The following is a 46,133-nucleotide window of genomic DNA, read 5'->3' on the forward strand; positions in this document are numbered from 1 at the left end:
GAGTCGGATAGCTTGGTAGGTTGCAAAACCGAACAGTTGTTCGACTCAATTAATTTTGCGAGATTCCCGAATTGGGGAAAAAATCAAACCAATATTACTCATCACAACACCCAAGACTGATGTTGGTTTTCACTTCGTTTAATTTGCAGTTTGAAAATACTTTTAGTAATTTTGCGATCGCTCTTTGCATCTCCAGAGGGCTATTTCATTGTCATCTAGCCCGCCTCAGAATGAATTCTGAGTCTAATAGCGAAAGTCGTCTAAAGACGACTGAGAAAAGGTTATAGTCCGTTTTAACGGATTTGAGTGTTGCGTTGCCGTTTGCGACAACGCACCTTTGTATAAAAAAGCAGCGATTCTAAACAATCACTTCACAGATGTCACTGTTTGGTTAACTACTGGGCGTACTTTCTTGCGGTCTGACCTGCGCGTTCCACCAGCCATTTCATACTCATCACTATTTTTGCCATAGCGAGATGCAACATTCAGCAGCATATACTCAGAATAAGTATTCAACTCACGTTCTGCTTCTACTAATGCATTGTGTGTCTTATCTACTATTGTTTGTGCTTGATTATAAGCGGCTAGCTTTTCTCGTAACTCAATTACTTTAGTGTTGTAAGTAGCAATTGAAAACCCATTACTAAAGTCTAACTTAGGGTTAATTGTCTGCATTCCTTCAATCCGTCGTTCAGCCTTGGTTAGTGGCATGGAATTTCGTTTGCGTTGCGTCATATAGTTTTCCTGTATGGATTAATTTATAAATAACCCTAACTTTACACACTGAGTTATTTATATATCATTAGAGTACGCAATAGGCAGATGCAGCAGCCACAGTGAAGTTACAGAATTATAAAAGCATTGGAGGCATTAGCAAACTAGATAGATGCGGGTATATTTGCTGAAATTTGTTGAGAAAAGCAGGTTTTGATGTCGCAAAAGCTAGTTTTGATGTCGCAAAAGCAGGTTTTGATGTCGCAAAAGCTAGTTTTGATGTCGCAAAAGCTAGTTTTGATGTCGCAAAAGCAGGTTTTGATGTCGCAAAAGCTAGTTTTGATGTCGCAAAAGCTAGTTTTGAAGTTGCAAAAGCTGGTTTGATGGAAGTTGTTTAAATAATTCCATAACGCTTAATTAGCTAATTACCCCCCTTAATCCCCCCTTGTAAAGGGGGGAAACAAGAAAAGAAATCTAGTTCCCTCCCCTTTGCAAGGGGAGGGTTAGGGAGGGGTAAAACCCTGGTTAATCAGGTATTTCAGACTTGTGTATACACGGTAGCCTTTGCAAAGGGAGGGTTAGGGTGGGGTAAAACAGCACGGCGTAAATAAAGCAACTATTTCAAATCGTTCAAAAGCCTATCTTCTAAACTTTTTGACTTTTGAATGCATAACTTCTGCCTTGCAGTACTAGATATATTTGCAAAAGCGAGATGCCCGCCTAGTAAACTAATAGTAACAACAGATACCATCGCATCGACTAGAGGGAGATGAGACGAAGCACACTAAAAATTTATTTTTCTAACTGAAAACTTTATTTTATTTATGTGTTAAGTAGCTTCACTATTCTATCTGTATAATCTATCATTCAGTCTGAATTATCGAATGTATAATCTATCATTCAGTCTTAGTGATTATTGACCCCTGTTACTGATTGATAGGTTGAAATTTGGAAATTAGGGCATCTCTTTTTAAGACATAACATATCATTCACTTAGTAGTTATTTATTAACGAAATTTGAGAAGTTATGTAGGCATACTCTATCCTAGACATCACCTAAACTTGTGCTTCAAAAATGATGAGCCATTATATGAATAGTTAGCACGTTTATAGCACTATCCAATGTCTCAAGACTTATTAAACTCCTTTCAAGAAGCATACAGCAATCTCGAACTGTTTCCGTTGATGGAACGGAACGAAATGGAAAGATTTCGAGTTGAATATGGTGATGATTTGATTGCAGACCTGAACCAATTAGTCGAAGATAGTCCTAATAGAGATGGCAAAATTGTCTTTACAGGACATCGAGGATGTGGTAAGTCTACTTTGTTAGCTGAATTTAGCCGACAAATTCAAGATAAATATTTTGTAGTTCTATTTTCTATTGCTGACAAAATTGAAATGTCGGCGGTTAATCATATTAATATACTGTTTGCGATCGCAGTTAATTTAATGACAGAGGCAGAAGCCCGCAAAGTTGATATTCCGCAATCTACTAAAGAAGCTCTTTATAAGTGGTTTGCTACCCGTACTCGCACTGAAGAATTAAATTTGCAAGCAGAAGCTAGCATCGGTTTTGACCTTTTAAAATTAATTAGCTCTAAATTAAAAGCTGATGCAAGCGTTCGGGATGAAATTAAGCAAGAGTTTGAACGCAAGTTATCAGATTTAGTTGCCAGAATTAATGAAATTGCTGCTCTAATTCAAGCTGCGACTAAACAAAATGTTTTAGTTATTATTGATGATTTAGATAAACTAGACTTAGGCAGAGTTAACGAAATTTATCGAGATAATATTAAGGCTCTTTGTCAACCTAACTTTCAAATTATTTACACTATTCCGATCGCAGTCCTTCGGGAAACATTTATTAGTACAATAATTGCCACTGAAACCAACGATCAAGTTGTGGCAATGCCTGTATTAAAAATATTTGATAAAGGTAAAAATCGCTTCCCAAATGCCCAACCTCGCCCGGAAGCAACCAAGATTCTTGGTGAAGTTTTACAAAAGCGGATTCCTAGTGAATTAATCGTAGCAGAAACGGCTGAAAAAATCGTAATTTATAGTGGCGGCGTATTGCGAGAGTTAATTCGGATTTCTAAGGAATGTTGCCGGATATGTTTGCGAATGATCCGGCGAAATCCTTCAGCCGAAGTTATTATTGATGATAAAATTCTTCTGCAAGCAATCAATAAAATCCGCAATGATTTTTCTATACGTTTAGGAAAAACTGATATTGATATTTTGCAGAGCGTTTATGAACAATTTATGCCCAACGATCCGAAACAAGCAGAGTTTTTAGATTTGTTACATGGGCTGTATGTTCTCGAATATCGCACTGATGAAACTTGGTATGATGTTCATCCAATTATTATCGAAAGCTTGAGAAGACAGGGAGCCATTAATGTTAAATGAGGAATTATTAGATGATGAAGGAGAAAATCAAGATGCCTATGATGATTTAATTGTTTCTATTGAAGCTCAAAAGCGGGGCTTAAATTTACTGATTGCAGTTTGCGATGATGCTAGCTTTCGTGATGAGATTATTGCTGAATATGAAGCTGAACTACAATCCGCATTCGGTACATATCGAGTAACTTTAGCACGTCACGAACCTAGCCTGAAAGCTGCTCTTAACCAACTGGTACAACAAGAAAAATTTCTCCGTCAGCAGAACCCGGCGGTAATTACTGTGACGGGTGCTGAACAATTGTATTTTCTCAGATTGGGAAATGAACAATCAGAACAGGAGAAATTTTTTGGTTACTTACAGTGGACAAGGGAAGGATTGCGCGAATTTCCATTTGCGATCGTGCTTTGGGTAACTAACCAAATCTTAGTCAACCTAATTAAAAAAGCTCCTGATTTTTGGAGTTGGCGTAATGGTGTATTTCGGTTTGAATCTAAAAAGACAAATGCTATTCCTGGTAAAGAATTAGAAAATATCCGCTTTGTTTTTCGAGATACAGAATTAGCCAGCACAGATACTAATGAAAATAACTCTTTTTTCTTACCCATTCAAGATTTACAAAGGCTAATTGAAAAAGTCGAACAGGAACAAGGAACTAAAGATCCTACCTTGGCTACTTTATATTCAAGGTTAGGTGATATTTATCGCAGCAGATTAGAACGGGGTGAATCTCAAAATTATCAAGAAGAACAGGAATTAGCAATTAAATATTGGCGACAAGCGAGTGAGTTACAAAATGAATTAGGTTTGCAGATAGATTTAGCTACTAGCCTCAACAATTTAGCAGGAATATATCGTGCAACGGGACACTACAGCGAAGCCGAACCTTTATATAAACAAACTTTAGAACTGAGGAAACGTCTTTTAGGAGACAACCATCCGGCTTTTGCTACTAGCCTGAATAATTTGGCAGGACTCTACAAATCTACTGGACAATATAGTAAAGCAGAACTTCTATATCAACAAGCTTTAGAACTGAGGAAACGTTTATGGGGAGAAAACCATGCGGATGTTGCTGTCAGTCTGAACAATTTGGCATTACTATATGATGAACAAGGACGTTATGACGAAGCAGAACCTTTGTATCTGCAATCATTAGAACTCGAAAAACGTTTAGTTGGCGAAAATCATCTTTCTTTGGCTCTTATACTGAATAATTTAGCGCTACTTTATTATCATCAAGGACGTTACAGTGAAGCTGAACCGTTATCGCAACAAGCAATAGAATTAGATAAGCGATTTTTGGGAGAAGAAAATCCCGATGTTGCAACAGATTTGCACAATTTAGGTTTAATATACCGCGCTCAAGGACGCTACAGTGAAGCGGAATCTTTGTTTTTGGAATCGTTAGAACTCAAGCAGCGTGTATTACAAAAAGCACATCCGCTTTTAGCAGATACTATTTATGCTTTGGGTTATATGTACAGGGAGCAGGGGCGTTACAGTGAAGCTGAACCTTTATGTATAAAAGCTTTAGAACTTGATAAGCACCTATTGGGAGAAAATCATCCTAATGTTGCTGAAAGTCTCAATAATCTGGCAGAAATTTATCGTGAAACTGGACGTTACGCTGAAGCAGAACCGCTTTATTTACAAGCTTTAGATATTTGCGAACAAGTCTGGGGTGTAGATCATCTTCGTAGTGTGGCTGTTCGGGAAAATTTAGAAAAACTGGCGGCGGCGATGGGGAAGAGTTAAGCATAAATAAGGCTCAGACGCAGAGATAAAAAGTAAATTTAGCAATGCCCATAATAGCAAGTAGTAAAGAAAACTTTTTTGTTCAGTAATATGTCGCCAATGGTATTCTCAATCAACTTTTGTTAAGTTTCCGAAACGCCTCTCTTTTTTTTGAAGAAGATAGGGAGTTGTGGATAGTCCATTACAAATATCTACAACTGTAGTAATAACTATTTACACAGGTTCTTCCAAGGAGCTAGGACCAGGCTACTATTCTTGGGTCGAAAACTTTGGGATAGCTAATGACACAATCTCATCCATCAAATTGATCTTATCTTAAAGTGCTTGGTTCTGGGAAAATTGAAGCAGTAGTCTGTAATGCAAAGTATCACCTATTTTCCCCCAACTAAACCTGATTGCTCAACAGATTCTGCAAACTGGTAGTTCCCAGGTATAGCCGCGATCGCGCACAAATGTTGTGAGTGAATGGCTAATCGCTCTAGATACCCGACCTCTTAAACAAGTCATCAAGATCCCCGACTTCTTTAAGAAGTCGGGGATCTGATTGGGTTAAAAGGGCATACTAAAGCAAAATCTCATATTCTTGCCTATGCCGCGACGACAAACCCCTCTGCAAACTGGCAACTTTTACCATGTCTATAACCGGGGGAACAATCGCCAAAAGATTTTCTTTGAGCGTGAGAACTATATTTATTTTCTCCGGTTGATAAGGGAACATCTGATAACTAATGCAGTAGATATTGTTGCTTACTGTTTAATGCCCAATCATTATCACTTTTTGGTCTATCTGAGAGATGAAACTCTGTCTGATGCAATGAAATCCCTCTCTCTTTCCTACACAAAGGCAATTAATAAGCGTTTTAATCGTTCTGGGGTGCTATTTCAGGGAAGGTTTCAAAGTATTCATATTTTACAAACTGACTATCTTCTCAACCTCTCACGTTATATTCATTTAAATCCGGTGAAAGCAGAACTGGTGCAGCAACCTGAAGAATGGGAGTTTTCCAGCTATTTGGAATATGCAGGATTACGAGGAGGAACACTAGCCAAAACAGAGTATATCAAGATGCAAATTGAGTCAGAATTAGCTTATCAGCAATTTTTAACGGATCATAACCTACCTGATAGCGCTGGTTTCAAAAGACTGCTCCTGGGTGATTAGCCTAACTAAAGATCCCCGACTTCTTAAAGAAGTCGGGGATCTGAAGATCGCTGTACTAGCGAACGCCAACAAAACCAGCTTGTTCAATTGCTCTTTGCCCTTGGTCAGTTAATAAAAGATTGGCATAAGCATTTCCAATCTGCTGTTCTTTACCTTTATTCTGCTTGATAATCACAAACAAATTAGCAATCATCGGATAGCTGCCATTTTTGATCGCCTGAGTATTTAGCTGGTTGCGCTGACGTGGACACTGTTCAGGCGAAACCACTGGTTCCCGATAAGCGGGAATTAGCTGACCAGAAGTGTTACCCAATGGCAAAGCCTTCACGCTACATTGAAAGACTACTGAACGGGCAGAAGCGTAATACACACTACCAGGGGTTTTACTGACTTGACGCACTGCCTCTGTCGCAGAGTAGACATATTGCACATTCGAGCCAAATGCTTGCCCTTTTAAGTCGCTATTACTAGGGAATATTACTGTATCTGCGTCTTCTGGTCGTTGTGAAAAAGCTGTGATGGGTAGATTTGGCCCACCGACTTGATTCCAGTTAGTAATTTTCCCTAAATAAATTTGCTGCAATTGTTCAACAGTTAAACCAGGGACATTGAGTGATGGGTTGACTACCACTGCTATGCCATCCCTAGCCACCTGACGTTGCTCAAGGGTGAAGCCTCGCTCTTTTGCCATAGCTTGCTCTTCATCTGTGAGGGGACGGGAAGATTGAGCAAAGTCTAGTTTCCCATCAAGCAACATCCGAATGCCGGAGCTAGAACCAGGGCTACCATTAACAGGGTTTACATAACGTAATTGTAGTTCCGGGCGATCGCTCTGGATCTGAGAATCTACTAATTGCCGGATAGATGCCCAAGCTGTACTACCTCCGTAGTTGAATGAGGCAGGGGGAACATCAGCAACTGTCTGAAAACTTGATGCATTATTAGGGACGCTGTTGAAATTTTGAGCAGAGGAAGAGTTAACACTATTGCGGGATAATAAATTTGGCTTCAATAACCACCAAAGTAAGCCGCCAATAACCATAAGTGTAAGAACTTTACCAATAATCAAACCTCTAAGAAAGAGGGCAATTTCGCTGTTAATTAAAGCTTTTCTCTGATTTGTATTGTCCATATTTTTAAATTTTGTTTGTTGTATGTATCTTACAGGAATATCTAAGTATTTATCCTCTAGTCATCTTTAAATATTTAAATTCAAACTAAATCTTTAACAGCTAGTTAAGCGTAATTCGTAATTCGTAATTCGTAATGACGCGACGCTCGAATACTCGCTACCGCTTCGCTATCGATGACTCGCTACCGCTACGCTAACGTAATTCGTAATTATGTAAGGGTTTTAGACATTTCAAATGGGTGGTTTATTTGCGCCGTGCTGTACTAGTAGACTATTCGTATTAGTTAGCGGGAACTTAACAAATCTTTCGAGAAAACTCTTTAGTGGAGTAGGTTGATTTGGAAGCGATGACCCCGTATTAATAAATGTATAGATTAAAACTATTACGATCAAACTAGTGGTAGCGCCAAGACCGATGCCCAGCAACAAAATAAAGTTTCTATAAGTTAGCAAATAGGTATCATCAGCCTTGTGGTCGATGTCAGCAGATTGTGAGGATTGTGACAACGCAAAATCGGAATTAAGCGCTTGTAAAGCTTCTGTGGCAGACGAATAACGCTGGTTGTAGCGATCGCGCACCATTGTATCTAAAATATTTGCCAGAGCATCACTTACCTCTGCTTTATCGCGCCAAATAACTTCTCCAGTACTGGGATCTTCTGGTAGTTGTTCGGGCATTAAACCTGTTAAAGCTTGAATGCCAATCATCCCGACTGCATAGATATCGCTGCAAAGTCTTGGCTTTCCCTTAGCCTGTTCGCTTGGCATATAGCCAGGAGTCCCAACAGCAATTGTTAAACCTGCTCCCAAAGCACCAATTTTCTTAATACTGCCAAAGTCAATTAGTACAATTTTGCGATCGGAGTACCGCCGCATTAAGTTTTGAGGCTTAATATCTCGGTGAATAATATCGTGTTGGTGGACGAAAGCCAGCACTTCTAGGATGTCTTTTAATAAATTTAAGACTGTATTCTCGCTAAGATGCTGACCTGGTAAAATTTCTTGAGTCAAGGCGTGACCGTCAATAAATTCCTGGACTAAATAGAAATCCCCATCTTCATCAAAATGGGCAAACAGTCTCGGAATTTGATCGTGGTCGTTGCCTAACTGATATAAAACTTCCGCTTCCCGATCGAATAGCTTTTTAGCGATGGGTAGAATAACAGGGTTGGAATCTTTTGGGTGGAAGTGTTTGACGACACAATGGGGTTGTCCTGGTAAGTCCAAGTCAATGGCTAAGTAGGTATCACCCGATCCTCCGCTTCCTAAGTGTTTGATAATCTCAAAGCGATTCCGAAGTGTTTTTTTGTTGAGAGAGTGTCGATGTCTGTTACGTATAGCACCCCCTACTAAGTAAGTATTAGCAGATTCTTCGCTTTCCATCACTTTGACAGTCTCAAAGCGACTTCGGAGTGTTTTTCTGACTAGAGGGTTCTGGCTCATGTGGCGTATACTACTTCTTAATTTACTGACCATTCAGAGCTTGGGTGAGGTTATGAATTACCTGCTACTAGATTTGCTGGTCTTTGCGGCAGTTAGCCATCGGGCGACCTATGCTTTGGGTAAGTGGGATGCTTAGTTGCTATGATTACTTTATACCTTTATCTAAGTATCTTAATACAAAATTAATTTATGAAATACTTCTGTAATCCTATCACTTAAGTAAATTTAACACTAGTCCACAGTATTTAAACTGTGTGCAGAGGAGAATATTTATGACTCAGGATGTTTATTTATTTTAGTTGTTAAGTTTGATTACTGACAAAACCTTGAACAGTAAAATTTAAAAGCACAAATACTCTTACAGCGATCGCCAAAATTTTGTGATCAGATTTTATTCATTAATAAGTGCGATCGCGTTATCAGATCGATGTGAGTTGGACGACAAAACTAAAAAATAGCAGCTAATTGCTTGAGGTAAATATTGAATGATGATTTGTGAAGCAAAGTAAGTTTAACTTTTCAATCACTCAAACATTTTACGATCCCGATCTACTTATAATTATGGTAAATACATAATGCGTATTTGCTTCCACACAATACCAGAATTAATATCTGAACTACTTCAATGAGAAAGCCAAATAGCAAAGTAAATTACAATGTTTCCAATTTCTCGAATAACTTCATTTTTCCAGTCATCGAGCGTCTTGATTCTGACTCCTGTTAGCGATAGCGGGGCGTTTAGCCCATTCTGACTCCTGAATTCTTTTTCAATTATTAGTTTGCTCTGGTCTTAGAATATCAATTTACATGATATTAACTGGTTATTCAATACTTTCTATAAAACATCCTACTTTTCCTACTTTTCCCACCTTTTACTTTACTTGCGTCCCTATCACTTGCAAAAACTCAATAGTGGGAATATTTTATGCTTGTTTGAATATATTTTATTTAACTTCTCTAGGTAAATAATAAATATAAGTTATCTATAACCCTTATAGAGACTTATTGCTGCGATTTCACTCATATTTTTATTCTGTTAATTAAAAAAGCCCCCTAGTGGGGGCTGATTAAGTTGTTCGCGTGGAATGAACAACTAATTAATTAATACTTACAGTAGATAGAGTAATCCGAACAAAATAATCCAAATCACGTCAACGAAGTGCCAGTAGATTTCGGCTGCTTCAATACCGAAGTGTTTTTCGTTACTGTAGTGACCCGGAACGCGCGATCGCCACAACACAGCAACAATTGCTAAAACGCCGATAGTAACGTGCAATCCGTGGAAACCAGTCAAAACGTAAAATGCACTAGCAAATAAATTGGTAGTCAAACCGAATTCTAAATGGGTATATTCATATACTTGACCTATCAAGAAAGTAGCACCCATTGCAGCAGTAATTGCTAACCAGATTCGCGCACCCCGCGTATCATTCTTTTTAATAGCAGTATCAGCATTGTGCATGATAAAACTACTTGAAATTAGATTGATGGTGTTAACTCCAGGTAGCAATAGTTCTAATTCTGGAGTACCTGCTGGCGGCCACACAGGTAAGGTAGCACGGAAAGCTAAATAGGCTCCGAACAGTCCCATAAAAATCATCCCTTCAGCAATCAGGAAGACATATAGCCCAAACAGGCGATGGTCTGGATGTTCTTCGTGATGACCGACAGACGCTTCCGCCGCGTGGTGATGATTCAGTTCGGTCTTAGCTGGGTCAATAGTTTGACTTTGCATGAATTTTTAATAAGTGGGGAATTGGGCATTAGGAGTGCTGAGTGCTGAGTCCTGAGTGCTGAGTTAGGAGTTAGAAGTTAAGAGTTAGGAGTTTTGTTTATCTCCCTGTCCCCCTCATCTCTCTCATCTCCCCAGTCCCCAGTACCCAGCCCCCTGTTTATTTCCGGTCTTCGGGATTGGCGGCAACTGCTGGATCAGGTTCTGCTCTTAATACTGAGTTTGGCCCACCAGATAAGACGGGGTTGGGATCTGATAAAGGTACGCCTTCATTGGCATTTTCCAAACCGTAGTCGTAGGGGCCTGTAGCCAATACTGGGGTTTGATCGAAATTCTCGATCGCAGGTGGTGAGGTTGTCATCCACTCTAAGGTAAGCGCCCTCCAGGGATTATTGCCAGCTTTCTCGCCGTACAACCAACTCCAAATCGCATTGATGATGAAGGGGAATGTCGAAATTGCCAGTATGTAAGAACCATAGGTGCAGATTTCGTTCAATGTGGTGAATTTGGGGTCATACTGAGCAATCCGGCGATTCATGCCCATTAAACCTAGCTTGTGCATAGGTAAGAAGGTCATGTTTAGACCGACAATAGTTAAGGCAAAGTGAACCTTACCCCAAAATTCGTTTATCATCCGTCCCGTAATTTTCGGGAACCAGTGGTAAATGCCAGCAAAAATCCCCAGTACGCTACCACCAAATAGGACGTAGTGCAAGTGGGCAACCACAAAATAGGTGTCGTGAACGTGAATATCAAAAGGCACTGCTGCCAACATCACGCCACTGATCCCGCCGATTACAAAAGTGCCCACAAAGCCGATGGCGAACAACATGGCACTGTTAAGCCGGATTTTTCCACCCCACATTGTTGCTAACCAGCTAAATATTTTAATTCCCGTGGGTACGGCAATGATCATAGTAGTGATCATAAAGAACATCCGTAACCAGCCGGGAATACCACTGGTAAACATGTGGTGCGCCCAAACAATTAGCCCCAAAAAGCTGATTGCTAGAGAGGAATAAGCGATCGCTTTATAGCCAAAAATCGGCTTACGGGAATGGATGGGGATAATTTCTGAAATTGCGCCAAAGAAGGGCAAAATCATAATGTAAACCGCAGGGTGGGAGTAAAACCAAAACATGTGTTGGTATACTACAGGGTCGCCACCGCCAGTTGGGTTAAAAAATGTTGTCCCGGCAATCAAGTCAAAGGAAAGTAGAATCAAACCTGCTGCTAAGACTGGGGTTGATACCAAAACCAGTGATGAAGTAGCGAACATCGCCCAGCAGAACAAAGGCATTTTGTGGATGTCCATGCTGGGGATACGCATCTTGATCAATGTTACGAGGAAATTTATCGCCCCCAAAATTGAGGACGTACCTAGCAACAGGACACTCATAATCCAAATGCCTTCGCCCACTTGTCCTGTTACCAAACTTAGGGGAGGGTAGGAAGTCCAACCGGCATCTGGTGCATCGCCTACCACTAAACTAGCGATGAGCAACACACCCGCAGGGGGAATCATCCAAAAGGCAACAGCATTCAGTCGGGGAAATGCCATATCTTTTGCCCCAATCATCAGGGGAATTAGATAGTTAGCAAACCCTGCCCCTGTTGGCACGATCCACAAAAAAATCATGATCGTGGCATGCAGCGTGAACAGACTATTGTAGACTTCTGGGGTGACAAAATCTACATCTGGAGTTCGCAGTTCTGTGCGAACCATCTCAGCCATTACGCCGCCAATGCAGTAGAAAATAAACGAAGTGACTAGGTATTGAATCCCAATCACCTTATGGTCGGTTTGAAAGCCAAAGAAGTCTTGCCATTTTCTGACCCCTGGTTCTTCAAGCAGGGCGGGGATATTGGCAGTTTCTTGCAACTGAGCTTGGGTCATAAGAGTGCTGAGTGCTGAGTGCTGTTAGCGGTAGCGGGGCGTTTAGCCCGTGCTGAGTGCTTATTTATTAAACTTTTGAGGTGGACTGTTGATTAATGGTGAACTTGATGGAGGATTTCTGGCTTAATTCCCATGTCCTTGGTGTAAGGGGCGAGAAATTCATTTGGGGAGAGATCGGCAGGGTTAATAGCGATCGCTTGATTTAGTGTTTCTTTGCTGGCAACTAGCTGTTCTTGTACCCATTTATCAAAGGCTTCTTGTGGCTCAACAACTACTGGCGCTCTCATTGCGCCGTGGTAGGGGCCACAAAGTTCAGCACAGATCAAGACATAATCTCCTGCTTTTTTGGGGGTGAAGCGAATCTCGGTTTGCCTACCGGGGATCGCATCTTGTTTCAGGCGGAATTCTGGAACCCAAAAGGCGTGGATGACATCGTTAGCTGTCATACTGATTTGCACTTCTCGCCCAATGGGAACGTGCATTTCACCTGTAGTTATCCCACTTTCAGGATAAGTGAAAATCCAGGCGTATTGTAAACCAGTGACGTTGACTTGTAATTCTGCTGGTTTACCTGCTTTATCAGGACTACCGCCAATTGTCGGAGCAACAATACCGACACCTGGGGCATTCCGCAGTTGGGGAATTTGGTCAGCATTACGAACTTCTGCCGTAGCGGGGTCTTGCATTGCCTCATCAGATTTTTCTTGATTGAGGTTGGGCTCGTTGCTAGGAGGAGTATCGCTTAAAGTTGCGGCCATAGCACTCCCACGACCCGGCATTTTCATCGATTCCTGATTCATCATCGGTGCTTCATGGATGGCATGGGGATCAAAGCCACCGATTTCGTTGTAGACATCAAAGCTGTAAACAGAAATACCGATAACGATAATTGCAGGGATCGCTGTCCAGAGAATTTCTAGAGGTACATTACCTTCAACTGGTGGGCCGTCTTCATTGTCACCTGCACGCCGACGATATCTAAATGCAGAGTAAATTAAAATACCTTCAACCAGCAGAAATATCCCTGTAGAAACGATCATCATCGCGTTGAACAGACCATCCACCAAGACGGCTTCATCAGTGGCGGCTGCTGGCAACAGACCGTGATTTTGACCGTACCAAAAGCTGGCTAGCGTTAGCACGATGCCAATGAGTAATGTCCAGATGGAAGTTGGAATCTTCACGGCTTACTTAATTGAATTTACTATGTTATCTCGAAGCTACTCACTTACTAAGGTAGTCTAGGCTGTCAGACATAGGGGGAAAAGGTCTGAAATTTTTATTAATTTTTTTGACTATTTTAGTAATTTTGAGTATGAGTTTACTATCATACAACGCCAAAAATAGATGCAAAGCAGTGAAAAAATTTAAGGAAAAATTTAGAATGCTTAAATTAATTCTCATTAATCAGTTTTTGACATCTTGAAAAATCCCTAAAGCTTCAGGCAAAACCTTGTTGAAGTGATTCAAAGTATAAGTGAGTGCTAATCTATAAACCCATAGCCTATACGCTAGGGTGGAGATAGGACACTAAAAGAAAATTGAAAATTTTAAGAGATCCACCAAGAGCGGGCAGAAGGTATCGTTCATGAGCGAATTTGTCCTACAACAACAAAATGAAGCGGCGCTTGGGCAGCAAAAGCCCAAGGAAATGATTCGGCGCTTGGTGTGGAAAATGTGCATAGCCACCTTAATTTTGATGGCCATAGGCAGTGCCACCCGCGTCATGAATGCTGGACTTGCTTGCCCCGACTGGCCTTTATGCTATGGCGAACTCGTGCCAGCCAAGCAAATGAATCTCCAGGTGTTTTTGGAGTGGTTTCACAGATTGGATGCAGCTTTAATTGGTGTAAGCGCGATCGCACTTTTTGGTTTATCCTGGTGGCGACGTAGTTTCTTACCCTCTTGGCTGCCTTGGGCATCCACATTCGCCCTGTTTCTAATCGTCTTCCAAGGCATTTTAGGGGGACTCACCGTTACCGAACTATTGCGGTTTGATATCGTTACCGCTCATTTAGGAACGGCGCTATTGTTTTTTACCACCCTGCTGATTATCGGCACAGCACTCACACCCTATCAGGGAAATGGAACCGTTGGTAAGTTGCCTTGGGTCGGTTTAACTGCTGCTGTTCTGGTTTACCTGCAAAGTTTGTTAGGTGCTTTGGTAGGCTCTCGCTGGGCGCTACACCAATGTCTCGGCGGTTCTCAACTTTGTACTGTAATGTACAGCCATATTGCTGGTTTGGTGCCGCCAACATTAGCAACCTTGGCAATGGTATTTATCTGTTGGCGGACACCAGCACTACATCCAGCCTTACGGCGACTGGCAAATATGGCTGGTGCATTGTTAACCTTACAAATCTTGTTGGGATTCGCCACCTTCAAATTACACCTCCAAGTCGAGCCTCTCACCGTCTCTCACCAAGCTATAGGAGCTACTTTGCTGGGTACTTTGGTGGTTTTCACAGTTTTATCATTACGTGACTCAGTGAGTGTTGAGTAAGGCGTGGGGGAGATGAGGAAGATGAGGAAGCAGGGAAAGAATTCCTAACTCCTAACTCTTGTACAGACGCGATTAATCGCGTCTCTACTCTTAACTCAGCACTGATGAGCAGGGGCTGCATATACAGCGGATTTCAAGGAAAGCTAAGTCTCAAAGCCAGGTATAAAGCCTGTTTTACTTCTGAATTCTGAATTCTGCTGTAAGTTGTTGAAAAATAAGGAACCAGAGCCAAAATGATTGAGACTAATGTCTCTCGCCACCACGAAACGTTTTTACAGGTAATTCAAAGTTACTACCAGCTAACCAAGCCTCGGATTATTCCGTTGCTTTTGATTACTACGGCTGGGAGTATGTGGATTGCTGCTAAGGGTGAAGTAGATCCATTGCTGTTGCTAGTAACTCTCACTGGTGGCACTTTGGCAGCTGCAAGCGCCCAAACAATTAACTGTGTTTATGACCGGGATATTGACTATGACATGGAGCGGACGCGCCATCGTCCGATACCTTCAGGTAAGGTGCAGCCGCGCGATGCTCTAATTTTTGCGATCGCACTGGCGACAATCTCCTTTACACTCCTAGCAGTATTTGCCAACCTATTAGCTGCCTTGCTAGCTTTCTCTGGCATTGTCTTTTATATTTTGGTCTATACCCACTGGCTAAAACGCCACACCACCCAGAATATCGTTGTTGGTGGGGCGGCTGGGGCAATTCCGGCGTTAGTGGGTTGGGCTGCTGTCACAGGCACTTTAAGCTGGTCAGCGTGGTTAATTTTTGCCATCGTCTTTTTGTGGACACCGCCCCATTTCTGGGCTTTAGCTCTGATGATTCGGGATGATTACGCAAAGGTGGGGATACCAATGCTACCTGTGATTGAAGGTGATACGGCAACAGTGCGGCAAATTTGGTACTACACGCTGGTGACAGTGGTTGCAACCGTGTTATTGGTTTATCCCTTGGGCGCAAGTGGAATTCTTTATGCTGCGATCGCTGTAATTCTGGGAGGATTATTTATCCACAAATCTTGGCGGTTGTTGCAAAATCCAGAAGATCGCGCTGTCGCTAAAGAGTTGTTTCTCTTTTCTATCTCCTACATGATGCTGTTGTGTTTGGGGATGGTAGTTGATAGTCTTCCCATTACCCATAATTTAATTAGTGCGGTGAGTAATCATCTGCATTTTATTGGATAGGGGATGGGAAATGTAGCGATCGCGTTGGGAAAGTGGCGCGATCGCATTTTAGTAAATTAAAAAATATACATAATAATTAGAGTTTGGTGGATTTACGATTAAAAGTAAAATTTCACTCATAGATAAATTGATCAAAAAGCTAAATAAAGTTGTAAAAAATCTAAATGTTGACAAACTACATTCGTACAGCATTGCACAAAGCAACCTACGAGTTGCTTGAGGATGGAACTTTTTATAGCGAAATTCCAGAATGTCAAGGAGTTTGGGCAAACGCTGCAACACTAGAAGCTTGCCGGGAAGATTTGCAAGATGCTCTTGAAGGATGGATTATTTTAGGATTGCGTTTAGGTAATACTCTACCGATACTTGATGGTGTTGACTTGAATTTCACCAAAGAGGTCGCCTAATGCCACCCTTTGGATCGATTAATCGGCGGGATCTGATTCGTTATTTGAAAGATGCTGGTTTTGATGGACTTTACCCAGGTGGTAAACATCAATACATGGTGAAAGATGAATTAAAGCTGACAATTCCCAATCCACATCAGGGAGACATCAGCCCAAGCTTATTAAATAAAATATTACGTCAAGCTAATATAAGCAGAGATGAATGGGAAGCGTTATAACTGTTGTAAAGTTACAAAAACGATATCTACGACGGGCTTTTTATAAGAAGTTATGAGTTTTTATATGAGTTTTTATATTAGCTTTTAAAATGATTTTATAAAAAATTATGTAAAAATAATTTAGACAGGCTAAAACAAATTAATCAAACTAATAAATAAAAATTAACTACAAGGTAACTCTGCTAAAATGACACTTTAATTAGTAAACAAAAAATTGATAAAGTTCAATGCAACTTAAAATACAATTCAATCCTTGTTATTCTGTTCAAACTATAGAAGCAGACAATATCTTTTTTTTATCAGAAAGAGAAAAAATCTGGTTAAACGATCATCTTTCTCATACTTTAGCTACTTTAATCGATGGCGATCGCAATATTGATGAAATTATTGATACCATTCAACAGTCGCTATTGCAAGACCCAAAATCTTTAGAGTCAGCTACCACTTTTTTCCAAGAAGTTCTCAGTGTGAGTCTTAAAGCCCAATATGCTTTATTAAAAATGCAACAAAAGGGCTATCTTGTTCAAGAAGATAAGTCTCTCCCATCGCACTTAGAAATCTTCTGTCATCATCTGAATATTTCTCCCACAGTAGCTCATCAAAGATTGCGATCGACTAAAGTAGCAGTAAAAGCTAATGGTTCACTTTCTACTCAGGACTTGATTGCTGTGCTTGAGTCTCTCGAAATTCAAGTAGCAGACGAAGGTAATTTGACAGTAGTTTTAACCGATGATTATCTCAATCTGGAGCTAGATAAATTCAATCAACAAGCCTTAAAATCCCAATCTCCTTGGATGCTGGTTAAGCCATTAGGGACAATAATCTGGATTGGCCCTTTATTTGATCCTCCCAAAACAGGTTGTTGGAACTGTTTAGCCCAGCGTTTGCGAGATAATAGACCGATTGAAGGGTTTATTCAAAGACAGAAGCACATTTCTTCCCATTTAGCAACTCCTTTGGGATTTTTGCCATCTACAATCCAAACTGCTTTCGGAATGGTAGCCACAGAGGTGTTTAAGTGGATTGTCCAAGGGGAAAATCAACAATTAGAAAGTAATTTGATTGCTTACGATGCGATCGCACTGCAAACTCAAAATCATAGCTTGGTTAAGCGTCCTCAATGTTCTAGCTGTGGAGAGATGGTAAATGGGTTAACCAACAACCCCCTACCTGTTGTTTTAGAACACCGCCAGAAAACCTTTACCGTCGATGGCGGACACCGTATTTGTTCGCCACAAGAAACTCTCAGGAAATATCAACATCATATTAGCCCCATTACTGGGGTTGTGCGAGAACTAAATAAAATTCCTGGGAATGGATTAACTCATAATTACATTGCCAAACATCATTTTTTTAGTATTTTCGACGATTTAGCTAGTTTGCGCCAAAATTTGGGGGGTAGAAGTGCGGGGAAAGGTAGGACTGACTCTCAAGCGATGGCTAGTGGTTTTTGCGAAGCGATCGAGCGATATTCTGGGGTGTTTCAAGGGTATGAAATTCGAGAAAAAGCCATTTACCAACAAATGGGGGACAAGGCGATCCATCCCAATGTTTGTATGAACTTCAGCCAACAGCAATATCAGAATAGAGAGCAATGGAATGTTGAGTGTCAAGGTTGGTTTCAAAAAGTCCCCGAACCTTTTGATGAACAAAGAGAAATTGACTGGACTCCTGTTTGGTCTTTAACCCACCAGGAATTTAAGTATCTGCCAACGGCTTACTGTTATTATGGCTATCAACCGGATTATAAACCTGACTGTTGGGCTGATTCTAATGGATGTGCGGCGGGGAATACTCTTGAAGAAGCTATTCTGCAAGGGTTTATGGAGTTAGTAGAGCGTGATGCTGTCGCCTTATGGTGGTATAACTCCCTGCAAAAGCCGCAAGTGGATTTAGATAGTTTCGACGATTCTTATTTTCAAAGCCTGAAGCAATATTATCAAACTATTAATCGGGAACTTTGGGTTTTAGATATTACCAGCGATCTGAATATTCCAGTTTTTGCTGCTGTGACTCGAAGAAGCGATGACCCCAAGGGGGTCGCGCAAAGCGATCGCTCTGTAGAAGATATTGTTTTGGGTTATGGCGCTCATTTCGATGCCAAGATTGCTATTAGTCGAGCCTTGACTGAAGTTAACCAAATTTTACCCAACGTTTTATTTGCCAAAGCTGATGGAAGTACTCAATATCCCCCGTCAGCAGATCGCTTGGCAATAGATTGGTGGAAAACCGCAACTTTAAGCGATCAACCTTATTTAGTTCCAAGCGAGAAAATTACTGCTAAAGTCAGTGGCGATTATCGCAAAATGGCAAGTGACGATTTACTCGAAGATGTCAAGCTCTGTCAACAAATCGTTGAGAACAAAGGTTTAGAAATGCTGGTTTTAGATCAGACTCGTCCCGATATTGGACTAAGAGTTGCCAAAGTCATCGTTCCGGGAATGCGCCATATGTGGAAAAGGTTAGCGCCTGGACGACTTTATCAAGTTCCAGTAAAAATGGGTTGGTTGTCAGAGTCACTTACAGAAGAGCAACTCAATTCCTTTCCCATGTGGATGTGACGTTCTCTACTACGGAGAATATTAGTTTTTTCACTTGATATATCTAGGTTTCAGCTACGCCAAGCTTAGGGGTGCGGTGCATTCTACTTTATATAGCAATCCTAAATCATTCGTGAGAATACAGAAATATTGTTTTTTAAAGAAACCGCGTTTCTGGCACTTTGAATTCTCATAAACCAAATCGGATTGCTATATGAGTTTTTACATGAGTTTTATGGATTGTTATTTATCAGAGTATAAATAACAATACTAACAAGAGGAAAACGCCTAATCTTTAAGATTAATTGAAAAATTATGCGACCTAAAGTAATACTGGCTGTAATTCCTATTTACTTTCTTCTTGGTAGTTGCAAAAATGACGATTTAGAGGCAGCTAAGTCATTTTCTGCTTTATCGGAAAGCTTAGGAAGTGCCAATAAGCAAATATCGGCTGATATTTATGCTTCCTGCGCTCGATCTGCAAGTTGGCAAGCTCAAGGAACAGCCACCAGCCGAAAAACTATGCAAGACCAATTGGATGTGTGCGATCGCCTTTACCGTCCAATTTCACAAAATACTGAAATTGCTGGCAGTGTTTTAGTCAGTTATGTTGCAGCAATTGGAAATTTAGCAACCAAAAATGAAAATGGCTTTACTCCTAAGTTCAACCAAATTTCAGAAACTTTAGGCACTTTTGACATCAATGGGCAGAAAATTATTGATGAAAATGCTCGTGAAGCAGGGTTACAGATTGTTGATTTTATTACTAATCTTCTAGTTAATGATTTTCGGCGGCGGAATTTGAAACTTGCTATTGTCTGCACAGATAAAGATATTCAAAAATATTCTGCAAGCCTTTACAATTTTATTGATTCGTCCTATGCAAAGTATTTGCTTGATACAGAAATCAAGCAGATTAATGGATATTTTGGTTCCTATATAGGTCAGGTGAATCCACAATTAACAAGATTATCAGACTCAAAATATAATCCACAAGATTTTAACACACTTCAAGAACGACAAACTTTATTAGAAGAACAAGAACGAGCAGAAATTAACAAAGTTATTGAACGTAAAAAACAGGGTTCAGCATATATAGCAACTATTCGTTCTACCGCAGATTTTCATCATAAATTGAAACGTATTTTCAATGGAGATCAAGAGGAAATTTCATCGAAACAAACTCAAAAATGTAATAAGTATCGCTCCAATCCTGAAAGCCAAAATGTTCAAAGCACTTATAGACAGAATGATTCCTGGAATGAAGAAATTACTACTTCAGAGTTAAAGCAAGCTAAGAAAGCAACTAAGGAATATATTGACAAAGTTACTCCTCTAGTTAATGTAATTAATTAATAATGTCGTTTTTTGTAAATCAAACAAAGGTTAATTATGTCTAATGAACAAAACTTAAAAGATATTTATGATGCTATAAATCAAGCAATTGATGTAGCTGAAGTAAAAGCTGATAATGCTTTAAAATCTGGAAATATTTCTCAATCAGAATGGCAAGAAGCAAAAGATCAATGGGGAAAATTAAAAACAACACAACTTGAGATCCAGGGTATTATGATTAATAAAGAACTTCAACAAACGCTTCTCAATAATAATCTTGATAGTCCTCGTTCAAAAATTGAGCAAGCTACAAATAGTCTGAACAAGTCTGCTGGAAAAATTGATGATTTTAATAATTTTTTATCAGAGATAGATAAGGCTTTAAAACTTGCTGGTAGTACCATCAAGTTTATTGCACCGCTTGTTTGATAAAAATAGGACTTACCCAACTGATACGAAAAACTGTAAGATGTCTGAAGCTACGAAAAAATTTTAGCGTAGTAATCGGCCTTGTCGCGTTACGCACCAACTCTCAATTCTGAGACAGATTGATTACAGATGATGCTAAACGGATATTCAATTATTGATGCTGATTCCCACGTTATTGAACCTCCCAGTATGTGGGCTGAATATCTCGAACCAGAATTTTTAAAGTTTGCTCCTTCAGCAGAGATGAAAATTCAAGGGGAAGACATTGTAGAAAAGGTGTCCACACAAGTACGCACATTAGGAAATAAGCAGATGATGGCAGCTCATCCTAATGCTTATTTCCAAGGCTACAATGTCCAGTCTCACCTTCAAGAGATGTTACAGATGGGGATCGATCTGGCATTCCTTTATCCAACTTATGGATTGTGGCTTTGGGCAATTGATACTATGCAACCAGAAGTTGCTGGCGCTTTTACCCGCGCTTACAACAATTGGTTAAAAGACTTTTGCAGTTACGCTCCAGATAAATTGAAGGGAGTAGGAGCAATTAATCTGCACGCACCAGAGTCAATGGTGCATGAGTTGCATAGAATTGCCGATTTTGGCTGGAAAGCGGTGTTTTTACGCCCTAACCCCGTCAAAGGAAGACTATTGAGCGACTCCGCTTACGAGCCTTTTTGGACAGAATGCGAACAATTAGGGATAGCAGTAGGCATTCACGAAGGGACTCACAGTCGTTTGCCAACTACAGGTACAGAAAGGTTTAACACTCGTTTTGCTACTCACGCTTGCTCTCATCCGATGGAACAGATGATGGCTTTATTAGCGTTGATTGAAGGAGGGGTATTAGAACGTCATCCAAAACTGAAAGTGGCTTTTCTGGAGTCTGGTTGTGGCTGGCTTCCTTATTGGCTGTGGCGACTAGATGAAGAGTATGAAAATTTAGCTTGGGAGGATACAATTCATGATAATGTCAAAATCAAGCCATCAGACTATTTTCGTCGCCAGTGCTTTATTGCCATAGAGCCTTCAGAACCATTACTGGCTCAGGTGATTGAATATATTGGCACGGACAATTTAATCTTTGGTTCGGACTATCCCCATATGGATCATAAGCCGAACATTGTTGCAGAGATGGTAAAGCTTGAGGAAAAATTATCGAAAGAAACTGTGCAAAAGATTCTTTGGGATAATCCTTGTCGTTTTTACAACTTATCTTAAATTGAGAAAAAGATAATGAATCAAATCAACGTTAGTGGAGTCCTTGGTAGTGGAGATGCACTTTATCCAGGACAGTGGTATGAAGCGAATACCTATTACCAAATATTGAAGGTCGAACCTGCTAAAAACGATGAACTAGCAAGGAGAAAAGGTCAAAATATAAAGACAACCATATTAGCGCGAAAGAGAAATTCGATAGATACTAACCAGCCAGAAAACGATAGTTTTGATTCTTTGGAATTAGATCGCGAGACGATAGAAAAATTGAGAGACTATCCTAGAAAAGGTGATGAGAATAAGCTATCTTCATATTTACCTTTCCCAGGAGCTGTTTTTCCAACAGATTTTATTAAAACCTTATGCAATGATAGTTTTGATCAAACTAAGCTAAATCAAACTGAGCTAGGTAATTTCTATCCATCAATGCGCGTCATATTACAAGGTCGCAAGCTATCTCAATTAATTGCTAGAACTTGGTGGACTTATTTGGAAGCGAAAAAAACTGATGACTGGAATAACTTTACTAATGGTGAGTGGGACAAGATTCGCTCTGAAATTCTGGATGGTCTTATAGCTAGAGAAATTTTTCTTTTTGCCGGAAGTTCTCCTCCTGACAACCCTAATCCCGATGATAAAACAATTTACGAGCCACTAAAAGCTCAAGATGATACTAGCGAAGGGGCAAGATTTTTGATTTTGCCTACCAGTAGGGCTTGGCAAGGAATTACGTTGTCTCTGTTGTCTTCGGGACAGGCATATTATTATAACGAAAAAGAAGGTAAATACCACCAAGTTGCTGAATCCATTCTTAGTACAGGTGAAATAGTCTTTAATTACAGCTTAGAAGTAGATTGGACTATATTTCAAGGACAATTCAAGGAATCAATTACAAGTCAGGAATCACCTTGGATGCTTTATCAAGTTGCCATGCCTTATCCTCCCATACCTTCTTCAGAACAGCTAGATCCAAGTGACATAAAAAAATGGGCAGAGGCACCAGTAATTGAAGGGGAATTTCCTTTTTATAAAAAGAAAAATCGATTGGGTCAGGAAGTTTATTTGATAGATGTGGATTATTTTAAACCTCCTTATCCTTATATTCCGGTCAGTTCCAGCTAATTAAAAATATAGCTGAAAATTTATGCACAATGATAAAATACTGGAAAGCCTGTAGAAAAAATCCAGTATTTTATCAAGCTTCCTATGAATCAGCAGCCAGAAAAGATTCAAACAGACTACCAAATTATAAAAAAAATCTATGAAAGTGCTAATTCATTAGTCTACCGAGCCATTCTCAAGCCCGATAATCAACCGGTTATTTTAAAGATACTTAAAGAAAACTACCCTACTCCCTCAGAATTGACTCGATACAAGCAGGAATATGAAGTTACCCGCTCATTAAATACGCATGGAGTGATTAAAGCCTATGATTTGCAGCGATATGAAAATAGTCTAGTTATATTTTTAGAAGAATTTGGCGGTGAATCATTAAAATTGTTAATGTGTAATCGCCAATTTACTCTCAAAGAATTTCTCTCTATCGCTATTAAAACTACTGAAAGTTTGGAGGCTATTCACGCAGCCAATATTATCCACAAAGATATTAACCCCTCTAATATTGTCTATAATCCAAAAACCAAACAACTCAAAATCATTGACTTCGGCATTTCCACTCGTTTATCGCGAGAAAATCAGACAGTTGGCAATATTGAGCGCTTAGAAGGAACTTTAGCTTATATTGCTCCTGAGCAAACTGGAAGAATGAATCGAGGAATAGATTACCGCAGCGATTTTTATTCCTTGGGTGCTACCTTCTACGAATTGCTGACTAATCAACTACCTTTTGCAACTACTGACCCTATAGAATTAGTTCATTGTCATATTGCTCAACAACCTGTTCCCCCACATGAATTTGTAGAAACGTTAAATTCAACATCTCAACTAATACCTAAAGCCGTTTCAGACATTGTGATGAAATTGTTGGCAAAAACCCCAGAAGAACGATACCAAAGTGCTTGGGGAATCAAAACCGACTTGGAAACCTGTAACGATCAGTTACAAAATTTAGGGCAAATTGACGAGTTTTGTTTAGCAAGTCAGGATATTTGCGATCGCTTTGTTATTCCCGAAAAACTTTACGGTAGGGAAAAAGAAATTACACAACTATTAACTACTTTCGAGCGAGTTAGTCAAGGCAGCAGTGAGATAATGCTAGTTTATGGTTATTCAGGAATTGGCAAATCTGTCTTGGTTAATGAAGTTCATAAACCAATATTACGCCAGCGAGGATACTTTATTAGCGGAAAATTCGATCAGTTGCAGCGAGATATTCCTTATGCGGCGATCAGTCTAGCCTTTCAAGATTTAATACGGCAGTTACTTACCGAATCTGAAGCAGCACTACAAACTTGGAAACGAGAACTTTTAGCAGCCTTAAATCCTAATGCTCAGGTTATCATCGATGTCATTCCTGAATTGGAACAGATTATTGGTAAACAGCAGCCAGTTGAGCAATTAGGAGCAACTGAGGCTCAAAATCGATTTAATTTATTTTTTCAAAGATTTATTACTGTTTTCGCTCAAAAAGAACACCCTTTAGTTATCTTCCTCGACGATCTACAGTGGGCAGATTTAGCATCCCTGAAGTTGATTGAGCTATTAATAACCGATGCTGACAGCCAATATCTATTAATAATTGGAGCTTACCGAGATAATGAAGTTGATGCTACTCATCCTTTGATGCAAACCTTAGAGCAAATCAGAAAAGAAGGTGTTAGCGTCAAGAAAATCTCGCTGCAACCATTAGGAATTAAATATATCAATCAATTAATTGCTGATACTTTAAGCTGCTCAATAGAAAAATCAAAAATTATAGCAGAGTTAGTAACCAATAAAACTCAAGGAAATCCTTTTTTCTCAACTCAATTACTCCAATTTATGTACAAAGAAAATTTTTTTTATTTGGATAGTAATAAAAAAGTTTGGGACTGGAACATAGAGAAAATTAAAAAAGTAAAAATCACTGATAATGTAGTTGAATTAACTATTGCCAAGATTAATAAATTGGATGAAAAAACTCAGAATATTTTGAAATTAGCTGCTTGTATTGGCAACCAATTTAATTTAGAAGTCCTCTCCATTATCAATAATCAATCTCAAATAATTACAGCCAGAGAACTTCAGCCAGCACTAGAGTCAGGTTTGATTTTACCCTTGAGTAATGACTATAAAATAGCTCTACTTTGGGATCAGGAAGAAATATCAAGGGATACTTCAGAAATATCCGATGCCTTTATTCCTAAAATTCCCGAAGATATCCCCTATAAATTTTTACATGACCGAGTTCAGCAAGCTGCCTATGCTTTGATTCCAGAAACAGAGAAAAAAGCAGTTCATCTGCAAGTAGGTCGTCTCCTACTGAAAAATACAAAAGATGATGAATTGGAGGAAAATATTTTTGATATTGTCAAGCAACTAAACGAAGGATCTGAATTAATTACTGAGCAATCGGAAACGGATAAGTTAGTAAGATTAAATCTTCGAGCAGGCAAAAAAGCGAAAGCATCAACAGCTTATCAACCAGCTCTAAGATATTTAGAAACTGGGTTAGGATTTTTAGCATCAAATAGCTGGAATAAACATTATAAATTAACTTTAGAACTCCATGTAGAAACTTTAGAAGGACTTTATTTAAATACAAAGTATGCTCAAGTGGAAGAGCTAGCTGTAAAGGTTTTGCAAGAAACTCAGAATAATTTAGATCGAGTTAAAGTATACGAAGCTTTATTGCTTGTCTACTATGCAATTTTTGAGCCACAAAAAGCAATAGATACTGCCTTAGAATATTTAGCAGAACTAGGCGTATGTATCTCTCAAAAAGACAATGGGAGCAAATTAGAAAATAGAATTCTACAAGAACAAAAATATTTAAAATTGCTATCGAAAGGAAAAAAAATTGAAGAATTAGTTAATCTTCCTACAATGGTCGCTCCAGATAAACTAGTAGCTCTACAAATATTGCAGCATATTTTTGGTGCTACTACTACTACAAAATTTGCATTACATATTGAGATAATTTTTGTGCAACTTCATCTCTTGATTAAATATGGGAATGCACCACAGGCTGCGGCTGTCTACAGCTTTTATGGAGCGTTAATGTGTGGAGTAATGAGGGATATTAATTCTGGATATCAATTTGGTAAACTTGCTATTAACTTGCAGCAAAAATCTAAGGTTATGAGATTAGAAGCCATAATATTTCACTTATCTTATGGCTGTATATTTCATTGGAAAGAGTTTCTTAGAAATAAAGAGGCGCAGGAACAATTACTGAAAGGTTATCAAACAGGTTTAGATACAGGAAATAATGAATATGCTAGTTATGCAATTATAAGCTTTTGTTTAATATTTTTTTTTGGAGGCTTTAATTTAAGAGAGGTTGAGGAAAGTTACATAGGTTATACTAAAAAAATTGAAAAATTGAAGATAGAATACAGTATTTTTTACATAAAAATCTGCCATAAAATAATTATAAACTTGATTAATAAAAAAGAAAATAGTTTTCGGTTGTTTAAGGAATATTCTTGGGAACAAGAAGATGAATATTTAAAGAGTTGGATGCAAAGAAACAACGGATGGTTGCTCTTTATCGCTCAATTTTGTAAGACAATTTCATGCTATTTTTTTAAAGATTATGGACGGGCTTATGAAAGCGGAATAAATGCGAAAAAATACGTTACAAGTTGTTCGTACTATTTACCTGCACCACAACAGAATTTTTACTCTTCTCTTTCCTTTATCGCTCATTATCACAATTGCGCTATAGACCAGCAAAAAGAAATATTAAAACAAGTAGAAAAAAATCAGCAGGATATGAAAATATGGGCTGGTCATTGCCCTGCGAACTTTCAAAATAAATACGATTTAGTTGAAGCAGAAAAAGTACGAATCTTAGGACAAAGTTGGCAAGCTCAAGAACTTTATGAAAAAGCAATTAAAGGTGCTAAAAAATCTGAATTTATCCACGAAGAAGCCATAGCTTACGAACGCGCAGCAGAATTTTATCTCTCTCTCGGTAGAGAAGAAATAGGGAAACTATACTTAAGAAATGCTTATCATTGTTATAGTCGCTGGGGTGCAAAAGCCAAAGTTGAAGCCCTAGAATCAGAGTACCCACAGTTTCTAATGAATATAAACAACCGAAAAGAAAACCAAAGTATTAATACAACTGAATCTACTGCTAATACAAATCCCCAAGCCCTTGATATTGTCACAGTTACCAAAGCATCTCAAGTATTAGCTAGCGAAATAAAACTAGACCAACTGCTGGCTAAATTAATGAAAACTGTAATTGAAAATGGCGGTGCTCAAAAAGGCTTTCTGATACTGGAAAAAGATCATAAATGGGTAATCGAAGCTGAAGGGACAGTAGATTCTGATGACGTGACTCTACTACGATCGCTTCCGATTGACTCTGTAGATGGCGATCGCCATACACCTATCCTACCAGTTGCGATCGTTAACTATGTTGTCCGTACTCAAGAAAATGTAGTTCTTAATAACGCTAGCGAAGAAGAACAGTTTATCCGCGATCCCTACATTGTCGCCACTCAACCAAAATCGATTCTCTGTACTCCTTTGTTAAATCAAGGCAAACTAAGCGGTATTTTATATCTAGAAAACAATTTAACCACAGATGCATTTACTAGCGATCGCATTGAAGTTTTAAGAATTCTTTCGGCTCAAGCTGCTATCTCCATCGAAAATGCCCGTCTTTACGGACAGTTAGAAGACTATAACCGAAATCTAGAGTTGAGAGTAGAAGAGCGCACTCAAGAACTCTCACAAACCCTAGAAATTCTCAAAGCCACCCAAGCCGAACTGCTGTTTGAAAACGAGTTACTCAAAAGTGGCGAACAACCCCCTACCTTTGACTATCAAGTGGGAGGAAGTTTGCCGATGGATGCTCCCACTTATGTTGTGCGTTCAGCAGACCGTTATCTCTACAAGGCGTTGAAGCGCGGGGAGTTTTGTTACATTCTCAATCCTCGGCAGATGGGCAAGTCAAGTCTGATGGTACGCATGATACATCACCTCCGGCATGAGGGATTTAGCTGCGGGGCGATCGATCTGACCCGGATTGGTAGCGAAAACATCACGCCTGACCAATGGTACAAAGGCTTAACAGTAGAGCTATGGCGAAGTTTTGGTTTATTAAGAAGGGTTAATCTAAAAACTTGGTGGCAAGAGCAAGGAGATATTTCTCCAGTTCAGAGGTTGAGTCAATTTATTGAAGAAGTTTTGCTAGTTGAAGTTGCTCAAGAAAATGATACTATATCTAAAAACTTGATAATTTTTATCGATGAAATTGATAGCTTCTTAAGTTTAAAATTCCCAGTTAATGACTTTTTTGCCCTAATTCGCTCTTGCTATAATCAGCGTAGTATTAATCCAGAGTATCGACGTTTAACCTTTGCTCTTTTTGGAGTAGCTACCCCTGGTGACTTAATTACTGACCACCAAAGAACGCCTTTTAACATCGGTCAGACCATTCAATTGGAAGGGTTTAAAGAGCATGAAGCGCAACCTCTACTTCAAGGATTGACTGAGAAAGTGAGCAATCCTCAAACAGTTTTAAAAGAAGTGTTAGCCTGGACTAATGGCCAGCCTTTTTTAACTCAAAAGCTCTGTCAAATCATCCGCAATTCTTCATCTCCTATCCCTACCAATAGAGAAGCCGAATGGATTGAAAATTTGGTGCAAAGGTCGGTAATACAAAATTGGGAATCACAGGATGAACCAGAGCATTTTAGAACCATCCGCGATCGCCTTCTCAAAAGTAAACAATCCGTTCGGCTACTAGAACTCTACCGTCAAATTTTGCATCAAGGAGAGATTATTGCAGTTGATAGTTCAGAGGAAAGAGAATTGCTTTTGTCAGGGCTAGTAGTCAAGCAACAGGGAAATTTGAGAGTTCAGAACCGTATTTATGAATCTATCTTTGTTTGATTTACAAAAACTTCTTTAACTATTCTGAATCCTGAGTTCTGACTCCTGAATTCTTACGGATAATTTAATTTTTCTAAGCAATACTATTGTACTACTAAATGGCAGATATTGTGTTACTTGCGTAACTCCTGCTATCTTTATTAGTAGCATTTGTCTGTAATCTCTATGAACCTTGATAGTCTGTTTGAGATTGTTGACCGCCAGCTAATTGAGAGCCACAATCGCCCCCTTAATTCCACAGAAAATCTGATTCTGCGTGGGATTTGGCAGTATAAAACTTATAACCAAATAGCTATAGAGGCAGGTTATAGTCCTGGCTACTTTACCAATGTTGTTGCCCCAGAGTTGTTTGGGCGACTCTCTAACGTCATTGGCCAGCGCGTGACCAAGAAAAACTGTCAGGTGCTGCTGGAATCTTATGCCATCGTTGAAGCAGCTCCAAATACAAAACTTTTGAAACAAGACCTGACGCAATTTCTCCCCACAGTTAATCAGGATACGTCACCTTGCTACCCCAGCGGCTCAGTTCCTCTCGCCTCTCCCTTTTACCTCAAACGTTCTTACCTTGAGGAGCAAATCTATCAAGAAATTAAGAAACCAGGAGCCTTAATCAGGATCAAAGCTCCCAGAGAAATGGGCAAAACTTCACTGCTGCTGAGGATTCTTGACTATGCGAAAGACCAGGGTTACTGCACTATCAGCTTGAATCTAGAACAAGTCGAGCAGACAATTCTGAGCGACTTGAATCAACTTTTGCGCTGGTTGTGTGCCAATATCGCCCGCCAGCTTCAGCTTCAACCAATGTTAGACGAGTATTGGGATGAAGATTTGGGAAGTAAAGTTAGCTGCACCGTCTACTTTCAAGAATATCTACTAGAGTCAATTAATACTCCCCTGATCTTGGCGTTGGATGAAGTGAACCATATTTTCGAGCATCCCCAAGTAGCGAAGGATTTTCTACCTCTGTTGCGTTCTTGGTACGAAGAAGCAAAAAGACTGCCCATTTGGCAAAAGCTTCGTTTAGTCGTTGTTCACTCAACAGATATTTATGTTCCTCTTGAACTTAATCAGTCTCCTTTCAATGTAGGATTACCGATTCAGTTAGACAACTTTAGCCAAGAAGAGGTACAACAGTTAGCCCAACGCTATGGACTCAATTGGACAGATGGAGAAGGAGCTAGACAATTAATGGCAATGGTTGGGGGACATCCGGCACTAGTAAATTTAGCTCTCTATCATCTGAGTCGAAACGAGGTAACTCTGTCGCAACTACTAGAAACTGCTCCCACTGCTAGCAAAATTTATTCTTATCATTTGCAGCGTCACTGGGCAACCTTGCAAAAACAGCCTGAGTTAGCACAAGCTTTTGATAACGTTCTGAATGCCAATGAAGCTATTCTCTTAGATCCCATCCTCACTCACAAGTTAAGCAGTATGGGGTTGATTAAACTTTCTGGATCTGAAGCGATCGCAAGTTGTGAATTGTATCGGCGATTTTTTACGAAAAAAGAGCAGCATTTGGCATTGCAGAATAAAAATATGAATTAGTGCGATCGCTATGGAATATCCAAGATGTGCATTAATCTGCATTCGCAAAAATAGTAAACAAAATCGCTACTTTGTCAAGATTAGTTTTTTGTAACTTAGACTTTAGCTAAAGTTACCATCTCTAGCTGATCCTGATATTTCCCCTGTCTTGCTTCATAACTAATAGCGCAGGGTTCGCCTTCTAGAAATAGCAATTGCACCACGCCTTCCCCCGCATAAATGCGACAGTCTGCGCTCGAAGAATTGGAAAATTCTAAAGTTAAATGACCTCGCCATGCAGCCTCAGCAGGTGTTAGGTTTGCTATGATGCCACAACGCGCATACGTAGATTTTCCAATACAAATTACAGTAATATTCTCAGGAACCTCCAGTTTTTCTAGAGCAACCCCAAGTCCATAGGAATGAGCGGGTAAAATAAAATAACAGCCACTGGCATCTGTATGCAGTGCTGTTGGCTCCAGATTCTGAGGATTAAAGTTTTTGGGATCGACTACAGTTCCGGGAATGTGGCGAAAAATGCGGAACTCAGCCGAAGAAAGGCGTATATCGTAGCCATAAGAAGATAAACCATAGCTGATCACAGGTTTAACCGCTACTGATTCATCTTTTTGCACTTTTCGGATTAAACTTGGCTCAAAGGGCGAAATTAGACCCTGTTGAGCCATTTCAGTAATCCAGATATCGTTTTTAATCACAACTTCACAGCTAATTCAAACGGAATTACTAGGATATCCTGAATTGAGTATTTTGTTTAGGGTCGATAACTCCGACGGATTTCTGTAATTTGATCTGCTACATCTAAGAGAGATTTGGGCATCTCTGGCCCTGTGAGAATGATATCGACGTGGGGAGGGCGTTTTGCCAAAAACGCTAAAACTTCCGTTTCAGGAATTAAACCAAAGTTAATCGCTAAACTTAACTCATCTAACACTACGAGAGAATACTTGCTCTCATACACTACTTGTTGCGTATACTGCCACAGCTTTTGTAAAGCTTGATTTTCTGTATCATCTAAATGTGGTGTATCAATACAACGAGGCAAATCACAGCGAATCCAATCTAAATTTTGTCCTAGTTTTATGGGTCGATCCTGTCCTTGGCGAATACCTCCTTTGAGGAACTGCACTATTAATACTGGCGTTCCTTGTCCAGCTATTCTCAGTGATTGAGCTATGACGCTCGTAAAAAAGTTACGATGAGAGCTAGTGAAAACTTGCACTAGTCCTTCAACTGGATATGGTAGGGTTAGGGTTGAATTGATACTTTGAGTTTCTAGCTGGGCAACCATACATTTAAGTTCAAAAAATACAATAGATTAAGGGTTATTACTGGCGGTGATTCTGACAAATTTGCCTGTATAATCAATCTGTTTTTCACAGGTGTAGGTGGATTTGGCAAATTGCATTCTTAGTCAAACACTAGGTTTGTATTGAAGTCAAGAGTTATTTTGATTTACAGCAGATTTCAGGTAAATGAAGAACATAGACAAAACCCGAAAGCCTTTAGAGACGTTGCATACAAAGTCTTTAGATGTGGTTTATAAAACCGCTAATTGCTGTAAATTTTCGTCTTTTCTCGGAAGTGAGTTGTAAAAATGAAAACATAAGAGTTACAGATCCAATTATTTAAAAAAGCTAGGCAGAACGCCTGAAAATCCCAAAACGTTAGATTTGTCGATTTTTGGGCAAAAAAGACTTAGCAAGTAGTGAATTTGACAGGATGAGGAGTAAATTGTTGTGAGATTGGTGATTCTGGGAGGTTCAGGATCGGGGAAAAGCACTCAAGCACAAAGGCTTTGCAGATACTTTGATATTCCTCTGATTTCCACAGGTGAGATTTTACGGTCAGCAATATCTGAAAATCAGCCTCTACCGGAATTTCGGTGGTTGGAAGGCGATCCCCGGACTTCTCTTTCGGTTTACGCTAGCTTGAGTGAACTAGGCTATCATGCACGCCCCTACATCCAAAAAGGGGAGTTAGTTCCAGACGAAATGATTATAGAATTGATCCGAATACGCCTCAGACAACCAGATATTAACTGCGATTGGGTGTTAGAAGGCTATCCTCGTACTGCCTTCCAAGCCGAAGAATTAGATTTTTTATTGGATGATTTAGGGCAAAAGCTAGATTGGGCAATTTATCTCCAAGTTCCAGAAGCAGTGATGGTTAGTCGATCCTTGGGGCGATCGCTGCCAGATGACCAACCAGAAATCGTACAGCGCCGTGTAGAATTATTCTACGATCGCACCATTCCCATCCTAGAGTATTACGACCGTCGTCGCTGCTTGTTGACCATCAACGGCGACCAATCACCAGAGATGGTACAGCAAAATATTTTGACTCTGCTTTCAGTTCCTTGAAGAGTGCGGAGTGCTGTTAGCCCGTGCTGAGTTATTATTCTCTTCCCATGCCCAATGCCCAATGCCCAAAAATAATGATTTACAACACTAAGGTAATCTTAATGCAGTATTGTAAAACTTGAGGCAATTCCAATGGCTTGGCAGCGTCCTGACGGTCGGATTCCCTACGAACTACGTCCGATCAGTTTTCACCCCAATTTCACCCGCTTTGCCCCCGGTTCTGTTCTTGCAAGATGCGGTGATACTCAGGTACTTTGTACTGTTAGCGTTAATAAGGGAGTTCCGAAGTTTCTCGAAGGAACTGGTAAAGGCTGGTTAACTGCTGAGTACCGAATGTTACCATCTGCTACCCAAAAACGCCAAGAAAGGGAATTATTGAAATTATCTGGACGGACGCAAGAAATTCAACGTCTAATTGGACGTAGCTTACGCGCAGCAGTGGATTTTGAGGCACTGGGAGAACGCACGCTGACTGTAGATGCTGATGTGCTGCAAGCAGATGCCGGAACTCGGACAACAGCCATTACAGGCTCGTTTGTGGCCTTGGCTCATGCAGTTTCTAAATTGTTGCAAGAGGGCGTGTTGGAGCGATCGCCTTTGTGTGGACAGGTAGCAGCAGTTTCCGTAGGATTACTGGAGGGTGAGCCATTTTTGGATCTAAATTATATCGAAGATGTGGCTGCAACAGTAGATTTTAATGTGGTGATGAATCAACATCTGGGAATCATTGAAGTCCAAGGAACAGCCGAAGAAGGTAGCTTTAGCCGCACTCAGTTAGATCGACTGCTAGATGTAGCCCAAAAAGGAATTCAGGAATTGTTAATTGCCCAACGTGAAGCGATCGCAGACTGGGAAGCGTTGTTTGCAATTAATTAGTTTTATTAATTTTTAATAAGAATTAATAAATGTATCCTTTATGGCGTTAATCAACAAAGTATCAAGTAACTGGATGTAAATAAAAATAATCATGACAGTGGTTAGTAGTTAGTACGACTGACTACTGACAAATTGCGGTTGAAGGTGATAAAGAGGGTTTACATTTTTCCAGCCTACTTAAGCCACGATGTTAAATGTTTCAAAAGTTAAAAAGGGAGATTGTAATAAGTTCGGTATTGTATTGCCAGAAGCCAGCAATATGATGAAGCCATGAACAAAACTGTTGAAGTTCTACCGGATAAGCCGGCGCTGGTTGCACGAGCGCTAGAATTAATTCTGTCCAAGTTAGAAACTGCCATTGAACAGCGTGGGCGGTTTAGCATCGCCTTGTCTGGTGGCAGTACACCTAAACCGTTATACGAAGCGATTGCTACTCAAAAACTGCCTTGGGATAAAATTCATATATTCTGGGGAGATGAGCGTTATGTACCACCAGATCACCCCGATAGCAATGAACTGATGACACGTGGAGCTTGGCTAGATCGCGTTGATATCCCAGCAGCTAACATTCACGCCGTACCAACTTTAGAAGCCAATCCAGAACTGGCTGCTGCCAAGTATGAACAACAACTCAAAGAATTTTTCAATTCTTCTGGGGTCGAGTTTCCCGTCTTGGATGTAATATTACTAGGAATGGGTGATGATGCACACACTGCATCTTTGTTTCCCCACACAGAGGCTCTTAAAGTGCGCGATCGCCTAGTTACCGTGGGTAACAAAGACGGAAACCCCAGGATAAGTTTTACATATCCCTTCATCAACTCCGCTCGTAGCGTGATTTTTCTGGTTGCTGGTGCTAATAAACGCCCCGCTTTAGCACAAGTATTTGCACCCGTAGCCGATGACTTCACTTATCCATCCCGTTTAATTAAGCCCCAAGGAGAACTTTGGTGGCTACTGGATGCGGCAGCAGGTTTGGAACTTCAATATTAAACGAGGGGGAGTTAGGAGTGCTGAGTGCTGAGTGCTGAGTTAGGAGTTAGGAGTTAGGAGTTTTGTTTATCTCCCTCATCTCCCTTGTCTCCCTTGTCTCCCTCATCCCCCTGCCCCCTGCCCCCTTCCCCGTATAAGAAGAGTGTCCAATTCATTCTTCCATTAGCAGTAATTGCTAGAATCTAAAGCTAGGGCCGCCCTCTGCTTGCCAGTCCTACCTATGTTTATGATGATCTTGAACAAAGGCTAAATATCGATGATCGTCTGCCCTAATTGCAATCATCCCAATCCTGATGGTGCTGTCCAGTGTGAAGCTTGCTATACACCGTTACCTGCGACTACTAATTGTCCCAGTTGTGGGGCAACTGTACAGGCAGATGCTGCATTCTGCGGTCAGTGTGGCTTTAACCTTCACTCCGCCGGAGTTCCACACGTTCACACCGCAGTAGCGACAACAGTTACTCCCGATGTTCCCGTGGAAGTACCAGCGTTAGTTCCACCCGATCCACTGTTAGAACTTTTACAACCTGATGCTTTGGGAATAAGTAGTTCTACTAACTCCCATCTGCCCGAATCATCTTTACCTCCAACAGAGATGGCAGTTCCTCCAGAACCTGCGCCACAGGTATCTGTTGCAGAAAGCAGCCCTCCAGAACCGCCACCAACCGTTGTGCCTCAACCCATAGTGTCTGGAGAAAGTACTATTCCTACTCCACCACCTGTGGAACCACCACCAGCCCCTGAAACCGAAGTAAAAGAGCCAGCAGCACCAGCACCAATTGGAACTGCTGCCAGGACGCAATTGCAGCAGGTTACAGCGCGGTTAATCCATGTTCAAAGCGATCGCTTAATTGAATTACCGCAAAATTTCTCTGTGATTCATATCGGCAAGCCTAACGACCGGATTCCTCCAGATATAGATGTTTCAGGATTTCCCAATTCCGAAATTGTCTCGCGGATTCATGCAGATATTCGCATCGAGGGAGATGCCCATTATGTAGAAGATGTGGGAAGTTCTAATGGCACTTATATTAATAATTTGCCGCTTTTACCGGGGAACCGTCATCGCTTGCGACCAGGCGATCGCATCAGCTTGGGTAAAGGAGACTTGATGACATTTCTCTTTCAACTTGCTTAACTGATTCTGGCTCAATTGTGACATCAGCTTAAGTATTTTCTGCCCATCCTCCGGCATCCATTTTGGAGGAGAAACAAATGAACTGCATCAGAAAAGCGACGGATAACTATGTTGTTTTTAATAGCGCCATAGTTCACAGCCGTCGCTTCGATGTGCGAATTGTTGCATTGCCTAGCAACCCTAATACCTCAATAATTACATTAGGATAGATGAAAATACACTGTCAATTTTAGATTTTGAATTTTGGATTTAAGGAATAATCTAAAATCTAAAATCCAAAATTGAATGCCCCACGAATTAAGTGGGGGACTAATCTAAAATCTAAAATCTAAAATTGAGTGACCTATGAGGGAACCAAGTAAAAATTTTGAACCCTTGCTAGCCAAAGAAGCCCCGCCAGTTGTGGAACGTATGGGGTTAACCTGGCTAGTTGCAGCCGCGATCGCAACTGCTTTATTGTGGCAAGTACCAGGAGGGGATTATATCTTATACCCATTTACCATTCTGGCAACTTGGTTTCATGAAATGGGTCATGGCTTAATGGCACTGCTATTAGGGGGACAGTTTCAGAAGTTGCAGATTTTTAGCAATGGTTCTGGTGTGGCAACTTATGGCATCCGGTCGCCGTTGGGGCCAATTGTCCCCGCAATAATCGCCGCCGCCGGACCAATGGGGCCGCCTCTTGCCGGTGCAGTTTTGATTCTGGCTTCCCGCAGTTTTACAGCAGCAACTCTCTGTTTAAAAATTTTAGGAGGTTTTTTGCTGTTGTCCACATTAATTTGGGTGCGTTCCTGGTTTGGATTGGTAGCAATTCCCTTACTGGGTTTAATAATCTTAGGTATTGCTTTGAAAGCACCTCGCTGGGCGCAAGGGTTTGTCATTCAATTTCTGGGTGTACAAGCTTGTGTAAGTACCTATCATCAACTTGATTATCTATTTAGTAGTTCTGCTGGCCCCCTGGGAATTTCTGATACAGCGCAAATGCAGCGATATTTGCTTTTACCTTACTGGTTTTGGGGCGGGTTAATGGCGATCGCATCTCTGGTGATTTTAATCCAAAGTCTCCGCGTTGCTTATCGTTCTGAGTAAATATGCTCCCTTAGCGATCGCCCCCTTGCAGTCACCAATTCAACCCTCAGTACCTTGATTGCTGAATTAGGTACAGAATGCCTGAAAGTACAAGCTTTAGTTAACCAATTACAGTTAACTAGTTTAACTTTCTTTGCCGATAACAATTAGTATGAGTTGTACAGGCAAGTATTATGCGGCTCTACTGTTTGATGATGGACTACCCACGGTCAATCTTTTACCCCTGAATAGCCTTTCTTCTAACTCCTAAAAAAATGAGCGAATCGGGAGTAATTAGTTATGATTTCCACCACGGTAATAATAATTCGTGCGTTGGGCGGGCTCCCCGACTTGTTCGCGCAGCGTCTCGGACAGGAGAAGCAACTGGCGCGGCACAGAGAAATCAGAGTTTGAGAGATATTTTGCTTAAGTCCTAATATTAATATATATAGTAAGGGCACACAGATATGCACCCTTACACGTGTTACATCCAAATAAACAACACACATCAATCGCCTTTTATTTCTAGAAGCTTCCTTACGTATATAGATTTAGCGTAGAAAGCTACTAACCAACCACAAGAATATAAAGGTCAGTACAGTAGAGAACTGATTCGATGAAAGATTCAGGAATGGCATCTGTGGTAATAGCCACATAGCAATTAGTCCCCCAGCAATTAAGCCAATTATTAAACTGACTAGGGTGAACAAAACTGCTCGGCCAAATTTGCCTTCCTTGCGATTAAGAAAGTAAATACTAGTACCTATCCCAACCACCAATGCCAACTGCAAAACCTGATCGCCTCCCTCTGGATAGAACAGGCTAATAGAACTCAAACCGAGAAACCATGCTCCGGGTAAGAGAATATCGGCAGGTGTTGGCTGATCCAGCATCCGTTGTAACCATGCAGGTGACTGCTGGCGAGGCGTTGGACTTTCTTTAGGAGGCAATTGCACTCGCAACTCTGGAAACCGAATGCGCTCAGGGACTTTGATTTTACCTTCCTGGCGCATCCGTAAGCGATCCATTAAAATCGCATCGTAAGCCGCTTCAATTACTTCTAAATGCTTGGCATCGCCATTATGTTGCTCGAATAGGCGATTACGAGCATCCTGAATTTCATCGAAGCTAGCTTCTTGTGATACCCCAAGTTTTTCGTAGGGATTTTGATCGCTCATGGGAGTTTGTTACTTCAGCCTCAGTCAGCGGCAGTCTTTTGTCAAAGAAAAAACAGCTTTAGGTTTTATTTCGATCGAAACTAAAGTCCGACCTATTTTTTGCCCTACCAGGATAGTAGCACGGCTTAGTTTGATCGACTTTGTAATTTCAACTATAGTCACTTTAACATATCGCTATAACTCCGTGTATACCCTCATGTCGTTGTCTAATTCTGGCTCTAATCTAGAATTTGAACAGAGAGTACCTAAAATGCATAGTTTTTATGAAAAAATCAACTTTACTGTTTCAAATTTGGCAACTTACTGTGCCCTAAAAGGTTTTTTTTAATTATACTGAATAATCGCTTGTGGTATATATCCGCATATCGATTTAAAATTGAAACGTTTTAAGTTACCACCTAACTGGGATTGAGAAGGTGTCTTGATGTCAAGAACGGTTGCGGTTAAAGTCAGAGCGCTTATAATTACTGTGGCTAACAGAAGTTTCGCGTTCTCATTGCCCACAATCCTGATGAGAGCATTTATTTTTGAATTATCGGGATTCTTCTACCGTAGCCATGTAGATTCTTAGTTAGTCCCAAAGTGGCAACTGCGTTTTTACGCAACTCTCTTGTTAATCTTACGAATTTTTGTGCAAAGAAATGGTCATGGCTCCTGCCAAGATTCTTGTAGTTGACGACGACCCTGCGGTTCGGAATTTAATCCAACGCTTTTTGATTAAGCAGAACTATCAGGTGGAGGCTGCCGAAGATGGAAAGACAGCCTTAAATCTATTTGAGCAATTTAACCCTGATTTGGTGATTCTAGATGTGAATTTACCAGATGTCACAGGGTTTAACCTCTGCCAAGAGATGCAAAGTCGTAATGGTGTTTTTGTTCTGATGTTGACTAGCCGTGCTGACGAAGCTGACAAAATTCGCGGCTTTGCTAAAGGAGCTGACGACTATCTCACCAAGCCTTTTGGGCTAGGAGAACTAGAAGTCAGAGTTGGAGCTATTTTGAGGCGTCAGCGAGTGATAACTACAGCCGAGCAGAAACGCTTGGTATTTGAAAAACTTATGATTGATCCGGTGCGACGGGAGGTAGCACTTAATAACCAAGCAGTACCTTTAACTGCTTTGGAATTTGACTTGTTGCATTTTTTAGCTAGTCATCCAGGCCGAGTTTGGCGGCGGGCAGAACTAATCCAAGAGGTGTGGGATTATGAATATGTCGGCGACCAACGGGTTGTAGATGTACATATCGGCCAAATTCGCAAGAAGATTGAAATTGATGCTAGTCAGCCAGCATTAATTCAAACTGTACGTGGCGTAGGCTATAAGTTTGAATCTCCTGCTCACCCCCAGCATTTGGAAGCCAAGTCCTGAGTTTATAGTCTAGAGTTTTTTTAACTCTTGACTGTTGACTCTTGGGGTAATGGTTGGTGAATTTTCTTGGTTTTAGTAACAGACAAATTTAGACAATCAGAATAGGTAAATATTTCTCAAATACAGACCAAACAGTTATTTGAGATATTTATTTATCTATTTAAGACAGTGGAGAGAGTCCACTGGAAAATATTTTTTAGCTAAAACTACCGCTTATACTGGTCTAGTAGTTGTAAATATAATAACCAAGTATAAAGCTAGGAGCATCTTTTATGGGAATCGGAGATATTATTTCAGGGATTTCTGATTTTATCAATATCTTTAGAAGCAGCAATGATAGTGGAGATAACTATTTATCCTCTAATTGGGCTTCCTCTACTGCCACATCAAAAAAACGGAAGCCTAAGCACAAGAAAAATACATCTGCTACCAGCAGCAAAAAACAATATACCCCTCCTGTTAAAAAAGAACAACCTTTTCAACCACTTTGGCAAAAACCAGAAAATTATGACCAAAAAGCTTGCCAACTAATAGTTAACTGTCTAAAGCAGGTTAAGTTAGACCGTGCAGAATCAGCGGTAGAAAAATTACAGAAGCAGTATTCCTACAAAACAAATCGTGAACTTGCTCGTATCCTAATTGTTAAAAAATCGTTTGCTTTAGCTAATGTAGCTTTGGATAGTAGAGATCCCGGAGCTTTTGCTGATAAAAGTGCAAAAGAAATTATTGAGGGAATGGAAACCGTTCAGATACCTCGAATTGTCAGATTTTCAGTAGAAATGATTTATCAAATTGCTCTGATATACGGTCTTCCTTTCCGCTACCTCAATTGGGAAGTAGAAGTTATTTCAGTTTTTTATGCAGCGCTTTTAGGTGATATTGCGACTCAATATGGAATAGATTGGCTTAAGTTTGGTACTAGACCAGAGAAAAGCATTTCATCTGAAATAAAAGCTTTAATGATCTACGCTATAGGAGAGACAGCTTGCCTATTTTATGAAAAAATCCATTCTCATAACTTCAATCCCTTTAAAAAAGCTAATGCTTTCAGTAAAATAAGCAGACAAGCCCAAAACTACCTAAAACTATTCAATTCAGAAACAAAAATTAAGAAGATGGTATCAAAGGAAATCGAAAAAGCATTTCCTATTGAGTATCATAAGCTATGTGACTTACTAGAAGCAAAATCGTGGAAAGAAGCCGACAGAGAGACTTTCGACATTTTCTTGAAACTAATGAGTAGGAAAAAGCTTAAATTGTGTGAAGCAGTACTTCTTGCAAATGCAAAATTTTCCCCTACAGTCTGGATATCAAAACTGGATTATGAGGATCTAGAGATTCTTAATAATATTTGGATAAAAAATAGTGATGGTCACTTTGGATTTGCTATTCAGAGTCAAATATATATGCAAACCCAAAGCCTAGAATGTTTTTATCAGGGTGTGGGGTGGAAAATTAATTCTGAATTAAAATCCTACGATCAATTAACTTTTGACATAGATTCTCCTAAAGGTCATTTACCAGGATTTTGGTTATATCCTGACTTTCCTCTCGTTCAAGATGAAACTATAGCAGATTGGTTAACAGTTTTTTTAAAATACGTTTCTACCCTACCAGTAAAAGTAATAGCAATAGGCGATATGGAAACTACAATTGTTAATAGTAGTGAGCAATCACCAGATGTTAATAGTGATGACCAACAAGAAGATTGAACTTCAGGGTTTTGAGCCTACATTTTTATAACAAGTACTAAGGGTCAGCTAATATACTCACGTCTTGCCTCAATTTTAAATATTGCATTATTACCAACTAGTTTTGACGACAGGAGAAACTATTGAAACCTGTTTAAGATCAAAGTCTACTGATTTTTTTATTGTAATATCACTCCTTAATGAGGCACAGCAAACCGCGCCCCATTAATTAGGGTAATAACGCCCTTCATACCAGTACCTATGGGGTGTCTAGTAAATTAGCCGTTGCTGGTAAGTCGGTACAGGGCATTTCTACTGTTGTGGAGTGGTGAAACAAAGTTTCCAGATAGACTCGAGCCGCACGGCGATCGCTATCTCCATTTTGGAGTAAAAACAATGATAGCGCCGCCGTTAATACTCTGTTTTCATCCCAATCGGGATGGGTTTCTAAGTAGTTTTTTAAGGATTCGTGGAGTGTTTCGGGAATTTCTGTAAAGATGCTAACCGTTGCTTTCATGAGATTTTCCTCCTATGAGGATAATCAAGAGGGACAAGTTGCTTGCGGTAAAGCTGTTTAAGGCTTCACACGCTCTTTCGCTATCCCGACAATCTACGCTGACATCTACTGGTAATATATTTTACACATTTGATGCTAACGGTTGAAGGGATTACAAAAGCAAGCCGAATCATTGTGCGCCAAGAGGGGGTGGGTTTGTCAATGCTGCGAAATGTTAAAAACGATTGTATAAAAAATAAATGCGAACGGAAGAATAGGGCTTTAAGCCGATTTTTTGTTACTTTACTTTATAAAAACTCAGTCTTAAACTTCTTTGTTACTTGAAATCAACAATCCCCAGTAAGACAGCAAGAAGCCTATTAGCTCGTATCGCACCTGTGGAAAACTGCTAAAATCCCTGTGGAAACCCTGTGGAATGAGTGAGGAAAATTGTAGCCAATGATAAGAATTACCAAAATGTCAGCAAACTATGACATTTAAGCTGATGAAATTAGTTTCTCAATCTCAGTTATCATCGTGGTTGCCCTCGATACATCCCCAAGTCTGGATTTTCGCAATTGGTAGATTTCTCTCAGAAGTTGGCACCGGCTGTACCTTGTTTTACGCGCCCATCTTTTTTGTCAATCAACTTGGTTTATCTGCAACCAGTGTTGGGGTAGCCTTGGGTAGCGCCTCGATTTCCGGCATTGTAGGGCGGATTACAGGTGGTTCTTTGGCTGATTCTGAATATTGGGGTCGCCGCCGGACTTTGTTGCTAGCCACGGCGATTTCAGCAATTGCTTCTCTAGTTTTAGCTGCAAGCAATAATTTCACTTCTTTGGTAATCGGTAGCTTGATTAGCGGTTTAGGGATAGGTTTCTATTGGCCGGCGGCTGAAGCTGTGGTTGCTGACGCTAGCCAAATTGACAATCGCCGGGAAACTTTTGCGATCGCCAGACTAGCTGATAATCTTGGGTTAGCGATCGGAATTGTCCTAGCTGGGTTTTTGATTGCGATAATTGGGAGTTATCGCTGGCTATTTGTGATTGATGCCATCTCTTTTATGGTATTTTTTGGGGTTGTCTATGTAGGGATTAGTGAAACTGAACAACAGCAGATAGAGGAATCTGAAAAGACAGAACTTTTTGCTGCTTGGATGGCAGTATTAAGCGATCGCCGTTTTCTGGTCTACATCGCAGTTAATATATTCTTTACAATCTATATTTCTCAAATTCACGGAACCCTGCCGCTTTACTTCAAAAACTTTGTATTTGTCGAAAGTACTACCAAAGGATTTACTGAAACTACCATTAGCGGACTATTTGCTTGGCATCTGGTGTTCGCAATTATTTGTCAATTGCCTGTCACCAGCATCCTAAAACGCTGCTCTCACACACTTGCACTCACTGTTTCTGCCATTTTCTGGGCAATTGGTTTCGGCCTGATTTGGGTAAGCGGGACAACCCCATCTGATCATCTAATTTGGGTAACATTGGCATTGGGAGTATTTGCTGTGGCGATTGTTTCTTATACCCCATCTGCTGCCTCTTTAGTGACTGAGTTAGCCCCGCAAAATCAACGCGGCGTTTATTTTTCCATCAACGCTTTGTGCTGGGCTATTGGCTCTTTTATTGGTCATCCCTTGGGTGGATGGGCATTAGACCAACCCCAAATTATTACTAATAGTTACTGGCTAGGCTTCATCTTGAGTGTAGCGATCGCTGTGGCGATTTTACAATATCTCAATCGAATTTTGGCTGATTAAGGCGATCTGTTTTTTGCTCTATTGCCGCCGTTCTTGCAACTTGCGATATACCGATTTTAAATCAACTTGATGGTGAGCTAAGGCCACCAAAGTATGATATAGCAAATCAGCCACTTCACCAGCGATCGCATCTGCTTCATCATCCTTAAAGGCCATCACCACTTCAGCCGTTTCCTCACCAATCTTTTTCAAAATTTTGTTATCACCACCTGCAAAGAGTTTACAAGTGTAAGAACTTTCAGTAGGATTATCGCGGCGATCGCATATTATTTGAAACAATTGCGACAATGTATCTCCTGGTGGTGCAGCAATATTTCCTTCTATTTGGTGAAAACAACTGCGCTCTCCAGTATGGCAAGCAACATCTCCTAATTGTTCTACGCCGATGAGGAGTGCATCACTATCACAGTCATAACGGATACTTTGCACTTTTTGGATATGCCCAGAAGTCGCCCCCTTGTGCCACAATTCCTGCCGAGAACGGCTCCAAAACCAAGTTTCTTCAGTTTCTAAAGTCTTTTGTAACGACTCCTGATTCATCCACGCCATCATCAGGACAGTACCATCTAGATAGTCTTGGACAATTGCAGCCACCAGACCCCGTTCATCGTAACGAATTTTATCAACCGGGATAGTGTAATGCAGCGATCGCGAATCGTTAGAAGACATACCAGCTAGTTTGCTCTCATGAGAATAATTTATGGATTCACGATACCATTCAGAATAGGGCAGCTGGTATATTTTTTTGAATTAAATATCTAAAGTCAAGTCTTCATTGGACTTGCATAACATAATGTTATTTTTTTGGTTCCGTTAATTTTATAGGATAGAAATTCTAAGCAGTGTTTGACCCTATCCTAAGATAGAGCTTTTTATTGCCCACTGTTAGGAGAGAACTTTGGTAAATACCACAATTAAAACCACAAAATCACAAGAAGTCTTCGCCACTGCTCAAAATCTCATGCCCGGAGGAGTCAGTTCTCCAGTTCGTGCCTTTAAATCTGTGGGCGGACAACCCATCGTTTTTGATCGTGTTAAAGGCGCGTATATTTGGGATGTAGATGGCAATAAATACATAGACTATGTAGGCACTTGGGGCCCAGCTATTTGCGGTCATGCTCATCCAGAAGTAATTGCAGCGTTGCATGAAGCTTTAGAAAAAGGCACCAGTTTCGGCGCTCCCTCAGTCCTAGAAAATGTTTTGGCAGAAATGGTCATCGATGCCGTTCCTAGCATCGAAATGGTCAGATTTGTCAATTCGGGAACTGAAGCCTGTATGGGAGTTTTGCGGCTAATGCGGGCTTTCACCAACCGAGACAAAATCATCAAATTTGAAGGCTGCTATCACGGACACGCCGATACGTTTCTAGTTAAAGCGGGTTCTGGTGTAGCCACACTTGGCTTACCAGACTCACCAGGAGTTCCGAAAGCAGCAACTAGCACTACTCTAACCGCACCTTTCAATGACCTAGAAGCAGTCAAAGCTTTATTTGAAGAAAACCGCGACGAGATTGCCGGTGTCATTCTTGAGCCAGTCGTCGGTAATGCTGGATTTATTGCACCTGATGCTGGCTTCCTAGAAGGATTGCGGGAACTCACTCACGAGTATGGAGCGTTATTAGTATTTGACGAAGTGATGACAGGCTTCCGCATTGCTTACGGTGGCGCTCAAGAAAAATTTGGCGTAACTCCCGATTTAACCACCTTGGGTAAGGTGATTGGTGGTGGTTTGCCAGTAGGAGCTTATGGTGGTCGTCGGGATATTATGTCAATGGTTGCGCCCGCCGGCCCCGTATATCAAGCTGGGACACTTTCTGGTAATCCTTTGGCGATGACTGCTGGCATTAAGACTTTAGAATTGCTGCAAAAGCCAGGTACTTACGAGTCTCTTGAGCGGATTACTAAAAAGTTAGCAGATGGTTTGCTGCAAATTGCCAGAGAAACTGGTCATGCAGCCTGCGGCGGTCAAATCAGCGCCATGTTCGGCTTATTCTTTACCTCTGGCCCAGTTCATAACTACGAAGATGCGAAAAAGTCTGATACAGCCAAATTCGGACGCTTCCATCGCGGGATGTTAGAGCGCGGTGTTTACTTAGCACCCTCTCAATTTGAAGCTGGGTTTACGTCTTTTGCTCACACTGAAGAAGACATTGAGCAGACTTTAGCAGTTGCACGCGATGTAATGTCTAATCTGTAACCTGTTAAGGGATTTCCAAATAAAAAGTATCCTGTTGCCTCTTGTGGGGTGAGCATCTTGCCCCACAAAATGGATAATTTATAGGAAGTCCCTTTTTTAAGCGACTAAGCCAGAAACAAGCTTGCGGTATTTTTGGACTCACTCTAAAGCGTTATTTGCAGAAGTTTCAGCGTCAGAATTCAGCACCCAGGTAGTCAGAAGTCAGAATTTACAAGGAATGAAGTATGATTGCTAGATTAATGTATCAAGTATTCTCCTGATTCTTTAACTATTCTGACTCCTGTTAGCGTAGCGGGGCGTAGCCCATTCTGACTCCTGTTAGCGATAGCGGGGCGTTTAGCCCATTCTGACTCCTGAATT

At 40.4% G+C, this 46,133-nt stretch carries 36 protein-coding genes and 1 pseudogene; 26 read left to right on the top strand and 11 right to left on the bottom strand.

Features of this window, described 5'->3' with window-relative positions; genetic code table 11:
- Positions 1-366 precede the first annotated feature (366 nt).
- Positions 367-735: a hypothetical protein gene (locus tag HWQ37_RS01630; protein ID WP_292742977.1), complete on the bottom strand. Its 369-nt coding sequence runs from the start codon at positions 733-735 to the stop codon at positions 367-369.
- A gap of 176 nt (positions 736-911) precedes the next feature.
- On the opposite strand from HWQ37_RS01630, the gene HWQ37_RS01635 reads away from it, so the two are divergent.
- The 4 genes from HWQ37_RS01635 to HWQ37_RS01650 all read left to right on the top strand — a co-directional run bounded on the left by HWQ37_RS01635 (position 912) and on the right by HWQ37_RS01650 (position 6,044).
- A complete protein-coding gene (locus HWQ37_RS01635) occupies positions 912-1,112 on the top strand; it encodes a hypothetical protein (protein WP_292742979.1) in 201 nt (66 codons plus the stop codon).
- A gap of 724 nt (positions 1,113-1,836) precedes the next feature.
- Entirely contained in the window at positions 1,837-3,129 is a 1,293-nt protein-coding gene (locus HWQ37_RS01640) for an ATP-binding protein (RefSeq protein WP_292742981.1), read from the top strand.
- Positions 3,119-4,882, top strand: coding sequence for a tetratricopeptide repeat protein (locus tag HWQ37_RS01645; RefSeq protein WP_292742983.1), 1,764 nt, complete (start codon positions 3,119-3,121; stop codon positions 4,880-4,882). The genes HWQ37_RS01640 and HWQ37_RS01645 overlap by 11 nt, the downstream gene beginning before the upstream one ends.
- A 589-nt stretch (positions 4,883-5,471) precedes the next feature.
- A complete protein-coding gene (locus HWQ37_RS01650; protein ID WP_292742985.1) occupies positions 5,472-6,044 on the top strand; it encodes an REP-associated tyrosine transposase in 573 nt (190 codons plus the stop codon).
- A gap of 55 nt (positions 6,045-6,099) precedes the next feature.
- Here the strand turns inward: HWQ37_RS01650 and HWQ37_RS01655 are convergent, their stop codons facing one another.
- Positions 6,100-7,176: a PstS family phosphate ABC transporter substrate-binding protein gene (locus tag HWQ37_RS01655; protein ID WP_292742987.1), complete on the bottom strand. Its 1,077-nt coding sequence runs from the start codon at positions 7,174-7,176 to the stop codon at positions 6,100-6,102.
- A 231-nt stretch (positions 7,177-7,407) separates the two neighbouring features.
- Positions 7,408-8,619 (bottom strand): serine/threonine-protein kinase, encoded by a 1,212-nt coding sequence (locus HWQ37_RS01660; RefSeq protein WP_292742989.1) that lies wholly within the window; start codon positions 8,617-8,619, stop codon positions 7,408-7,410.
- On the opposite strand from HWQ37_RS01660, the gene HWQ37_RS01665 reads away from it, so the two are divergent.
- The gene (locus HWQ37_RS01665; RefSeq protein WP_292742991.1) at positions 8,618-8,755 is read left to right on the top strand and encodes a hypothetical protein; all 138 of its coding nucleotides are present in this window, start codon (positions 8,618-8,620) and stop codon (positions 8,753-8,755) included. The genes HWQ37_RS01660 and HWQ37_RS01665 overlap by 2 nt on opposite strands.
- Positions 8,756-9,727: 972 nt before the next feature.
- Here HWQ37_RS01665 and HWQ37_RS01670 read toward each other — a convergent pair.
- From HWQ37_RS01670 to HWQ37_RS01680, 3 genes are all read right to left on the bottom strand, one after another.
- Entirely contained in the window at positions 9,728-10,354 is a 627-nt protein-coding gene (locus tag HWQ37_RS01670) for a cytochrome c oxidase subunit 3 (protein ID WP_292742993.1), read from the bottom strand.
- 157 nt (positions 10,355-10,511) lie between these two features.
- Entirely contained in the window at positions 10,512-12,248 is a 1,737-nt protein-coding gene (ctaD, locus tag HWQ37_RS01675; RefSeq protein WP_292742995.1) for a cytochrome c oxidase subunit I, read from the bottom strand.
- A gap of 92 nt (positions 12,249-12,340) precedes the next feature.
- On the bottom strand, positions 12,341-13,432 hold the full coding sequence (locus HWQ37_RS01680) for a cytochrome c oxidase subunit II (protein WP_292742996.1): 1,092 nt from the start codon (positions 13,430-13,432) through the stop codon (positions 12,341-12,343).
- 404 nt (positions 13,433-13,836) lie between these two features.
- On the opposite strand from HWQ37_RS01680, the gene HWQ37_RS01685 reads away from it, so the two are divergent.
- From HWQ37_RS01685 to HWQ37_RS01735, 11 genes are all read left to right on the top strand, one after another.
- Positions 13,837-14,751: a COX15/CtaA family protein gene (locus tag HWQ37_RS01685; protein WP_292742998.1), complete on the top strand. Its 915-nt coding sequence runs from the start codon at positions 13,837-13,839 to the stop codon at positions 14,749-14,751.
- Between the two features lie 233 nt (positions 14,752-14,984).
- Complete coding sequence (locus tag HWQ37_RS01690) at positions 14,985-15,938, top strand: heme o synthase (protein WP_292743000.1); 954 nt, start codon at positions 14,985-14,987, stop codon at positions 15,936-15,938.
- Between the two features lie 164 nt (positions 15,939-16,102).
- A complete protein-coding gene (locus tag HWQ37_RS01695) occupies positions 16,103-16,345 on the top strand; it encodes a type II toxin-antitoxin system HicB family antitoxin (protein WP_292743002.1) in 243 nt (80 codons plus the stop codon).
- A complete protein-coding gene (locus HWQ37_RS01700) occupies positions 16,345-16,563 on the top strand; it encodes a type II toxin-antitoxin system HicA family toxin (RefSeq protein WP_292743004.1) in 219 nt (72 codons plus the stop codon). The genes HWQ37_RS01695 and HWQ37_RS01700 overlap by 1 nt, the downstream gene beginning before the upstream one ends.
- 227 nt (positions 16,564-16,790) lie before the next feature.
- Positions 16,791-19,124, top strand: coding sequence for a TOMM precursor leader peptide-binding protein (locus HWQ37_RS01705; protein WP_292743006.1), 2,334 nt, complete (start codon positions 16,791-16,793; stop codon positions 19,122-19,124).
- A gap of 294 nt (positions 19,125-19,418) precedes the next feature.
- Complete coding sequence (locus tag HWQ37_RS01710; RefSeq protein ID WP_292743008.1) at positions 19,419-20,459, top strand: hypothetical protein; 1,041 nt, start codon at positions 19,419-19,421, stop codon at positions 20,457-20,459.
- A gap of 36 nt (positions 20,460-20,495) precedes the next feature.
- A complete protein-coding gene (locus HWQ37_RS01715) occupies positions 20,496-20,867 on the top strand; it encodes a hypothetical protein (RefSeq protein WP_292743009.1) in 372 nt (123 codons plus the stop codon).
- A gap of 129 nt (positions 20,868-20,996) precedes the next feature.
- Positions 20,997-22,088: an amidohydrolase family protein gene (locus HWQ37_RS01720; RefSeq protein WP_292743011.1), complete on the top strand. Its 1,092-nt coding sequence runs from the start codon at positions 20,997-20,999 to the stop codon at positions 22,086-22,088.
- Between the two features lie 15 nt (positions 22,089-22,103).
- On the top strand, positions 22,104-23,207 hold the full coding sequence (locus HWQ37_RS01725) for a hypothetical protein (protein WP_292743013.1): 1,104 nt from the start codon (positions 22,104-22,106) through the stop codon (positions 23,205-23,207).
- 84 nt (positions 23,208-23,291) lie between these two features.
- Entirely contained in the window at positions 23,292-29,096 is a 5,805-nt protein-coding gene (locus tag HWQ37_RS01730; RefSeq protein WP_292743014.1) for an AAA family ATPase, read from the top strand.
- A 165-nt stretch (positions 29,097-29,261) separates the two neighbouring features.
- Positions 29,262-30,644 (top strand): AAA-like domain-containing protein, encoded by a 1,383-nt coding sequence (locus tag HWQ37_RS01735; RefSeq protein WP_292743015.1) that lies wholly within the window; start codon positions 29,262-29,264, stop codon positions 30,642-30,644.
- Between the two features lie 95 nt (positions 30,645-30,739).
- On the opposite strand, the gene dcd is transcribed toward HWQ37_RS01735, so the two are convergent.
- Both dcd and HWQ37_RS01745 read right to left on the bottom strand, forming a co-directional pair.
- A complete protein-coding gene (dcd, locus tag HWQ37_RS01740; protein ID WP_292743038.1) occupies positions 30,740-31,309 on the bottom strand; it encodes a dCTP deaminase in 570 nt (189 codons plus the stop codon).
- 86 nt (positions 31,310-31,395) lie between these two features.
- Positions 31,396-31,932, bottom strand: a complete 537-nt coding sequence (locus tag HWQ37_RS01745; RefSeq protein ID WP_292743016.1) for a P-loop NTPase family protein — start codon at positions 31,930-31,932, stop codon at positions 31,396-31,398.
- A 448-nt stretch (positions 31,933-32,380) separates the two neighbouring features.
- Here HWQ37_RS01745 and HWQ37_RS01750 point away from each other — a divergent pair, with 448 nt between their 5' ends.
- From HWQ37_RS01750 to HWQ37_RS01775, 6 genes are all read left to right on the top strand, one after another.
- On the top strand, positions 32,381-33,004 hold the full coding sequence (locus HWQ37_RS01750; protein WP_292743018.1) for an adenylate kinase family protein: 624 nt from the start codon (positions 32,381-32,383) through the stop codon (positions 33,002-33,004).
- A 132-nt stretch (positions 33,005-33,136) separates the two neighbouring features.
- A complete protein-coding gene (gene rph, locus HWQ37_RS01755; RefSeq protein ID WP_292743020.1) occupies positions 33,137-33,880 on the top strand; it encodes a ribonuclease PH in 744 nt (247 codons plus the stop codon).
- A gap of 270 nt (positions 33,881-34,150) precedes the next feature.
- Entirely contained in the window at positions 34,151-34,873 is a 723-nt protein-coding gene (gene pgl / locus HWQ37_RS01760; protein ID WP_292743021.1) for a 6-phosphogluconolactonase, read from the top strand.
- Positions 34,874-35,129: 256 nt separating this feature from the next.
- Positions 35,130-36,011 carry an FHA domain-containing protein gene (locus HWQ37_RS01765; RefSeq protein WP_292743022.1) on the top strand — a complete coding sequence of 294 codons (882 nt, stop codon included), beginning with the start codon at positions 35,130-35,132 and terminating at the stop codon, positions 36,009-36,011.
- A 77-nt stretch (positions 36,012-36,088) separates the two neighbouring features.
- The gene (locus HWQ37_RS01770; protein ID WP_292743023.1) at positions 36,089-36,220 is read left to right on the top strand and encodes a hypothetical protein; all 132 of its coding nucleotides are present in this window, start codon (positions 36,089-36,091) and stop codon (positions 36,218-36,220) included.
- Between the two features lie 136 nt (positions 36,221-36,356).
- Positions 36,357-37,100, top strand: a complete 744-nt coding sequence (locus HWQ37_RS01775; RefSeq protein WP_292743025.1) for a M50 family metallopeptidase — start codon at positions 36,357-36,359, stop codon at positions 37,098-37,100.
- 530 nt (positions 37,101-37,630) lie between these two features.
- Here HWQ37_RS01775 and HWQ37_RS01780 read toward each other — a convergent pair.
- The gene (locus HWQ37_RS01780; RefSeq protein WP_292743027.1) at positions 37,631-38,257 is read right to left on the bottom strand and encodes a CPP1-like family protein; all 627 of its coding nucleotides are present in this window, start codon (positions 38,255-38,257) and stop codon (positions 37,631-37,633) included.
- Positions 38,258-38,904: 647 nt separating this feature from the next.
- Between HWQ37_RS01780 and HWQ37_RS01785 the strand changes: the two genes are divergently transcribed.
- The gene (locus tag HWQ37_RS01785) at positions 38,905-39,624 is read left to right on the top strand and encodes a response regulator transcription factor (RefSeq protein ID WP_094348795.1); all 720 of its coding nucleotides are present in this window, start codon (positions 38,905-38,907) and stop codon (positions 39,622-39,624) included.
- Between the two features lie 272 nt (positions 39,625-39,896).
- Positions 39,897-41,336, top strand: a complete 1,440-nt coding sequence (locus HWQ37_RS01790) for a GUN4 domain-containing protein (protein ID WP_292743030.1) — start codon at positions 39,897-39,899, stop codon at positions 41,334-41,336.
- Between the two features lie 304 nt (positions 41,337-41,640).
- On the opposite strand, the pseudogene HWQ37_RS01795 reads toward HWQ37_RS01790, so the two are convergent.
- Positions 41,641-41,832 (bottom strand): annotated as a pseudogene (locus HWQ37_RS01795) (DUF2811 domain-containing protein); the annotation flags it as partial.
- A gap of 469 nt (positions 41,833-42,301) precedes the next feature.
- Between HWQ37_RS01795 and HWQ37_RS01800 the strand changes: the two are divergent.
- Positions 42,302-43,576, top strand: coding sequence for an MFS transporter (locus HWQ37_RS01800; RefSeq protein ID WP_292743032.1), 1,275 nt, complete (start codon positions 42,302-42,304; stop codon positions 43,574-43,576).
- A gap of 18 nt (positions 43,577-43,594) precedes the next feature.
- Here the strand turns inward: HWQ37_RS01800 and hisIE are convergent, their stop codons facing one another.
- Positions 43,595-44,245 carry a bifunctional phosphoribosyl-AMP cyclohydrolase/phosphoribosyl-ATP diphosphatase HisIE gene (gene hisIE, locus HWQ37_RS01805; protein WP_292743034.1) on the bottom strand — a complete coding sequence of 217 codons (651 nt, stop codon included), beginning with the start codon at positions 44,243-44,245 and terminating at the stop codon, positions 43,595-43,597.
- Between the two features lie 229 nt (positions 44,246-44,474).
- Between hisIE and hemL the strand changes: the two genes are divergently transcribed.
- Complete coding sequence (hemL, locus tag HWQ37_RS01810; protein ID WP_292743036.1) at positions 44,475-45,773, top strand: glutamate-1-semialdehyde 2,1-aminomutase; 1,299 nt, start codon at positions 44,475-44,477, stop codon at positions 45,771-45,773.
- Positions 45,774-46,133: the final 360 nt, after the last annotated feature.

The sequence above is a fragment of the Nostoc sp. NMS4 genome, assembly GCF_017115095.1.
GTDB lineage: Bacteria > Cyanobacteriota > Cyanobacteriia > Cyanobacteriales > Nostocaceae > Nostoc.

Coding starts and splice junctions, on each gene's coding strand:
- hisIE (WP_292743034.1), bottom strand. CDS start 44,245: ATGTCTTCTAACGATTCGCGATCGCTGCATTACACTATCCCGGTTGAT.
- HWQ37_RS01800 (WP_292743032.1), top strand. CDS start 42,302: ATGACATTTAAGCTGATGAAATTAGTTTCTCAATCTCAGTTATCATCG.
- HWQ37_RS01700 (WP_292743004.1), top strand. CDS start 16,345: ATGCCACCCTTTGGATCGATTAATCGGCGGGATCTGATTCGTTATTTG.
- HWQ37_RS01655 (WP_292742987.1), bottom strand. CDS start 7,176: ATGGACAATACAAATCAGAGAAAAGCTTTAATTAACAGCGAAATTGCC.
- HWQ37_RS01695 (WP_292743002.1), top strand. CDS start 16,103: ATGTTGACAAACTACATTCGTACAGCATTGCACAAAGCAACCTACGAG.
- HWQ37_RS01775 (WP_292743025.1), top strand. CDS start 36,357: ATGAGGGAACCAAGTAAAAATTTTGAACCCTTGCTAGCCAAAGAAGCC.
- HWQ37_RS01665 (WP_292742991.1), top strand. CDS start 8,618: ATGTGGCGTATACTACTTCTTAATTTACTGACCATTCAGAGCTTGGGT.
- HWQ37_RS01710 (WP_292743008.1), top strand. CDS start 19,419: ATGCGACCTAAAGTAATACTGGCTGTAATTCCTATTTACTTTCTTCTT.
- HWQ37_RS01770 (WP_292743023.1), top strand. CDS start 36,089: ATGAACTGCATCAGAAAAGCGACGGATAACTATGTTGTTTTTAATAGC.
- HWQ37_RS01650 (WP_292742985.1), top strand. CDS start 5,472: ATGCCGCGACGACAAACCCCTCTGCAAACTGGCAACTTTTACCATGTC.
- HWQ37_RS01785 (WP_094348795.1), top strand. CDS start 38,905: ATGGCTCCTGCCAAGATTCTTGTAGTTGACGACGACCCTGCGGTTCGG.
- HWQ37_RS01720 (WP_292743011.1), top strand. CDS start 20,997: ATGATGCTAAACGGATATTCAATTATTGATGCTGATTCCCACGTTATT.
- HWQ37_RS01660 (WP_292742989.1), bottom strand. CDS start 8,619: ATGAGCCAGAACCCTCTAGTCAGAAAAACACTCCGAAGTCGCTTTGAG.
- HWQ37_RS01705 (WP_292743006.1), top strand. CDS start 16,791: ATGCAACTTAAAATACAATTCAATCCTTGTTATTCTGTTCAAACTATA.
- dcd (WP_292743038.1), bottom strand. CDS start 31,309: ATGGCTCAACAGGGTCTAATTTCGCCCTTTGAGCCAAGTTTAATCCGA.
- HWQ37_RS01725 (WP_292743013.1), top strand. CDS start 22,104: ATGAATCAAATCAACGTTAGTGGAGTCCTTGGTAGTGGAGATGCACTT.
- HWQ37_RS01765 (WP_292743022.1), top strand. CDS start 35,130: ATGATCGTCTGCCCTAATTGCAATCATCCCAATCCTGATGGTGCTGTC.
- pgl (WP_292743021.1), top strand. CDS start 34,151: ATGAACAAAACTGTTGAAGTTCTACCGGATAAGCCGGCGCTGGTTGCA.
- HWQ37_RS01685 (WP_292742998.1), top strand. CDS start 13,837: ATGAGCGAATTTGTCCTACAACAACAAAATGAAGCGGCGCTTGGGCAG.
- HWQ37_RS01715 (WP_292743009.1), top strand. CDS start 20,496: ATGTCTAATGAACAAAACTTAAAAGATATTTATGATGCTATAAATCAA.
- HWQ37_RS01735 (WP_292743015.1), top strand. CDS start 29,262: ATGAACCTTGATAGTCTGTTTGAGATTGTTGACCGCCAGCTAATTGAG.
- HWQ37_RS01630 (WP_292742977.1), bottom strand. CDS start 735: ATGACGCAACGCAAACGAAATTCCATGCCACTAACCAAGGCTGAACGA.
- HWQ37_RS01690 (WP_292743000.1), top strand. CDS start 14,985: ATGATTGAGACTAATGTCTCTCGCCACCACGAAACGTTTTTACAGGTA.
- HWQ37_RS01670 (WP_292742993.1), bottom strand. CDS start 10,354: ATGCAAAGTCAAACTATTGACCCAGCTAAGACCGAACTGAATCATCAC.
- HWQ37_RS01780 (WP_292743027.1), bottom strand. CDS start 38,257: ATGAGCGATCAAAATCCCTACGAAAAACTTGGGGTATCACAAGAAGCT.
- HWQ37_RS01745 (WP_292743016.1), bottom strand. CDS start 31,932: ATGGTTGCCCAGCTAGAAACTCAAAGTATCAATTCAACCCTAACCCTA.
- HWQ37_RS01790 (WP_292743030.1), top strand. CDS start 39,897: ATGGGAATCGGAGATATTATTTCAGGGATTTCTGATTTTATCAATATC.
- HWQ37_RS01645 (WP_292742983.1), top strand. CDS start 3,119: ATGTTAAATGAGGAATTATTAGATGATGAAGGAGAAAATCAAGATGCC.
- HWQ37_RS01730 (WP_292743014.1), top strand. CDS start 23,292: ATGAATCAGCAGCCAGAAAAGATTCAAACAGACTACCAAATTATAAAA.
- HWQ37_RS01640 (WP_292742981.1), top strand. CDS start 1,837: ATGTCTCAAGACTTATTAAACTCCTTTCAAGAAGCATACAGCAATCTC.
- ctaD (WP_292742995.1), bottom strand. CDS start 12,248: ATGACCCAAGCTCAGTTGCAAGAAACTGCCAATATCCCCGCCCTGCTT.
- rph (WP_292743020.1), top strand. CDS start 33,137: ATGGCTTGGCAGCGTCCTGACGGTCGGATTCCCTACGAACTACGTCCG.